This window comes from Vibrio sp. 1401 (assembly GCF_033340295.1).
In genome coordinates this window covers 57,672-108,975 of record NZ_JAWOWF010000011.1, presented here as the reverse complement: position 1 = coordinate 108,975, position 51,304 = coordinate 57,672, and the positions used below count along the sequence as shown (strand labels likewise).

Genomic DNA, 51,304 nt, shown 5'->3' with positions numbered 1-51,304 from the left:
TTAAGGCTTTATTGTACTGCTTCCAGTTAGTTGTTTTGTAACGAGGTTTCGGCATAAGGCTACGATGATTAACTGATGTAACCGATCAGATCGTAACTTCCTGATTTAGTTCCATCGAATTACGCAACAAAGCCACAGCAGGAAGTTATTTATATCAACAGAATAAAGATCAATTGGATGCCATTTTTTCCCGAGGTGTCACTACTGTAACTCACGTTATTACGCCCTCTGAAACGGCTTCTTTTTTGGCTCAGCCTCCATGGAAAATCAAAGAAGAATTGTCTCAAGCTACTCAGAGTATTGATATGACAGAAGCTTATCGAACAGCATATCAAGCTCAGCAGTTAAGCCTCTCGAATTTATATGAAGAAAAACAGTCTCAGTTAACGTCGTATCAATCGTTAGCGGATGGCTTACCAATGGCATTAGTCGAATTACGTAAGGAGCTTGTCACCTTGCGAGAAACCCTTGTTCGTGACGGTGCCCTGTTTCCATATGCGGATGAGGTGTTGACTAAAGTGATGTCTGGGTTAAATGTCGCTTCTATCGATTCCATGAAAGTATCTGCCATAGCTGGCAGTCGAGATAAGCAGATTGCTCGTTTAATTTTAGATGGTGAAGCTAAGCTCGCAGAAAATGAAATGAAAGAGGCATGGTTATTAAACCAGTCACAAGCCTATTTCTACAACCAAATCTTACCAAAGGCTGTGATGGAAAATATTAATGACTCCATCGATAAACATGCAGAGGCGCACTTTTACACCAAAGCAATTGAAGAAGCTGAATTAGCCAAAGCCTACTTCGGTAATACGCCAGAACTAGACAAAAAAATAAAGGATTTAATCGTCGCAAGAAGCGAATTTATTTTGTTTAGCACCGTGATGGAGCAATCCGTTTACGACAAACAAAAGCTACATGAATCCCTTGCCGATTTAGAACGGAATGCACCAAGCAAATTTACAGAAATCACGAAAATTCTAGATAGCATGGCGTCGGATGCGATAGAGCAGAGCCATCGGTTATCTAAGCCAGCAAATGGCGCAATTGCGGTAGCGCGTGCGTTGAGAGATTACTTGACTGAAGGAGACGTGAATTTTGTCCAACATTGATATCGATCGTCTGCTTAATCCTATTTCTGATGAATCTCCAGTGGGAAACGATGCCCGTTACGAGTTTTGCTACGAGATGATGGAATCTGAAGTAAAGAAATTCGGTTCCTTGTTTGGCGAAACAGTAGATTGGAGCGTGGTAAAAACGCACGCGACTGAAGTCCTAGAGCACCACAGTAAAGACTTAAAAGCCATTTGTTACCTCGTTCGCGCGCTAACAGAAGAGTTTGGTCTGCAAGGCTTTGAACAAGGTCTAAAGCTGCTTAGTGAGGCGTTAAGTCGCTTTGGCGTTGAATTGTATCCTTCGCGAAAGCGGGGTCGAGATGGCGCGGTTGAATGGTTGAACCATCAGTTTAAACTGGTCAGTAGCAAGTTAGCGGAAAGTGCTCAGTCATGGGAGTTGGTATCAAACTGCATTTCGACTGTTGAAGAAGTGCAGCGCCAGTACGACGAGGTTTATCAAGACTCAGAAGCGGATTTCTTTGAGATTCGCACTCAACTCAATGTTTTATCTCAACAAGCGGCGGCTGATGAGCAGAGCGATGATGCAGTCGTTAACGTTGAACAAGCGGCGCCTGCACCAGCTACGCAGTCTGCTGCCGAAGAAACGCCAGCGCAGAGTGAAGTGCAAACCGCACCGGTGAAGGCGGTTCCGCCGGCCCCTAAACCTGCGCCAGTTAAGAAAGCGGTAGCAAAAGAAGTTGATGTCGATACGGACTTCTCTTCGCCTACGGCTTCTAAGCGCACCTTGAAGAAGGTTGCGGAAGTCATGCTTCATGCGAACCCAAGTGATCCGCTGGCTTACCGGATTTATCGTCATCTGACTTGGGATGACATTGATGGTCTACCCGACCACCAAAACAATCAAACGCCTTTGAGCTTGGCAGTGTCGTCCGATCAACAAGCGGAATACCGAGATAAAGCTGACCAAGAAAGCGACATCGACACCATTAAGCGTTTGGAGCGCACATTAACGGATGCGCCGTTTTGGCTGACGGGCCATTACTTCGTGTATTCGATGCTTAATAACTTGGGCTTTGATGATGCAGCGCTTGCTGTGAAACAAGAAGTGACGCGTTTTGTTGAATCACTAGAGGGCATCGAGCACCTCTCATTTAAGAATTCTATACCATTTGCAGATGAAGCGACCTTGAGCTGGTTATCGACTCAAGATACTACTTCTTCGACTTCTCAACCCGTTGTTCAAACGGTTGTGATTTCGCAGGAAGACTCGCTGCCAGTGGAGGATATCACTCTAGAAAATCTAGGGGAATGTGCCGCAGAGCTTGCCCGCAAACTTGAGCTGGATAGCTCGGGACGTGGGCAGTTCATGCTGTATTTACAATTGATAGCAGCTTACCAGTCTGTTGGATTATACCCGTTGTGTTTGCCGTATCTTGAGAAGGGGTGGGAAGTACAAAAAGCGTTTAATCTCGCGAGCTGGGAACCCCACTTATCGTCACAGTTAGAAGACCTAATTCGAAAAACACTCCATCGGTTATTTGGAAGCAAGGATCTTCTACCTGAGAAGTATGAAGAGTGGAAAGCAATTTACGACTAATTAAAGAGTTAGATAAGGAACGAATTATGTCACGTGACGGCTCGGTGGCTCCTAAAGAGCGAATTAATATCCGTTATGTTCCAGCAACTGGCGATACGCAAGAAGACGTAGAGCTGCCGCTAAGCATGATGGTAGTTGGCGACTTTACTGCGCGTGCAGATGAGACACCAATTGAAGAACGTACTCCAATTAACATCGACAAAGACAACTTTAACGAAGTGCTAGAGGGCATGTCTCCAAACGTTAAAGTCAACGTTGAAAACCGTCTTTCTGATGAAGAAGGCGGCCAGATTGGTGTTGATCTGACCTTCCAAAACATGAAGGACTTCTCTCCTGAAGCGATCGCGAAAAGTGTACCTGAACTAAACAGCCTACTTGAGCTTCGCGAAGCCTTGGTTGCACTTAAAGGTCCTCTAGGAAACGTTCCTGCGTTCCGTAAGAAGATCGCATCGGTTCTTCAAGATGAAGAAGCGAGAAAGAAACTGTTGGATGAACTAAGCATTGGCAACGACCAAGACGCGAAAGAAGAGTAAGGGATATCATGTCTGCAGAAGCACAAGCGCCAGAACAAGAAGCAGCCTTAGTTGAATCAGGCTCACTTCTGGATAGCATTCTTAACGAAACACGTTTAAAGCCAAGTGATGAAGGTTTTGACGTTGCAAAACGCGGCGTAGAAGCATTCATCAGTGAGCTACTAAGCAGTTCGAACACAGAGAAAGTCGACCAATCTCTGGTTGATCTGATGATCTCTGAAATTGACCAAAAATTGTCTAAGCAAGTTGATGCAATTCTTCACAACGAAGAAGTTCAAGCGATTGAATCAACGTGGCGTGGCCTTAAGTACCTGGTTGATCACACTGACTTCCGCGAGAACATTCAAATTGAACTGATCTCTGCGAAGAAAGACGAAGTTCTTGATGACTTCGAAGACGCTCCAGAGGTGGTGAAGTCTGGCCTGTACAAGCAAATCTACACACGTGAATACGGCCAGTTCGGTGGTAAACCTGTTGGCGCCGTCATTTGTGATTACGCTATGTCAGCTTCGTCGCCTGACATCAAACTGATGGAATACATGGCTAACGTAGGTGCAATGTCTCACGCACCATTCATCACGTCGGCATCGGCTAAATTCTTTGGCCTAGACAGCTATGAAGAGCTGCCAAACCTAAAAGATCTGAAGTCTGTATTCGAAGGTCCACAGTACGCGAAATGGCGTGGTCTGCGTGAGCACGAAGATGCACGCTACCTAGGTCTATGTACGTCTCGCTTTATGCTACGTACACCTTACTCTGTTGAAGATAACCCAATCAAGGCGTTTGACTACGATGAGCAAGTAACAGACAGCCATGATAACTACCTATGGGGCAACTCAGCGTACGCGATGGCGTCTAAGATCAGTGAATCATTTGCTAAGTACCGTTGGTGTCCGAATATTATTGGTCCTCAAAGCGGTGGTACTGTACAAGATCTACCGGTTTACAACTTTGAAGCTATGGGTCAAATCGAGACTAAGATCCCAACCGAGATCCTGGTTTCTGACCGTCGTGAGTATGAGCTAGCAGAAGAAGGTTTCATTGCGCTAACCATGCGTAAAGGTTCTGACAATGCGGCGTTCTTCTCTGCAAACTCTGTTCAAAAACCAAAAGTGTTTGCGAACACGCCGGAAGGCAAACAAGCCGAGATGAACTACAAGCTAGGTACTCAGCTTCCTTACATGTTCATTATCAACCGTTTAGCGCACTACATAAAAGTGCTACAGCGTGAGCAAATTGGTTCTTGGAAAGAGCGTTCTGACCTAGAAATCGAACTGAACAAGTGGATTCGTCAATACGTTTCTGACCAAGAGAACCCGCCAGCGGAAGTTCGTGGTCGCCGCCCACTTCGCGCTGCGAAGGTTGAAGTATCAGACGTAGAAGGCGATCCAGGCTGGTACAAAGTATCGATGTCTGTACGTCCTCACTTCAAGTACATGGGCGCAAGCTTCGACTTGTCTCTAGTTGGTAAGCTAGACCAATAACCCATTACTGAAACCATCAAGCAGCCAGTGAAGACTGGCTGCTTTTTTCGTAGGATCGCATATGGAAAAAGGTTACCGTCTTTTAGAGCGGATCGAGCTAGGAGAACCAAAAAACTGCTACGAGAAAGTGGTGTCTCATAAGCATTTGATTGAATCCATTCACTCGCATCTCGCTGACTTGTTGAATACGCATTCCGGCAACGCAATGATCGACAATGAGTATGGTCTGCCAGATTTTAACGACGTACTTTCTAACAACACGAACCTCGTTCGCCATATTCAAAAAAACATCACGTCAACCATAGAACGCTTTGAGCCCCGACTGCTGAATGTCGAGGTTCACTACCGTGAAGACCACCATAACCCATTACAACTCGGCTTTGGTATTCGCGGCGAAGTTTCCCATAACGGCGGTAAAGTCCCAATGTCGATCGATGTCTACATGGGAACCGACGGCCAATTTAACGTTTAGTAGGTGCCACTTGAGTAACAGTAAATACTTTCAAGATGAACTCACGTATTTACGCGAGTCGGGTAGTGAGTTTGCCAAATATCATCCGAAGTTAACTCACTTTCTCTCTGAAGGAACTTTTGATCCAGATGTCGAACGACTGCTGGAAGGTTTTGCTTTTTTGACCGGACGCATCCGCGAAAAGATTGACGATGAACTTCCTGAGCTAACGCAATCTCTGATGACTTTGCTGTGGCCACATTACATGCGTTCGATTCCGTCTTTGTGTATTAGCGAACTAAAACCGCATACCGGAAGTGTTACTGAGAAAACCGTGGTGAAACGTGGTGCGGAAATGGCCAGCGAGCAGGTAGAAGGCACGCAGTGTTTGTTCCGTACTTGTTATGACGTCAATCTATACCCAATTACGATTACTAACATCGAACAAACTAACAGCCGCACCAGCTCGATGATTGATGTGACGTTATCGACGGAGCATGGCCTTGAGCTGTCTCGGATAGGTTTAGACACGCTGCGATTGCACCTGCATGGTGAGATTCATATTACTCGCACTGTCTTCTTATGGCTGTTCCGCTATCTAGATCACGTCGAGTTGGATGTTGGTGGCGGCTACAAACATCGTTTAGGGCCAGAATACGTTAAGCCAGTCGGGCATGAAGAGGACGAGGCGCTGTTGCCTTACAGCAAAAATTCCTTTGCAGGCTACCGTTTGCTGCAAGAATTCTTCTCTTTGCCAGATAAGTTCATGTTCTTCGACATTAAAGGCTTAGAGTGGCTAAAAGGCATTCCACAGCGCAGTACGGTCAAAATCAAATTCCACTTTAAGCGTGCTTTGCCTTCAGAGGTGGTGCTTAAAGATAAACACTTAAGGTTGCACTGCACACCTGCCGTTAACTTGTTTGAAAAAGACGGCGATCCAATCCGTTTAGAGCATCGACGAAACGAGTACAAGGTGCGTCCACAAAGTAACACTCAAGAGCATTACGAGGTTTATTCCATTGAGCAAGTGGAGAGCTGGAGTAAAGACGAGCGTCGCCGAAAACCACTGATTGAATTTGAATCGTTTGAGCACCAAATCAACCAGCGTGATAAGCGAGAGTTCTACAAATCCAAAGTGGGCGAGCGAGTAAGCGGAAGAGGGTTAGAGCGCTATATCTCATTCCATACTCACAATGGCGACATCGCGGATTTAGGGACTGAAACAGTATTGATGAAACTGCAATGCAGTAACGCGGACTTAGCGGAGCGCCTGTCAGTAGGAGATATCACGTACGCGACGCACAAGTCGCCAACGTATGCGACGTTTAAAAACATTACTAAGCCAACACAGTCAGTAAGTCCTCAGGTTAATGGTGAACTTCAATGGCAGCTGATTGCCAATATGTCGCTTAACTACTTGTCTTTAGCGAATATCGATGTGTTGAAAGTGTTGCTCTCGACTTACGACTTCCATTCTCGTGTTGATAGACAAGCCCACCGCGCGTCGATTCATCGACTTGATGGCATTATTTCTTCAGAGATGAAACCAATCGATCGCGTATTTCGTGGTGTATCTGTGCGTGGTAACCAATTCAAGCTCGTGACGGACTCTAAGTTCTTCGTAAATGAAGGCGATATGTTCCTTATGGCCACGGTATTGAATGAATTTATCCGTTTGTATTCGAGTGTGAACTCCTTTACCGAACTAGAGGTGTTCGATGAAGCGACGGGCGAGGTTTACAACTGGGCAAGCCTAATCGGGCAGCAGACGATACTATGATTAACACACTTTCTGATAAGTCGAATGAGTTTAGTTTCTACCAAGCGGTGTTGCTGTTAGAGAAACACTACCAGCTGGAGCCAAACTCAAATTTTGTTGCCGTGGGCGAGAACAAATACTTCCATCAAGAGCGAATTGAGTTCAGCGTGTCGCCAAACCTGTGCTTTCCAAAGAGTGATATGGACTTTATTACTCATATGGAAAGAAACGGAAAGCAATATTCACGTATTGAGACGAACTTTCTTGGCTTGCATGGTTCAAGCTCGCCCCTGCCAGCGTCTTACACTGAGAAACTCGTCGGTCGTGATCCCGATGATAACCCAGTGAAGGATTTCTTCGACTTTTTCCACAACCGCTATACAAGCTTACTGTATCGTGTTTGGAAGAAATACCGATATCACGTGCAGTACAAAAGCGGGGCAAGCGATGCGTTTTCTGGGCGCATACTGCATTTGGCTGGTCTCTCTAGCGTTATGCAAGATTGTGAAGTCGCGGAGTTAGATCGAGCGAAAGTTCTGTCTTACGTGAACCAGTTATCTACGCGTACACGTTCACCTAAGCTTATTTCCGGTATTGTTTCGCACTACTTTTCACTGCCGAATGTGCGAATCGAAGAATGGGTTTATAGACGCGTAGAAATCGCTGAAAGCCAGCGTAACAAACTCAATCGTTCCAATTGTGTATTGGGGCAAAGCTTACACTTGGGACAAAGCATTGCGGATTTGAACGGCAAGTTTAACTTGTGTATCGACAACATTGATTTTGAAACGTTTAAGCAGTTTTCCTACGATGGTGAGTTACATAAGACGCTGGTGGGCTTGATGCGCTTTATTCTGCGTGACCCAATGTCGTGGGACCTAAAGTTGACAGTTAACCTAGACAGTATTCCAGAAAACAAACTGGGTAATGGAGAAGGGAACCAACTAGGTCAAACGTTCTGGCTTGGTAACCCAGGTGATAAAGACGCCAAAATTCGACTTATCGGAAGCATATAAGAAAGCCGCTCAACGAGCGGCCCTTTATGTTTTCCTCGAAGAGGTCAGAAACGCTTAACGACTGATCGGCTGGTGCAGTACAACGGTAGTATCAAGCCTTTGAATGCCGTTAAATGATTCAATTTCATTACAAAGATGATGAATAGACTGCAGGTCGGGCGCTTCAATTAGGGCAATAATATCAAAGTTGCCACCAACAACGCTCGTTAAGCGAACCTCAGGGATTTCTTTAAGTGCATTCGTTACATCATTCTTCTTACCCTTTTCACAAGAGATCAGTAGATAACTAGCGGCTTTTCGCCCTTCATTTTCTACACGAATCTGTGCGGTATAGCCTTTGATAATACCGGTCTTTTCTAAACGATTAATTCTTTCTGCTACTGCTGTTCGAGACAAACCAATGTTTCGGGATAGATTCGCAATCGACTCTCGCCCATTCGACAATAGACTTGAAAGTATTTTTCGATCTAATTTATCTAAACCTTGTAAAGTCATGTTTGAAATCATGTGTTCTGCCTATTTTGTTTTTATATTGTTATTAAATCGACTCAGGGAGCGTAAAGTTATACAGCTCAGCAAGAGTGAATGGGTTTTTCTGTGTCAACGGAGTGATGCGTAAGCTCAAGTCCCTCCCTGACACTTTTATGTCACTGACAAAGCTGCCGTTATGAGTGTTTGTCAAGGTCGAGTCACCTAGCAATCTGTATATCGCCCATTGACCACTCTTATTTAAAACGTGCTGTCTGCCTTCATCGGTTACATCCTGGAGTGTGATACTAATATTGAAGTCACCATTTTGCGGTGGCCATGCCATTTCACGAATGCGGCTTGGACCGTGGTAGTAACTTATATTGGTATCTGCAATTTTTAAGCTCGCTCTAATCGCACTAGAATCAAGATCGAGTACTCTTGCACTAAACGGAATATGAACGCGGTTAGTGCTTTTATTAATTAATGTGTCTCGAATAACGTTATAGTTACGCAGTTGCACTAACAGAGCCGGAGAGATTGGCATCGTCTCGCCATCCACCTGTTTTGGCGTCCACAAATTGGTATCGTAGAACGGTGCAAAATTTTTCTGAATAAATGTGTCTAACAAGCCACCTGAAGCAAACAGTAATTCAAAATCTTCAATTGAGATTTCCTCAGTCGCTGTTAGATCAAATGGGTATCGTCCTAGCCCTATCTCTTTAAACTTGGTGTAAATCTCGCTGTACCATTGGGTTTGAATGCCTTTAGCGGACTCTTTAATCATGACTGACCAGCTTTGTTGAACCAATCTAACAACCAGCTACGAACGGGTTCCGGTGATTTTTGGGCAATCTGTTTAAGTTTTATTAATGGGTCAGCTTCACTGCTGTTCATTCGATGCTGAGCTGCCGCTAGCGCCGCCATTTGCGGGTCAGGTGCATAAGCAATGTCTTTCATATACGTGCGAACACGGCTTAGCGCTGTTACGGTCTCATCCCAAGGAGTAGGGGAGTTTGGTGTTTCACTGACCTGAAGTTGGTTTAATAAGTGAAAAGCTTGTTCAACACGTTTCATTAACAAGTAATCAGGCTTAACTACTTCCTCTACTGCGTCTGATGCGGAGTCTGCCGCTGCCACGAGTTTCGGGTCTAGCTTTGAAATCAGAGCATTTTTTTCACCAACGGGTGAAAATTGTGTGTTGGCATAGACCTGCTTCAGTACGGTTGTCATTGGTGAAGAAGGGCCCGAGATTAAGTCTATCGCGTTCGTTAGATCGCCGACATTGTCATAGTTCTGGACTTTTAGTTCACTCAGCGCATTGCGCCAATTACTGATGTAGTCGTCAGTATATTTTTTACGTACTTCCTCTTTGAAGGCTTCTTGTTCTTCACTAGTAGGAATAACGTGTTGTGACAGACCTAAAACCCAGTTGTCACTGATGACTTGTTGTGACATTAGGTCCACGCGTGGTCGATAAAAAGTGCTAAAACCAGTGGAGGTATAGATCTTATCTACGATCAAGCGTTCGCTATCGATTGGTGTGTTGAACACATTGCTAAACTCAAAACCCACAGCTCGTTGCAGATCTAGGGTTCCTAAATCAATCGAATTTGCTTCGTTTAAAATGCCTGCATAAACGAGATCAACATTCGAATTTGCTAGCAATGAGCGACGTGTTGCGCGAACAAGATCCATATTGATATCAATTGGATCAAACTGTGTGCGAAAGTAAGCGTCCAAATAGCGCATCGCCTGATTGACGACGTCATTTTGGTTGCTCAAGTCGTTCATCATTTGGAGAGTTTGATGACGCAAAAAACGGATATCACGCTTTGTTGGATCGTTTAGCATTAGATACCCCTTCAATAGAGGTAAAGCGCGTGTAAAAGTGTTTTGATTTTGTGTCAGTTGTAGACGGTAACCTTTCTCAATGAGAGGTATCAACTGTTGAGCAACGTCCTTAAGTAATGCTTCGTAAGCGATGCGAGTGCTTTGATCCAAACGGCTAATGTTGAGTGGTAATATCTCTTCATCCAAAGCCTTAGAACCTTTAAGCCACGCCCCATAAGAAGGCTCTATTGCTTTCGTCGCCTTCGCTAAAAGCTCATCGAATCTTGCATCTTGCTCCACTTGTGATTTGTCATCGATACTCAAGAGTTGATTCATCACATGTAAGTTACTGTCTAATGTCGTGAAAAAGAAGTAACTGCCCCCAGTAAGCAGGATAATAGAGCCGAGTATTGCCAAACGGCTTTGTCTCTGAATTAGACGAAGATACGTCTTGTTTTCGCCCGCAAAGTCGCTTTCCGGCAATATTTGTGAATCAATCAGAAAGCGAGAGAAATAAGGCGTTTCTGTTAACTGAGTATGCTCTGACGCGATAATAGGTAAGTTGAAGTAATTACTACAACTTTTTGCAAGTAAATTGTACTTGCGACCGCCTTGCAGACTCGAACTAAAGAAAATCTCACGGATGTCTAGTGAATAGACACCGTTGTTAACATCACATAGACGCTCAAGCACATAGCTGACTTCAGACTGACATAGCTCAAACTGCTTAGGGAAAGCGAGTATTGCTTGTTTCTCATCAATGTCCGTTGAATTAGCGGATGCATCTAGCGCATTACTTTCAAGCACTCTCACTAGATTTCGATAGCTATCGCGGTAGTACTCTGCAAATACACCTTTGGCTTCTTTTAGTGGGATAGAGAGGAACTCAACACGTGTCTTGAGAGAGCTAAAGTGCATGTATTCTTTAAAGCCGTCTAACTTGTCTAGCTTTGACATAATCAAATAGATTGGCAATGCTGAAGACGTTTTAGAGTTGATGGTACTCAAGCGCGCCAATAACGACGAAATGGTGTACTCTTTTTGCTCTGGCTCAGAGACGATCATGAACTCGAAATCGGTGAAGAATAGACACCCAGAAAATGGCTTTCGAGGTCGATGATGAATAACTTCTTCAATGAACGTATTCCATAAAGAAGCATCACTGCTTGATACTTCCTGGAACACTAAGCGTTGGTCTGGTTTGATGTACACAGCGCTGTCAGATTCGTACCATTCAAAAAAGTCATTCTTAGCGGTTCTAGTGCGATCCATCGGTTTAATTGCACTAGAATTAAATAAAAATTGACGTCGCCCTGACCCTTTATTACCAAGCATCAGGTAAATTGGTTTCTTGCCTGAGTTAGCAAGAAGAGGCTGGATAACCATAGAAAGTGCTTCTTCCTCGGTTTCCAAATGTTGAGCTTTAGCGTTGTTCTTTTTCTTCAACCATAATGTGAATTGAAAAGTGACGTAAACAATGGCGATAGCACCAAGGGTCAGCCAAAGATAAAGTTGATCGATTTCGTCAAGAAAAAGCAGATAAATAGTGGTGATAATTGCAACCACTAAAAACATCAATATAGTAGAAATCACCACTGGATTTTTAAACAGTTTTTGTTTGAACATAAGCCTAAAACTTCTTTAATTGTATTGTTATTTATTGTCAGTTTTTTCAGCTTGTAGCTGACTCAATTTATATAGGTAGATGTTCAGTAAAAGGGTTGCGCGGTCAATTTCCTTTTGCTGTGAATACTTTTCAGCGTATTCAATACGACCTAAAAGCGGGAATAACGAGTTACTGTATTCGTACGCCTTTTCAGAGTTCTTATCTACATTCTGTCTAGCTACGTTGGCAAACACCGTTCTTGCGTCTGAGAATCGCTTATAAACATCCATAAACTGGTCTTCTAAATGGGCGCTCTGTGTCAAAAAGTTTTGACGTAGCTGCTGTGCAGAAGACGAATCCGGATAGATTGCGATTAATTCATTGGTCAAGCTATCGAGCTCGCTGACGTTACTTACTTTTGCCGAGTCTAAAAACCAGTTATTCATCATAATATCGACACGATTAATGGCCTGCGTTTTCAATGACTGAGCATATTTTTTATTTTCGTAATCTAACGAGGCGACCAAATTTACAAGTTCATTAAGTGAAGCTTGATTAATTTTTTGCTCCAATGTTCGATAACGTTGTTGCTCGTACATGAAATGTGAACATATCGCAGTAACAATCAAACCAATAACGAAGTAGATCATAAATCGACCAGACTTTGTCGGTGATGCTTTCTCTTGGCTATTTAGGTTGGGTGATGACACCGGTGCGGGAGAGGGAGACACATTCACTTTAATTTCAGGTGCCTTCTGCGTTGCTGCAGGAGCGCTAGTGTTGGCTTGTTTTTTCTCGCGTAACTCAGCCGCAATTTGTTGTTCTTTTATCTGCTCAATCCATTGATTCAAAATACGGCGAATGCGACCTAATGACGGCGCTTCAATACCGTAATGAAGACGAAGCTCTTCCTCAATCCTCAAGCATAATTGATGTGCTGCCTCTATCAATGGAAGCTCTTCTGGTAACGCCCGATGCTTATTAATTCGTTTTTCAGTATGCTCTACCATCCATTCAATAGCGCTCATTCGTGCCTTTGACTTTGAATGCTCTGGATACGCGTTGAACCAATATACGACACACACATCAAGTATTGAGTTTAACCCTTCAACAAGGCCTCTTAAGCCGTCGTTATAGGTTGACGCAACGGTAAAGTAACAGCAACAACGTAGGTCTTTCGCTTGGGTACTCAAGATCTTTTTTGAGAGTGTTTGAACCGTTTTCCACGAGACTCTCCCTGTGACTTTATTCAGGTTGTTTATTTGACGTTTAATTTCGTCAAAATCCTCAGAACCATTAGGATTAGAGCCGCTTGGGTTATTTTCATCGATTGGTCTTCGAGCGAAGTCGGTAAAAAACATAAGGAAAGTTCCAACTGATCATATAGAAGTATTAAGTTATATAGGATTTCACTACTGTTATATTAAATTATAAGCAGTGCACATCTGCCGTAATTCTATAGACAAAATAAGCGGATTAGATAATAAAAATTCATTAAAAGAAATTAAATTACTTTTAGTGTGATCTTTGTTCATAATATTAATATCAATAGTTAAGTCTATTTATAAGAAGAAACTTATATATGAAGATAAGAACGTTGATTAAAAAGTAACTAAATTGTTATCGGAGATTACGTTTTGTTCAATTAGCAATCAAATTCTGTTACTTCTATTTAAATAGAAAGATTTACTGTCTCGTCACTTAATCTGTAGTCGGTTCTTTAGTTTTTGTTTGTAGGTAAAACAACCAACCTGATAGTTGAAATGTATTAAATTATAGGTGTTTTTTTAGGCTTATTGAAAAAGAGAATATAATTGATATCTTTCGCCTCTAAGTAGAATATCGGTTTTCCTAGAGGGACGAAATGCTAAAACCAAGTCAAATTGGGCTGATTTCAGCCATGTGTCTATTTTCTTCTGTTGCAATGGCAAAAGGGGAGCGATATGGACTCTCTACCAGTATGTTGACTATCGATAGCATTAAATACGATGAAGGTAAAAGTGGTGAGCAGGATACGCTTAGGTTCGGCTTGGTTCATACTCGTCCTATTGATGAAAACAATAACCGTTGGCGTTGGTGGTTAGGGCTAAACTATCTAGCAGAAGATATTGAAGCGCCAGCAAACGGCTTATATCAAGAAGCGACGAACTATGAACTTCGTGTTGTTCCTCAATATGCGTTGACTTCTTGGAGTGTTTTCACGCCATACGTTGGTGCGGGCTTGTCTGTCGGTTACTCGCAATATTCTAATCGCTGGCAAGTAGACCAAGAGGGCTATCGTTATGAGAGTGTTGAAGACATCGACCAGTTTGAGTTAGGTGCGGTTATGACCCTTGGTACTGCTATAAAGTTAGGCAGTAATCCTGACGCCCATATACAAATTATCCCGCAGGCCTCTTATATCCTTCCGGTTGTAAATGATGGAATTGGTGGGCTTGAACTATCAGTTTCTTTGCTCTTTTGAGGTTCGTAAATGTACTCAAATCAGCTAGTTTTATTTATCTCAAAGTGTCCAGAGGAATACACCGGTGCAAAGCATATTGAAATGCCTGAAAGTGGTGGTTCGATAGGTCGTTCCCCAAGCTGTAGCGTGTCTTTAGCCGATCACAACCGCTTTATATCGGGCACTCATTGTTTGCTCAGCGTGTATGGAGATACCTACTATATAAGTGACGTATCAACTAATGGCACAATGGTAAATGGGAATAAAATACTAAAAAATCAACCCGTTGCGATAGTTGATGGCGACATCATTTCTTTAGGGCAATATGAGATTGGTGTTTCTCTTGAGCACGTTACCTCAACACTAGACATCGCCGCTGATATTGCTCCTGAGCGAGTATCTAGCGATCCTCTGGTTAGTCTAGGAGATGCGGTTGTCGAAGAGGAAGAAAAAGTCGGTGCCTTAGAAGATTTGTTTATGGAGACTAAACAGGATGACATTGATTGTCATGATCCTGTTGCTCACCTTAACTTTTCGATGCAGCGAGATGACGATTACTTAATTCGTGATAATGAGCGTACAGAATCTGAACAACCTAGAACCGTGGAAAGCACGCGTCAGGTGGTCGATGACAGTTTCAGCATATATTCCGAATTCGATCAGCCAAGCCTAATCCCTGAAGACTGGATGGCTGCGGAAACCAAGAGTAACGCATCAGTCAATGATGCATTAGCGCCAGAAAGCGGTAAGGCACATAGAGCCGATATTGCCTCAGCTGAGGTGATGCAACCTGGCACGGTAGCCCCAGATAGCACGATTCAAAGACAACATCGTACGCATAATGTTACTGAGATGGTCGTAGAACAGGCTAACACAGGGTCAAAATGGGAAGAGATGACCCAATCTTTTACGCCTTCTCCTAACACTAATCAGCAACTTCAAATACCTACGGCAGAGCACGCGATAAACAGTACGACGAAAGCACAAGTCGATACTGATGCGGCCGTTTGCTCTCAAGATATAGCGCAAGCGTTTTTTGATGGTTTGGGTATTCGAAACCCAGAGTTGATGACAAACGAGGCGCAGTTATTCAAGCAAATGGGTACTTGCTTGCGTTTATGTATTGATAACCTACAGAAAGAGTTGCACGAAGTGGAATCGTTAAAAGATGAGCAGAGTGCGAGTGAGGCTAACTCGAACATTGCAGAGCTAATGCTTACTTTGAATAGTCAGCAATTACTGGCTCCAAATGAACTGGTTGAACAAATGCTCGATGAGCTGAACGACCACCAAGTTATGTTTAACAAAGCACTGAATGAGCTCATTTTAGAACAGTCAGAAACGAACGATCCCGTAGCATTTGCTAACAGGGTCGCTAGCCAGTCTTTGTTCTCAACTAAGTCAAAGCTGTGGGCCGAATACCTAGATTTCTACACTAATAATCGTCGCCTGCTTAATGAAACATCCTTAAAAGGGCTGATTAAGAAAAACTATAACAAAGTGATTAAGGGAAACCATGCGTAGTATCGCCGTATTACTCGGATTTGCCATGTTGTCCGGTTGTTCCATGTGGGATCAATTTAAAGAGTCCACGGGTATCACACCAGAAACTTCGTCGATTGAATTGGTTATTGAGGCATCACCTGTACTCAATGTGAGAAATGGGGGCCAGTCATCTCCAGTTATTCTCCGTCTTCACGAATTAAGTTCGCCAGTATTGTTCCGAAGCTTAGATTTCTTTGCCTTGTTTGAGAGCGATAAAGCGTCGTTGGGTGATGAGTACATCAAACGTTACGAATATCAAATACAGCCAGGTGGAAAAGTTCATGAAATGCTAACGCTAGACCCTGACACTCGTGCCGTCGGTTTTTCAGTGGCTTTTCGTGATATTGATGGTTCGTCATGGCGAAAAGTGGAAGTTATTGAAGAGAAGAGCGAGTACTACATCAAGCTCAAGTTAGAGGGCAGTGAGTTAATTTCTGATAACACTCGCGGCATTGAACAGGTTTACTTTTAAGGGATAGAAACATGTCTTTATACAATCCAGTTGTTTGGCAAGATGGAATGTTCATGAAGCCGCAGCATTTTCAACAACTCGATCGTTCGCAAAGTAAACTATCGAGCCTACTGAGTGCCAATGCATCGCCTTTGCATTGGGGAATTAAACGTTTAGAAATCAACTCTCAGTTACTAGCACTGGGTAAAATCGGTATTACTCGTGCTGAAGGTATTTTACAAGACCGGACACCATTTGAGCTTCCGTTGCTTGCTGAGCTGCCTGAAGTGAAAGATGTAGATCCTTCGATTGCCGATAAAGTCGTTTATTTGTGCTGTCCGTTACCATCGGAACGTTCTGAGTTATTTGGTACCAAAAAAGACGGTGCGCGCTATACGATGGAATCTCAAGAAGCGGTTGACGCTTGTTATGATTCGGAAGACATGGCAAATATCGTCGTCGGTAAGCTTAACTTTTGCTTAATGTACGATCATGAAGATAAGAGTGCTTACACGTCTATTCCGATCTTAAAGATCTCAGAAGTGAAGCCTGATGGCAGCGTGATCTTAGATGATAGTTTCATTCCTACCTGTATCGATATTCATGCGTCGACAGTACTGAGTAAATTTGCGACCGAGTTTGCTTCTATGTTGAAGCATCGCGCGGAATCGATAGTCCAGCGATTAGGGGTGGTGGATCAACAAGGTGTATCATCGGTTTCTGACTTTATGCTATTGCAAGCGCTCAACCGATACGAACCCTTGTTTTGGCATTTCGCCAGCACAGAAGCTGTGCATCCTGAGTCTTTGTATCGAATTCTTCTTCAGGCAGAGGGTGAGCTTTCGACGCTGTGCTCAACGACACGCCGACCTATTGAGTTTACGAAGTACAATCATGGTGATCTTACTAGCTGTCTTTCTCGCGTCCTAGACAGTGCGAAAATGACATTGAGCGTGATGTCTGAGCAAAGAGCAATTCCACTGACCTTAAAAGATCAGAACTATGGCATCAGAACGGCAGCAATCCCTGACAATAAGATCATTGATACGACAACCTTTATCCTCGCAGTTAAAGCCGACGTGACCTTGGATGTTCTGCATACCCAGTTTGTCAGCCAAACGAAGATCGGTTCTATCGATAACATACGTGACTTGATTAACCTTCAACTGCCTGGGATTGAGATCAAACCAATGCCAGTTGTGCCACGCGCGCTGCCGTATCACGCTGGCTACACCTATTTCGAGCTCGATAAAACGGGCGAAGAGTGGATGGCATTGAAGAACACTGCTGCGATTGCGATTCACGTTGCGGGCGATTTCGCTAACTTATCATTGCAACTTTGGGCCGTTCGTCTATGAGTTACGCAGAAACCGACGTCACCGTAGTCTTATTCCAACCAGAGCCTGGCAAACCAATGGAGGTAATGCCAGCGCCTGACTTGTCGAGAAACATCGCAGTACAAGATCTATCTATCGACAACATGGGTATTAACCCGCTAGTGGACCAGTTCTCATGGTTGATCGCCAGTCTGTCTTGTATGTCTTCGATCCCTTGGCTTGATGACCCGATGCCATTTCGTGAACAAGTGGCACGTGAGATTCGAAAAGGTGAACGAAAACTTAATGAAATGGAGCTCGATCGTGCTTCGGTTCTTGTTATTCGTTACTGCTTGTGTGCGGCGATTGATGAATCTGTTTGTCGACAAGAGTGGGGGGCAAATAGTCACTGGAGCCAGAACAGCTTACTGTCTGAATTCCACAACGAAACATCTGGTGGTGACAAGTTTTTCGTTATTCTCGACCGCTTAAAAGCCGACCCTCGCAAATACCGTCACGTTATAGAGTTTCTCTATTTATTGCTTCAACTTGGTTTCCAAGGCAAGTACGGCCGTGAAGAGCGTGGCAACGAAAAGTTAGCGGAAATTGGCAGCACCATTTATCGATTAGTGCGAGATGACCGCCTAGCAGAACAAGAAAAAGTTTCTTTAATCAACCTTAAAGCTAAATATCTAAAGAAGCCGTTAAAAAGGGTAATTTCACCCAAGCTGATCTTAAGTCTTAGTGCGATGACGTTTGCGCTTATGTATGCGGCAACCTACATCGTCATAGACTTAAAATTTCAGCAACTGCTTGAAATGTATAGATAACCAGAGATCTAAAATGAGATCTTCTGCCAGTGTTAGGGCTTATTGTGAATATCACTGGTCTTTTAGTGAAATTCACTAGTCATTTAGAGAGGTTGCAGTTTGCGATCTCTTTTATCATTCAATCAATAAAATTCAAATGGATTGGTTATGGGCGTAACAGTTGGTGCGAATGGACTTTCGATAGTTCATAAAGGCTCAGGTGGTGAAGCGAATGCAACGCTCCCAGATGTTTGTTTAACTAAGGTCGGCAAGCCAGTCGTCCCTATCCCTTATGGCAACAATGCTAAATCAGCAGACCTTGCTGGTGGGACTACGACAGTCTCTATGGATGGCGGTAACAGTGTCGCTATCAAGGGCAGTACGTTCTCAAAAAGTACCGGCGATGCGGGCGGTGACAGAAAAGGCGTTTCCTCTGGCACGATAGAAGCTGAAGCAAAATTCATTTCAGCCTCACCAACGGTTAAATTTGAAGGTAAGGGCGTATGTCGCCTGTCCGATCAAATGACCATGAACAAAGCCAACACTGTGTGTCTTGGCGGCGCACAAAACCCATCGGTTTCTGTGAGTGAAGAGCAGGAAGGGACGTATACGCTGGATATAGAATGCAAATATCCAAATGGGCTCCCTTACTCTAATGCACAATTTTCTTTAGTCGAACCTTCAGGTGCTGTCATTGGGAGTGGAGTGCTGGATTCTAGCGGAAAAGCATCTGTTAATGGTCTCGCTCTAAAAGAATGCAGGTTAGTGCTCAGCGAAACTCAAGACTCTTACACCCCGAACCAATCTTTAGCTGAAAATATTGTTACGGAAACTTACCCTGATCCGAATGATTTTTGTACGTTTGTAGCAGGTCGCCGCTCGCCATTTTGGGAAGATCGTGTTGGGGTTGCTAATGACTGGGGCATATTGATGTCCCCATCCTTCAGTGATGATGACTTTAAAGATATTGTGTTAGAGCAAAGCCGTATATCGTCTCCTTATGCGATTAGTCAAAATCACTCTAAAGATTTTTCTGATGCTTATGTTTCGGCACTTTATCACATCCAAACTGATACTACTGCGCTAGAGAAATATGAACCTTTAGTTGAACTGCTCTTGGAGCAAGTGCACGAAAATGGCGATATATTGAGAGTCTTATATCAAGCTGATGTGTTTGAGCCTCCCTATGAATTATTAGCGAAGCTTCGCTTTTTAGGGACTGGGAATACTGTGAAGTATTTGCAGTTTGTTTTATGGACGTTGATAAACAATCAAATCTGTTCATACATCGATGAGCTAAACAGTGAAATCATCGGTCGTTTAGATTTCATACAAAGCCAAGCTTCTGCAAGATCGTTGAGTTCTGTTGAAGAGGGTATAAACGGTTATAAAAAAGCACTTAACCACTTCAAACAAGCACTTCCTGACGTCATTAGCCAAATTTTCGAAACCAAAAATGACACCCTAATTTCTATATCGGCAATGGCCCTTGGGAGTACCGTTAACATAGCGAGCCAATCTAGCTTTGCTACTAATTTAGGTAGGGTTAATGCGGTGGTGTACACGAAGTCAAACAACTTGAACCGCCCATCATTTGTCACTTTTGACGATAACTTTTCTGACTAGGACATTTAAATCATGGATGCAGTTTTTCCGATAGCGCAACGAGAAGGTGACGCTTACTACACGCTCAGTGATTTTACGAAATTGTTTGATCAAGCTAAGAGCGGTCGTTATTTAATAGGACAAGGGTACGGTTGGCATAGTGGCATTCACTTAACATCAAAAATGTTACCGTGGGGGAAAGGGCTCAGACCTATTCAAGCGATGCTTGATGGAAAAATAGTGGCATTTCGCATAAATCCTGATTACCTAACATCAACGTACCAAGAGCAAGAGTTTAAGTATAGTAATAACTTTGTGCTTATCGAGCATGAGGCTGTAAACCCCGAAGATAATGAAGATGTATTTAAGTTCTATACACTTTATATGCACCTTGCGCCACCTTCAGATATTGGCGCCAATTCATCTATAACCACGCGTTACCGTTTACAAGAAGCGAGAAATGTACGCACTTTCAAACATAGTGATGTGCCTACTAATTCTGGTGAAAAAAAACAGTCGATGTCTAAAGGAACATTACTTGAATACCTGTATGCAGAAGAGAAGGAGACCCATCCATACCAGATCGACAAAAATACCTACAAAATGATAAAGTGCCGTGTGGTAGAGAATGGTAAATCGGCAAGTGGTAGCGAAAAAGCACTGTTAAACAAGATTGTTTGGTTTGCTTCGGGTCTCAATAGTGACTTTGACATTTTAGAAGATTCCTCTGCTGTCCTATCAGAACCAGTTTCAGAACCTAAATGGATGTCGGACAAGGCGGCAATGATTAGGGACGGTAGTGTGGTTTCTTTACTCCCACTCCTATTTAGAGAGGGGATAAAGGTTTCAGCTGGGGAAGATATCGGTTACATGGGACTGCATGAGTACAGTAACGATGCAATTGGAACTAAGAAAGAAGATAATCGTGTGCATATCGAGATGTTCTCTTTTGAGGAGCCGCCCGAATTTTTCAAAAAACAGATTTCTCCCAAAAATGCGGAAGAAAATCCACTTGTTGTTCTCGATGGGGCCGATAGTAGCGGTGCCGTTGATATGAGTAATTCGTTTATTCAGCAATTACTTGAATCTGTGACAGAAGATCAAGTAACGGACTTCTCCTCGTTCACTGCTCGCGATGCCAAAGTATACTTAGACGGTAAGCGTAAACACTTTGAGCGATTTATTGTGAAACATCCTACAGATTGGCATACAGAGTCGTCACAAAGTCTTTATGAATCAATCCATCAGACCGCAAAGGAAGCTCTAGATATTAAGTGCTCCGCTGGTTTTGTGACTATAGAGGACTACCGTAACTCCCCATGGCGCGATCAAGTGATGGATAGCTTTGATCTTTTCTCGCAATTCGAACTGGAAAGAGCAGATAAGTTTTCATGGATGCAAGATTTACATGGTGATTTGCAACTAAGCGATGATAAGAGCCTTTGGCATTATTGGCCTTTTGTAGGAAATCACACCCAAAGTAAATGTTTCTGTAATCGTGATATTTCCAAGAGTTTTTTACTTGAAGTCTTAGGTGGAAAAGAAACTATTTTTGAGAACTCTCATTATGACAGTATGAGAAATGTTTCTTTAGATGAGTTATTAAATAGCTTGAATGACATGTTTAGGACGTATGAAATCGATGATTGTTTGAATAAAATCCACTTTCTGTCTCAAGCATTTCAAGAAAGTGATTTTTTCAAAACGACGGAAGAGTACTATTATAACGGGAAATATCCAGAGAAATGGAATAAGTACAGAGGTGGTGCATTCTATCATGGACGTGGTTTATTACAGATAACACATATAGAAAACTATGCTAAATACTTTGGTGTGAATACTAAAGATCTTACAAAAGAAATGATAGAAAGCGTTGCTAAAGATTTACACACGGCAGTAGATTCTTCAGGGTGGTTTTGGGTAAAAGGTAGTGCTTGGGGAGATATTCGTCCATTCGCTACCAAGAATGATCTATTTCGTGTAACGATCTCAGTAAATGGTGGTTACAATCATTTGTTAGAGAGAAAAAATAACTTATTAAAACTTTCAAAGTTGATTAATTGTAATTCAATATCCGATAACTATGACTTTAGTAAGTTTTATCTTAAGGATAGTTCAATGATCAATAAAAATTACTATAAAAGAAGTAAGAGTGTACATCACAAGCTGGAGTTAATGATAAATGAATAAAATGATTACATTTAGTTTAATCTTTTTATCAACATATTCTTTTGCGGAAAGCAGTATTACGCAAGAGCAAAAATTCACAGAGGCTGAGGGGCCTTTTTGTCAATATTCTCTAAAAGCAAATGGAACTTCATATGATTTTAGCTTTTTTGACTCATGTGGCACAAGCGATTTAATTAAATTGAATGAAGAGCTTTATTTGGTTGACTTGACTAATGGTAATATAAATAGCGAAGCATACTTTATTTTTGACACAGAAAAAAAAGAAGTTCCAAAAGAGATTGGTAGTTTGAACCTTAGTTATGACATTTACGATTATGGTTTTGATATTATCGATCATACATTATTGGACAGAGATAATGGTAAAATAATAAAAAACGCTAATAATAATTATACTGGCGTGTTGTCTTACATTTTCCAGAGAGATAATTTTAATATGAATATACCTAAAGATAGGATTTTGTATTGGAATAGAAATGGAGAAGAGAATTATTGTTCTTCTACAATAGTTTTTTCTGCTAATTATGACGAACATAGGCGAGATGTTTGCTGGAATAGTTTTTCATCAAGATATGAATATGTTGAGATTATTGAAGGTAGAGTAAGTTTAAGGATAAAGGGAGAGTTTGATGGAAGGCAGTTTAAGTTTGATAATAATGGTGAAGAACTGACGATTAATCCATATAATGGAAAGTATAGTACTAACAAAACCAACGAAAAATTCCCTGATGAAGACTATTTTAATATAAAGTGAATATATTGTTTTTATTTTTAATGTAGTTGAAATGCTTAAATTTAATGAAATTTATAAATCAATTGTGATGGTCGGATTTTCATTTATTGTGTCGTTTTCAAATTTTGTAAGTGCAAGCTGCAACCAAAATTCTGTCATATTTACGTGTGATTTAGAAAATAAAGGTGGCAGTTTGAAAGCTTGCTTTAATCAAGCTGAGAATTCGATGTACTTCGTTGTTGACGAAAATGGGTTGAAAACAGTTTATGCCCCACGAAAGGGGAAGAGTTTAGATAACTATAAATGGATAGATATTTCTCTTGAAGAACCTGAATTCATTCCTTTGAAATTTGAAGTAAATGAAAACAAGAATGCGTACTTTTCATTGACTAGAGGTGGTGGACGGTTGAGTGTCGTTGCTAGCTTCGTTGACATGATTGAAGATGAAAATGCTGTTGAGTACTACTGTGAATTGGGAACTGAAACAGCTCTGGATCCCAACGTTAGATTAAAAATAAAACACGTAAAGCCTAATGAGTTTGAAGCTTGGGGTTAAATAGCAATAGATTCCGGTGAGAGCCTAAATAAAATTCTTTGTAATAAAAAGTTAGCTTTTCTAGAAAATCTACTCGAGACGTTTGGATAAGAAATGTTCAGATAAAAAGCGCCGAAAGGCGCTTTTTATTTTCTTTAAAATAAAGTATGGTCTCCCTCCTTTTAAAATGGTAAGTGTTGAATAATTCAACAGTGGTTAGGTAAATGAATAAAATAACTAAACTCGCTTTGGCTTTGTCCGTATTGACATCTGTTGTTGGGTGTCAACTGGTCTCAAATACGCCGATGCAATCGACAGCAACGAAGGAAATAATTGAAAAAGCAAAGACAGAGTTTGATGGACAACGTTTTTATAAGTTGAATGAATATGATGAAGAAATCAACGTTTCAGATGACGGGGTCATTACCTTCAAGTCTTACTTACCACGCAGCGGCGGCTATGAATGGGTACCAATTGTTATACGCGATACTAGTTTTCGTGTTTCTTGCGATTATTTCAGTGAATATGTTGAAGCTGGAATGGTTGTTCAGGTTCAGTTTGTAGGTAAACGCGGGCGCATTGAAAATTACGACAAGCAACGTTGTGAAGAGTTTGGCGAGCCAACATGGCAATAAGATCTATGGATAATTAAAGCGCCGACAGGCGCTTTTTATTTACGTTTTAGTTAACCGTTAGAAAAGATGTAGACCAATCTTCGGAAGATTAGGCAAGCAATGCGTAGTATCTGGTCACAAGTTGGTATGAACTTGCCTTTTAGAAAACGCTAATAAAATCGCTAAACAGCTACATGCTAATAGAACGACACCTAAGTTTTGTGCTGTTCCAGCCATCGCTAATCCCGTCCCGATCATGATGTAGTACATGAGCCCAAATAAAGCGCCTGCGCTACCTACCTGTTGTTTATAATCAACGAGTGCGTCACTGAGTATATTGGGTATCGCAATCCCATAAGACATGACGACTAACACCATTGGAGCAACAAACCAGATTGATTGGCTCAGAATCAACACACCGACTGATCCCAAACTAAGCAATACTGCTGAGAGCCAAAGTAGTTGGCTTTTTCGAACATTTTTAGACACTAGGGATTTGTTTAAACAACTCCCAAGCAGAGTGCCTAACCCCAGTACCATGCCACTGTATCCAAATTGTTCGGAGTTATACCCAAGTACCGAGAAAGTAAATGCGCCAAGCTGGTAATAAGAAAATAGAGCAATGTTATACAAAGCAACCAGTAATCCTGAGCGCCAAATTCGCGCGTCTCTTACCATTTTCCAGCTAAGTTGATGCAACCGTACTGGTGTCTGTTCCTTCTGTGTTTCAGGAAGCTTAATAACGTTATAAGCGAACAATACTAACGCGATTAAAAACAAGGCAAAAAATACATAACGGTATCCACCAAGCGCTGTAAGCTGCCCGCCTAATAGCATGCCAACTACCGGGCTGATTGATATACCCATCCCCATTAAGCTGAAGACTTTACTCAGTTCTTGACCGTCAAACGCGTCACGAAGCATGGTCTGTGTGACAACGGATCCTACCGCGATACCAAATGCGCTTAGGGCTCGCGCGGCCATGACAACAGCAAAGCTTTCGGTTTGAGTTGCGAGTAAAGATGCGCAACCATAGATAAAGAGCCCAATAAGCATGGTGGGCCTTCTTCCCAGTTTATCTGCGAGAACTCCCCAAACTACAACGCCAATGGCAAAAGCTAGGAAGTAAATCGACAATGTTTGGGCTGCTTGTGCGTGGTTTACATCAAATGATAGAGCGATTGAGCTCAACGCTGGGCTATAGATGGTTTCTACAATTTGCGGAAACATCAACATAACCAGCATGAGCCATAAAGAGGGCTTAGTATTCATATTGTTACCCATCGTTAATGAAGTTGGCGGGCAGTATAAATGAGGCTATGATTGATCTAATAACAACATAAAAACCAAATACATCAATATTCGGACAAAATGGCGCTTATTAACGAAAAAACACAATTTGATGCAGACAAGATTACTAATTATGTAGTGGGAATTGCTGCGGATATTGGCAAGCACGACTCAGGTATGCATATGCACAAGAAAGGGCAGTTATTGTACGCACCTCAAGGTTGTATGAGTTTTGCTCTGGAAGACTCGATTTGTATTTTGCCACCGACAAAGGCGGTTTGGATCCCACCTAATACGCCGCATCGTGCACTAATGACGAATGTGGTGGCGTATCGATCTTTGTATTTTGATTGTGAGGAGTTTGCCTGTCCGAGTAAGATCGCGATGATAGAAGTGAATAATTTACTCCAAGCTCTTATTGATAAAATGTCATTTTGGGAGTGGGATAAGCCTAGCAGCGAGATGGTAAATACGACGGCGCTTTTTTGGGAGGAGTTTTATGCTGCGAAACGTTATTCGTTTCAGTTGCCTTTGCCATCGCATCGGCGCTTAACAACGTTTCGTCGAGAGTTGGTTGAACCTTCATTTCTAGCTCCTTCGCTTACTACTCTTGCAAGCAAAGTTGGGGCAAGCACCAAGACGGTAACACGATTATTTAAGTCGGAAACGGGTATGAATTATCAAGATTGGCGGCAACAGTGGAGGCTTTTAAAAGCAGTTGAATTGTTATCAACGGGCATGCCAGTCAGCGCAGTTGCCGATTGGCTGGAGTTTTCGTCAGACAGTGCATTTATTGCATTTTTCAAAAAGCAAACTGGACAAACACCTCTGACGTTTATGAAAACCAAGCCTTAAGAGTCAAAATGCTCACACTCTTTCTAGAACAACCCCCAGGTTCACAGGCTCAGCCTATAAAGCATACATAGACAGGTACCAACGTGCAGGTTACTTGTCTTTACTCTGCAGTTTGCGAAAGTATTGCGTGGTAAAATCAACAAAGGCTCGGATGCGTTTTGGTTGATGTCGGTCGTGATGATAAAGGAGTGAAAATTCCACACTCGGAATGCTCCAATTGGTAAACACTTCTTTTAGCTTGCCTGTCTGGAGTTCTTGTTGACAATAAAGTGCTGGCACACGGATGATGCCATTTCCCGCCAAGGCTGCTTTTATCATTACTCTGCCACTCTTACATCGTAACTGTCCACGTATCTGGTGTTCCGTTGACTGCTTTGTATTCGTGTTCTCAAATGCCCACCGTGTCACACTACCTGTCAAACAAACGTGTTTTTCTAAGTCCTTTGGATGCGAAGGATAGCCATATGTTTCTAAATAGTTTGGGCTTGCGTATGTCCCCATTTCCACATCGATCAGTTTGCGAGCGATAAAGTTGGAGTCGTCTAACTTTCCCATTCGAAAAGCGATATCGAATTCATCCGCGATTAAATCGACACGATGGCTACTAAAATCTAAGTTAATGCTCACTTGTGGGTGTTGGATTAGAAACTGAGCAACGATATCTGCGACAACGTCTTCTCCTAAATAGCCCCCCACACAGTTGATACGAATGTCACCTCTTAAGTCTTCTACATCATCAACCACTGCCATAACAGCTTGATCAATATTGTGAAGGGCAGTTTCACACTGTTTATACAGAACCTTGCCTGCTTCGGTGAGGTTCAGTGTTCGAGTGGTCCTTTGTAGCAAAGTGACACCAATCTGTTGCTCCAGATTTGTTATTTGACGTGAAACGTGTGAGCGAGAAACGCCAAGTTGCTCTGCTGCTTTCGTGAAGTTTCCTAGTTGAGCGATTAGGACGAAAGAGCGAATATCCGCAAGGTTGATGTGTGTTTGCATGATGATTTCTTCATAATTCAAAAAAGTATTGTTGCAGTATAACAACAGTGTTTCAACTAGGTCGGTATATATCAACAAACAAAGTTTTCTTAAACTTACCGCCACTGATGTAAACCGTTCGATTAAGGATTCAAAATGAAAAAGTTAATTGTTATTACAGGCGCTAGTTCAGGCATTGGTGAAGCGATTGCACGTCACTTCAGTGAACAGGGCCATGCTCTTCTTTTGTTAGCAAGACGTGTAGAACGTTTGGAAGCATTAAACTTACCAAATACGCTTTGTGAAAAGGTAGATGTGACCGACAAAGCTTCTTTTGAGGCTGCAATTGAGAAAGCTGAAGCGTTGTATGGTCCGGTAGATGCACTTGTAAATAACGCAGGCGTTATGCTTCTAGGTCAGATAGATACTCAGGAAGCATCGGAGTGGAAGCGCATGTTTGATGTGAACGTAATTGGTTTGCTCAATGGCATGCAGTCCGTCCTAGCACCTATGAAAGCACGTAACAGTGGTACGATCATTAACATCAGCTCTATCGCGGGCAAGAAAACATTCCCTGATCATGCTGCTTATTGCGGTACCAAATTTGCGGTTCATGCTATTTCTGAAAACGTACGTGAAGAAGTTGCGTCATCGAATGTTCGCGTTACGACGATTGCACCTGGTGCAGTGGAAACGGAATTACTTTCACATACAACGTCTCAAGATATTAAAGATGGTTATGACGCCTGGAAGGTGGATATGGGCGGCGTGTTGGCAGCAGACGACATTGCACGAGCAGTGCTGTTTGCTTATCAGCAACCGCAAGGTGTATGTGTTCGTGAAATTGCTTTGGCACCGACAAAACAACAACCTTAACATTGAGTTACGGCGATTTTAGGTCACTAAAGCCGTAAAACTTTGCATATCGATTCGTGATTGAGATGGCATCTTTAAACTAAGTTGCGTGAAAATTTAGGTCATCCATTTAAATCCGGACACTAAGTGTGTTATTGCTTATACCCAAGTTACTCAAGGTGAGAAAAAACTTTGAGTAATTTGGGTTTTTATTTGGTCTCAATTTTAGGTAGCGGAATTTATTTAGGTCGAAGGCGATAGTTGTGAAGAAAGGAGAGTGTGACGTAAAACAAAATGAAGCAATATCCGTCTCTTAATGAGAATTGATTTCATCAACGTCACAAGCCGTTACAATTATCCGTTAGGTATTATACTTTGTGGGTGGTTAATATTTAACCAAACAAGGAGGTGTGTATGAAACGATTCGCAAACATACTTTTTGCAACACAAGGATTGCCAGGCCATAGTGACGCCCTCGAACAAGCGATGAGGATTGCATCTAGCAACAAAGTGCCTGTCTCAGGGCTAATAGCGTGTCCTGATTTCCCAACAGACATGATCCAGTATCAGCAAAGTTATGAGCAATCGCTGCAAGACTCCCTCAAACAAAGTATTCACGAATACAGACAGAAGCTGGGACTCTCTGAAGAGGATCTCGCATTTCCTCTTACTGTGAAAAGCAGTGAAAAGCCCGCTGTCTGTATTATTCAAGAAGCATTAGCTGATAACAAAGATCTCATCATCAAAGAAGCTGAACCGCTCGGTGAAGGTGCTGAGGGTTTCAAAGCTATTGATATGACTCTGTTACGAAAATGCCCTTGTCCGCTTTGGTTGCACCGACCAATTGATAAGCCAAGAGATAAGCGCCGTGTTGCTGTGGCTATCGACCCATTAACGGCAAGCGATGAACAGCACTCATTAGCCGTGCGTTTACTCGAATTATCGCGTTCGATAGCCGACACCTGCGATAGTCGTTTACACGTGATTTCTTGCTGGGAGTATTACTTAGAAAACTACCTTAATGGTAACGCTTGGATTCAAGTCGATGATGCTGAGTTGAAACATGAACTCGACAAAGCAAAAGCCGATCATAAACAAGCTCTGCAACAGCTGTTGGAGGAGTCTGGGATTACAGGTGAAATTGTGATTCACCACCTGCATGGAAAACCCGACGAAAAGATTCCAGATTACGTAGAGAGTATTGAGGTAGACGTGCTGGTAATGGGAACCTTAGCGAGAACTGGTATATCTGGCTATGTCATTGGTAATACGGCTGAAAATATTTTGCAATCGATTAACTGTAGTTTGGTCGCTCTTAAGCCCGATGGCTTTGTCTCACCGATTCAGTAATTGGGGTGTAACAAAGTTGGGTTTAAGTGATGTTTTAGGTAAAGGAGGGAGATGGATCTCTAGAACATGGAATTATCAATGTATCAATAAGTTATCAGAGGAGAGTGACATGAAAAACCTATGCCCGAAATGCCACACAGAAATGATAGAACGTTCGAATGTTTATGTTTGTCCGAGAAATGATATCGGTGACTGCACCTACGATGCATTCGAGTTAGCTGATGACGATAATCCATATACATTCAGCCAAGAATATGTAAGTAGTGACCTACGTTCTTATGCCGTAGCAGACAGCAAATAGCGGTTTGTATCGGCGTTCCTCTAAGTAGCACTCAGTGATTACTGTTTGCTACTTTTCCCTTGGTTTCATGATCGTTTTTGAAGCGCTTGGGTTAAAACAATACAGTGGAGTTTGTCATTTGCGCCGAATAGGGCGTACCTTCTTATAATAACGAATGGGCTGCGATGTTGAATAACATAACGGGTAAAGAAAACCTGCCGAAAAACCTAGATAATCAGTTGGTCTTACTGATTTTCCCTGCGCTGCCAGTTTTAATCTTCTCTTTTCTCTTCTATATCTATACTCCTGCAGGCGTGAGCTGGAATGCGGAATGGATACCAAGCCTCGATATCAACCTTAGCTTTAGATTAGATGGTCTTTCATTTCTTTTTGCGGGACTGATCAGTGGGATTGGCGCACTGATTCAAATCTACGCTTTGGCTTATTTACGAGAAAGTGATAGCCGGTTTTCCTTTCATTTGTATCTAACCCTATTCATGCTTGCCATGCTAGGGATTGTGATGAGCGATAACATTCTGTTGTTATTTGTTTTCTGGGAACTCACCACCATCACTTCTTATTTACTGATCGGGTTTAATCACGAAAATAAAACGTCTCGGAAAAACGCCTTGCAGTCGCTGATTGTTACTGGTGCTGGTGGACTAGCGTTGCTAGCTGGTCTTATCTTGCTGGGAGCAATGGCAGGGAGTTATGAGCTAAATACCATTATCGAGCAGGCAGACACTATTGCGCAGCATGAATGGTTTATCCCATCTCTAGTGCTCATACTACTCGGTGCATTTACTAAATCTGCGCAATTCCCGTTTCATTTTTGGCTACCTAACGCGATGGCAGCTCCCACTCCGGTCAGTGCGTATTTACACTCGGCAACAATGGTAAAGGCAGGCATTTACCTATTAGCACGTTTATCGCCAGTTTATGCCCACAGCGAGATCTGGTTTTATGCTTTAGTCATCACTGGGAGTATCACGGCCATTTGGTGCACATTTGTCGCATTAAAACAAACTGACTTGAAGCTGATGCTAGCCTACAGCACGAATGTTGCTTTGGGTAAATTAACATTATTACTAGGTATGGGCACAGATTTGGCCGTTAGTGCAGTATTGATGTTTATTCTCGCTCACTCTTTCTATAAAGCTGCGCTGTTTATGGTGGTGGGTAATATCGACAAAGCGACAGGAACACGAGATATTGATCAATTGTACGGCCTGAAGTCAGTTCTCGTCATCAGCATGGTTGCGGGGAGTTTGGCTGCATTGTCTAAAGCGGGGTTCCCGCCGTTGTTAGGCTTTTTGAGCAAAGAATACATGTACAAGTCCGCAGTAGAGCTCAATAACTGGATCGCCTTTGTACTTTTAATCGTGAATATACTGATGGTCGCGCTAACCATTATGCTTATTGCGAGACCATTCTTTGCTCGCCGTGATCTCGTGCCGATTGAAACTAAGCCAGTTGAGACAAAAAAAGCCATGTGGATCTCGCCTTTGCTCTTGGCAGTTGGCAGCCTCCTAGTTCCGTTATTCGGTTTGAATTGGTTAGATCGCAATATTATTTTTCCGGGCTCTGCTGACATTCTGCCCACAGCAACTCTTAAAGAGACATCACTATGGCATGGCGTGAATGTACCGTTAGTGTTAAGCGTTATTACGCTAGCGTTGGGGTATGTGGTGTACCGTGTTTATCCTACTGTGTCTGCATTTTTTCAGCGGCCACATCTATTCGTCCCCAAAGCGGAGAATATTTTTGAACGACTATTAGATGGCATGATGACAGTGGCGAAGTGGCAAACGGCGCGGTTACAGCAAAAGAAATTGAGTCGCTATGTCCTATTATTTTTCACGGTACTTGCCGTTGCGTTACTGAGTCAGGTAGCGCTTATTCCTCTGCCTTTGGTTGGCGAACTTTCAAGTGTCACTTTCTATGAGATTGGTATTGCATTATTGTTGATTGGTGCTGCGCTCGTATGTACGTTGTCCCACGCAAGACTTCTTGCGATTTCTGCGCTTGGTATGATTGGCTTCATGACCACGCTTGTTTTTATGATTTATAGCGCCCCGGACGTTGCGAAGACTTTACTGTTAGTGGAAACATTAATGGTGGTCTTTCTTGCATTGTTAATGCGTCATATGCCACGTCTAACCACCGTGCCTAAGCATTCAATAAAACGTAAAGTAGCGAATATTTGCATAGCAGGTGTGATAGGTGTTTCGGTTACTTTACTTTTGTTAGGAATCACGTCTCAGCCGATGGACTCTTCGGTGTCAGATTTCTTTGCAGAAAACAGTGTCCCGGGTGGACATGGGCGAAACATTGTTAACGTTATTCTGGTCGACTTTCGCGCATTTGATACATTGGGAGAAGTTGTTGTCGTTGTTATTGCAGGGATTGCTGCAGTGAGTTTGCTTAAGACAAGAGCGAAAAAGCAAAATCGTATCCAATCATTAATTTTTGCAACCACGGCACACATTGTTTCGGCACTCATGCTCGTATTTTCAGTGTATCTGTTGTTACGTGGTCATAACGAACCGGGTGGTGGCTTTATTGGTGCGTTGATTGCCGTTATTGGTTTATCACTTCTCATGTTCGCGGAATCACCGAAATACGTTCGTTCTAGGTTGTATTTCAAACCGTTTCTCATTGCGTTATCTGGCATCGCATTGAGCTTAGTTTCTGGTGCTTTGAGCTTTGCGTTTGATAAACCGTTTTTGACCGGACTGTGGTGGAAAGACGTGATACCACTAGGGACGCCATTGGTTTTTGATGTTGGTGTTTACCTTGCCGTTATAGGTGGCGTGATGGGTATGCTGCTTCGTATTAATGAGGAGCTAGAGTGATGGAAATAGTCTGGAGTGTTGTCGTTGGAGTATTTGTCGCAGCAGGTGTTTATTTAATGCTTGAAAAGCATATCTTGCGCCTTTTGTTCGGCATCATGTTACTCAGTAGTGCGGTTAACCTTGCTATTTTTACCGCTGGAAGGCTGACGCCCGGAGAGCCGCCATTGATTGGCGATAATGCTCTTTTACCACCAGATAGCGCGGCAAATCCTTTACCTCAAGCGCTTATCTTAACTGCGATAGTCATCGGTTTTGGACTACTTATTTTTGCTTTAATGCTGTTCTATCGAGCTTATAAAGACACTGGAACTGCAAACGTCGATGAAATGCAACGTTCTGAGGAGGGTCAATGAGTTCGATTTTGCTTACGTTACCGGTTGTTCTCTCGCTGAGTACGGCGTTGACTATCTTCTTCGTCCGTCGCTCAACAAAAAGTGTTGAGTGGTTGAGCGGTGTAAGTGCGACTTCGAACCTTTTCGTTGCGGGCTTTCTCACAGAAAACATCATAAGTAATGGTATTCAAGCCGTTGCTTTTGGTCAGTGGAGTGCGCCATTTGGTATCGTGTTTGTCGCAGATTACCTCAGCGTTGCTATGGTGATGATAACGGCGGTGATTGGTGCGATATGTGTTTTCTACGCGATGGCGGACCTTCACCGAAAGCCCTCCTATAGCAATTACCATGCGTTAATGCACGTGTTGCTTGCTGGCGTTTATGGTGCTTTCCTGACTGGAGATATTTTTAATCTGTATGTTTGGTTTGAGGTCATGCTCATTTCATCATTTGGTTTAATGGTGTTAGATGCAACGAAAACTCAAGTTGATGGTGCAGTAAAGTACGTGATGTTGAACCTGATTTCGACGCTGGTATTTTTGCTTGCTATCGGCTTGTTGTATGGCGCAACGGGCACCTTGAACTTGGCCGATCTCTACACCAAAGTAGGGGAAAATGAATTGAGCATCAACATGATGCTGTCCGCGCTATTTTTGTTTGCCTTTTCTATTAAAGCGGCACTCTTTCCTTTATTTGCTTGGTTGCCAGCTTCTTATCACACGTTACCAAGCGGTGTGGTGGCACTGTTTGCCGCGTTGCTTACTAAAGTCGGTGTATACGCGTTGATAAGAGTCTTCACCTTAGTATTTCCGCTCGCCGAGAGTGGCTGGCAACCGACGTTAATTTGGGTCGCAGGGCTAACCATGTTAACGGGCGTTTTAGGAGCGGCTAGCCAATTCGACATTAAGAAAATTCTTTCTTTTCATATTATTAGCCAAATAGGCTATATGATCATGGGGTTGGCTATTTACACTCCCTTAGCTTTAGCCGGTGCCATTTTCTACATTGTTCATCACATCATTGTAAAAGCGAATTTGTTCTTAATAGGTGGATTCATCGAGCGCAAATATGGCTCTAGTCAACTTGAACATTTGGGTGGGGTATATAAAGCTATGCCTTGGTTGGCGTTCTTGTTTCTTGTGCCTGCGTTTTCTCTGGCCGGTTTTCCACCGCTATCGGGTTTCTGGGGAAAGCTATTGGTCATCAAGTCGAGCATACAGGCTGAATATTACTGGTTAGCAGGTACCGCGTTATTGGTGGGGTTGCTTACTGTCTACTCGATGACGAAAATTTGGAGTGAGGCATTTTGGAAAAAGCCATTTAGAGAGAAGCCAGAACAGACTCTGCAGGCCAAAGTACATTGGTTGTACTGCGTTCCAATTATTGTATTGACGACGTTGACGCTAATCATTGGCTTAGTGGCGGAGCCTTTTTATCAATTTTCCGTTCAAGCTGCAGAACAACTGTTAAATCCGACTGAATACATCAGAGTGGTGTTAGGAGGAAATACATGATCTATCTATTCCTCAATTTTTTCTTAGCGTTAGCGTGGATGATGCTTAATGGCAGCTATTCGAGTCTGAATTTTGTTGTCGGATTTACGGTCGGTTTTTTTGCTTTAAGGTTGAGTCAACCATTTGGATTGAAAACGAGCTATTTTCAACGTTTTGCATCTGCATTGAAGTTATTGATGTACTTCGCTTATGAAATGGTTATATCGGTTGCGAAAGTGGTGTGGGACGTTGTGACACCTACTCATTTGAGTCAGCCTGATATCGTTTATGTCCCTCTGGAGGTCGATTCTGATCTAGAAATCTCATTACTGGCGAACATGGTTTCTTTAACACCGGGCACGCTTAGTTTGGATGTTACGGCTGATAAAAAGTATCTTATCGTTCATGCCATGTTTGCACCTGAACATGAAGAGGTTATTCGCGGAATTAAAGATGGGTTAGAGCATCGAATTTTGGAGGTGACGCGTGGATAGTTGGCTGCAAATAACGGTCACTTTTGCCTATTCTGGGCTACTACTCAGCTTTGTTATGGCTTTTGCTCGTTTAATTCTAGGACCAACGCTAGCTGATCGAGTTGTGGCGTTAGATCTGATTTCATTTATCACTATCGGATTTATTACGGTTTACACCTTAGACAGCGGTGAGGACGCTCTGTTAGATATCGCCATTACATTAGGTTTGGTTGCATTTCTCGGCACGATCGCATTTGCACGTTTGATCGTTAAAAGAAAGGAGAAAGAATAATGGACGTGTTGATTGGACTATTTTTATGCTTAGGAACATTGTTGACCTTGATTGCAAGTCTAGGTGTTCTGAGGCTTCCTGATTTGTATACCCGAATGCATGCAGCGACCAAAGCTGGAACTGTCGGAGTGAGCTGCTTGTTATTAGCGGTCGCTTTCTCACTCCCTGAAGTTACCGTGATCTCTCGGGTTATCGGTACGATGTTGTTTATCGTTCTCACTGCGCCAGTCGCCTCCCACCTGCTCGGCAGAGCAATGCGAGAGGTCGGATATAAGATTTGGCGTAATGATTAACCATTAGCGTCGAATAGTACTACGCCCTAGTTGAAATAAACTCGAAGCTGTATTGATGAAGTCGGAAGTAATTGACGGTATATTCAAATGCACGACCATCTTCTAGGTAACCAGTGGACTCAACTTTTAGAATAGGGGAAGCTTCTGATTCATTCAGGTATGAGGCCGTCTCTGCATCTAACAAGTACGGTTTGACAGACTGACTGCTTTTCGCAATTTTCAATCCTTTGCTATTTTCAATGTACTCATATTTAGAACCATTCATTATGGCTATGCTCAAGTCTGGAAATAACATTGCTGGCATATGAGTGACTTCGTAAATTTCAGGCTCATCATTAATACATCTGAGTCTATGTATTTCATATGTATCATCATTGGGCGAGAGATTTAACTGCTTAGCAACCTGCTCATTCGGCTTTTTAAGTTCGAACTTTATGACTTGAGAGCTAGGCGTTTTCCCCTGTTTACTGACTTCCTCGATAAAACCCAGCAAATGTAAGGCATCATGTTGGGCTTTTAGATCGTTTACATAAGTTCCACTACCTCTTGTCCGACTAATTAAATTATTGTCGACCAGAATTTGTAAGCTTTTTCTGATGGTTACGCGGCTTACGGAAAACTCTTCTTGCAAATCACTCTCTTTTGGAAGCATCGATTTCGGTTGTAGTTCCCCATCTTTGATCTTTTTTTCTAATCGTTCCGCAATGTCTATGTATTTGGGTTTCATAATACCTCGCTAAGTCTTGGATCATGATAGCAAGAATGTGATCTGAGATGTAGTTAATACTTTTCCTTAGGATCTTTGTGTGATTTTTATCTCGTATCTTTGTGCTTATACTTTAAATGTATCATAAAAGTATTAATACTTACTTTATACATTTTCAGGATAAACATTTGAGGTAGCGAAATGAAACGTCAAAAATTAACGATTGTTGGTGCTGGCAGTACATACACACTTGGTATGATGAACAGCCTTATTGCCGAAAAAGATAACTTTCCACTCGCAAAAGTCGTGTTTTACGACATAGATGAGAAACGCCAAGAGTCGAATGCATTAGCTACTGAAATTCTATTGCGAGAACACTATCCAGAAGTTGAAGAGTTTGTTTATACAACGGATAAATCTGTCGCATTCGCAGATTCGGACTTTTTCTTTATACAGATCCGCACTGGTGGGTTGGCCATGCGCGAGCGCGATGAACAAATCCCGCTATCCAACTCTTGTGTTGGGCAAGAGACATGTGGCGCGGGAGGAATGGCATATGGACTTCGCTCTATCGGCGATATGATCCAGCTAGTGAACGAGATCCGACAAACGTGTCCAGATGCGTGGATTCTTAATTACACCAACCCAGCGGCAATTGTCGCTGAAGCTTTAAATCGTGAATTTCCGCATGATAAGCGAATTCTAAATATTTGTGATATGCCAGCAGCGATTATGGTCAGCTATGCGCAATTGTTAGGGTGTGAAATTTGGGACTTTGTTCCTGAATATTTTGGGCTTAATCACTATGGCTGGTTTACCAAAATTCGTAACAAACAGGGTGAAGACTTAACGGATAAAATTAAAAATATCATCCTAAAAGAAGGGATCAGTGCGGTTGATGCGGAAATAGCGGATGACCCATCGTGGCAAGCCACATTCAAAAACATGAGAACAATGCTTGCTGATAATCCAGAGTTTTTGCCGAATACGTATCTTCAATACTATTTGTACCCTGAAAAAATGGTGGCGAAAGAGGATATCAATAATACTCGCGCAAGGCAGGTAATTAACGGCCGTGAAAAACGAGTGTTCGAATTGAACGCAAGAATAATTGAAGCGGGCACCACGAAGCACGAAACACTGCATGCCGATATCCATGGTCGATACATGGTGAGAGTCGCGGCTTCGCTTGCCTACAACTTGAGCGATGTGTATCTCGTCATCGTACCGAATAATGGTGCTATTACAAATTTACAAAATGACGCCATGGTAGAAGTTCCAGCTGCGCTAACTAGTGATGGACCGAAAGCTTTTACTGTAGGAAAAATCCCAACCTTCCAAAAAGCCATGATTGAGAGCCAACTTGGTTACGAGAAATTAGTCGTGGATGCTTGGTACGAAGGAAGTCAGCAAAAGCTGATTAATGCACTCACACTTAACCGTACCGTGGTTAATGTGCCAAAAGCTAAAGAAATAACAAAACAATTACTAGAAGAAAATAAAGCCTACCTTCCTCAATTTTTTCAATAACAACTGGACGTTCGGGGCCTACTTGTAGGCTCCGTGAATGAAACAAGAGGTTTATATGAAAGACATTATTCAAAGGTTCGGGGCCGCGATGTTTGTTCCCGTTCTATTATTTCCAGCAGCGGGCATGTTATTGGGTTTCTCTGTTGTGCTGTTAAATCAAGAAGTGTTTCCTTGGGCACTAGAGGGGAGTGCTTGGGTTAAAGTCTCGACGATCATTTTACAGGCATCTCTCGCTGTATTTAAAAATATGGCACTTATTTTTGCCGTTGGGTTACCTATCGCTTTAGCTAAAAAAGCATCTGGTCGCGCTGTACTTGCAACACTCGTTTCCTACATTACGTATAACTACGTTATTGGTGGAATCCTTCAATTTTGGGGGCCAGAACTGGGCGTTAACTATACGGAAGGTGAGCGAGGTTTGACTGAAGTTGGTGGCATTCTAACGCTTGATACCAACTTGCTAGGTGCCATTTTAATTGCAAGTCTCTCTGTTTGGGTTCACAACCGATTCTTTGATAAAAAGCTACCGGATTGGGCGGCTGTATTTGGCGGAACGCCATTGGTTGTGATCATTAGTTTCCCCATTATGGTCGTGATGGCAATTCTAACTTGTTTGACTTGGCCAAGTATTCAGCATGGTATTAACAATCTGCAATCATTTTTGGTTTCTGCTGGATCGTTAGGGGTATGGCTATTTACGTTTTTAGAGCGAATCATGATACCAACGGGATTGCATCATTTCGTATATGGTCCCGTTTTTTATGGGCCAGTTGCAGTCGATGGCGGGACGGTTGCCTATTGGATTCAAAATATACAGACATTCGCCCAGAGCTCGGAAAGTTTAACGACACAATTTCCTCAGGGTGGTTTGATGTTGACGGGAATGGGTAAAGTGTTTGGTTGTACGGGTATCGCACTAGCACTCTATTCAGTTGCGAAAAAAGAAAATAAAAAGATGGTGATGGGGTTAGTGCTCGGAGCCGCAATCACAGCAATTCTTACAGGGATCACCGAACCAATAGAGTTTACATTCTTATTTATCGCACCTGCGCTGTTTGCTTTGCATGCGTTGTTATCTGCGACAATGGCAACGATCGCCTTTATGTTTGGTGTTTCCGGTAACTTTCAGACTGGCTTGATAGACTTCATTTTCCAAAACTGGTTGCCTTTGGCTGGTAACCATGCAGGAACATACGTGATTCAGATTATTATTGGTCTCATGTTTACTGGTGTTTACTTTGTTACGTTTCGCGCGCTTATTTTAAAATACAACATACTTACTCCGGGACGTGAAGGTGCAGATAGTAAGTTGTATTCCAAAGCTGACTACAAAGAAGCGAAAGAGGTCCATAACAGTAGCGCAAGTCCGTCACAAGCTAGTGCCTTTATTGAAGGTTTGGGTGGAAAAGAAAACATTGACTTGTTAACTAATTGCGCGACGCGTCTGCGTGTTAAAGTTAAAGATGTCTCTCTAGTAAAGGAGAACGCATTTTTCACACAGCACGGAGCGGTGAATATTGTTAGAAATCAAGAGAGCCTTCAAATCATCGTTGGTTTAACGGTGCCACAAGTTCGCGAAGATATGAGCCAACTGATAAAAGCTTAACCCCCAAACTAATGCTCCAGCTCATATGGCTCAAAGGTGAGATAGAATTATCTCACCTTTTTTGTGTACATGAAGCATATTTCGCTCAGTTTCCACGAAAGTGGGGAGGAGTTATCGAGCGAGCTAAAATATAGTTAGGTTATACCCGTCTGTATTGTGGGAAGACTTGTTGGGTCTCTAAGTGACGGTGGCGCCTTCTATGTTGAAAAGCGTTTTAATTTCTTCCAGCACTTCTGGGTTAGCAATAGCACCAATGTTTTTTACAGCTTGTCCGTTTACCAATTGTTTCACTGCTAGCTCAACCAATTTGCCTGAGCGCGTTTTAGGAATATCACTGATAGCAAAAATTTGTCGTGGGACATGGCGTGGTGAACATTTTGTTTTCAATGTTTGGCGAATTGAATCGGTGAGTTGTTGGGTTAACTCGACGTTGTGAGCGAGTTTTACTAGTAACCAGATTTCTTCAGACTGCTGGTTTAACTTGCCGACAGCGATGGAGTCTTCAACCTCGGGTAGCACGTTCACTTGTTGGTAGATTTCAGCGGTACCGATTCGTACGCCGCCTGGATTTAAGGTTGCGTCACTACGGCCATAAAAAATAAAGCCGCCATGTTCGGTTTGCATCACATCGTCGCCATGGTGCCAGATATCGGTAAACTTGCTCCAATAAGCGTTGTGATAACGTTCGCCGTTGTCGTTCCAGAAGCCAATAGGGAAGTTAGGTAGCGAGTTATTGCAAGTCAGTTCGCCGCGTTTTTGCGTAATAGTATGTCCACCATCCTCTAGAACACGTGCGTCGATTCCCAGCCCTGCGCCTTGGCATTCACCTTTGTAAACTGGTGAAATAGGGTTTCCAAGTACAAAGCATCCGCAAATATCCGTGCCGCCAGCGATAGAAGCGAGATGCAAGTCCTGCTTGATGTGCTGATAGACATAATTAAATTGTTCTGGGTAAAGCACCGAACCAGTTGAGCACAGAGTTTTGAGTGACTTCAGGTTATGTTCTAGTTTTGGAGAGCAGTTCGCCTGCTCCAGTGCCTCTAAGTATTTCGCTGAAGTACCAAACAGCGACACGTTATGTTCTTCAGCTAATCGCCATAAGACGGAGTGATCAGGGTAAACCGGACTACCGTCGTAAATCACTAAGGCTGCACCACTCGCAAGAGCGGAAACATGCCAGTTCCACATCATCCAACCACATGTTGTGTAGTAAAAAACCTTGTCTTGCGATTTGATGTCGCAATGCAGTTGATGTTCTTTGAGGTGATTGAGCAAGGTACCGCCTGCGGAATGGACAATACACTTAGGTTGACCTGTTGTACCAGAAGAATACAAAATGAATAACGGGTCATTAAACAGTACTGATTGATATTGAATTGATTGTGGAGAAAAGTCGTGAGTAATATCGGACCAAGAAACAAACTCAGAAGTGCTAGCACTTTCAGCGTTTTGTAAATATTCGATTTGGCATACGCTAATAGTAGTCTCTTCGGAGGCACTGCTTAACTTACTACTAAGAGTGGTGTTCTTGTCCGTCATATCGAAAGCTTTGCCTCCGAACTGGTAGCCATCACAGCAAAAAAGAACTTTCGGCTTGACCTGACCAAAACGCTCTACGACACTATCGATACCAAAATCAGGAGAGGTTGAAGTCCAAATGGCACCAAGACTGGTGGTGGCCAGCATGGCAATAACGGTTTCAGGAAGGTAGGGCAAATAACCCGCAACGACATCGCCTTTACCGACACCACAATTGAGTAGCCATTGTTGAATGGCGGAAACTTGTTCAAGCAACTGTTTACCGGTGAGTTGTCGGTGTTCACCGCTTTCATTGCTAAAAACAATAAACTCACGCTCTGGTGCTTGTTCAGCCTGAGATAGGAGGTTCTCTGCGTAGTTCAGCGTGGCGTCAGCAAACCATACTGTGTCTCTATTTACATGGTGATGACTAGAACCTGTTTGTGTCCATTTGGGACTGCCAAGGCTCTTGATTTGCGAACCCATATCTCCGATTACGTTGCAAAACTGCCAAGTATGTCGCCAAAATTCATCATTGTGCTCAATGGACCAATGGTGTAGAGACGGGTAATTGTTGATTACGGCACCTTCGGCTTTGTCTTTATTAACCTTTTCAATGAACCGTAATAAGTTGCTATTGCTGACGCGCTCAGCAGATGGTGACCAAATAGGTGTAGAATTTGGCATAGGTCCCTCTAATTTCAATTCTTTTGAATATGACCAAAACAAAATAAAGGGGCGAACATAGCAGTGTTCGCCCCTTATCTGATCGTTTAAAGTTGTTCGGCAAGCTGAGGTAGTACCTCAAATAAATCACCAACCAATCCATAGTCGGCAACTTCAAAGATAGGAGATTCTGGATCTTTGTTGATCGCGACAATCACTTTGGATTCCTTCATTCCTGCAAGATGCTGGATGGCACCGGAAATCCCAACCGCTATATAAAGCTTAGGTGCAACGATTTTACCGGTTTGACCCACTTGTAAGTCGTTGGCAACAAACCCGGCATCAACCGCCGCGCGAGAAGCGCCAATGGCAGCACCTAGTTTATCGGCCACTTGTTCGATCAACGCGAAGTTCTCTTTGCTACCGACCCCGCGTCCACCTGACACAACCACCTCTGCCGCGCTTAATTCAGGACGTTCTGACACGGTTTTATCGACAGAAACCAATTCAACCATTGGAGCTGAGATAGTGACCTGCTGATGCTTAATATCAGCTTGGTTGCGACAAGTAACCGGCTCAAACGCAGACGCGCGCACGGTGATGACGCGAACCTTGTCGCTGGTGGTCACTTTGGCAAATGCGTTTCCTGCGTAAATAGGGCGGATAAAAGTGTTTTCATCGATAACTTGGACAATATCGGAAATTTGCCCAACGCCGAACTTCGCTGCTACTCGAGGTGCAAGGTCTTTCCCTTTTGATGATGAGCTAGCCCAGATTGCGTCAAAACCTTCAGCAATACTCACTACAATAGGTGCGATACTCTCGGCAAATTGATGCTTAAGTTGCTCATCATCGACACAAATTACGTTTGATATACCATCAACGCGACAAGCTTGCTGAGCGACTTCTTCACACTGGTGGCCCACTACGATCAAAACATTGTCTTGGCTGACTTGTTTTGCTGCATTAACCACTTTGAGTGTGTCCGCATGCAATTGGTTATTGTCATGCTCTGCTATGATTAAGTTCTTCATGAAATCACCTTCGCTTCGTTACGCAGCTTATCGAGAAGCTCTGAGACAGATTCAACCTTGATGCCACCTTTTCTTTGCGCTGGCGGTGTGATTTCTTGAATGGTTTGGCTAAATACCACTTCAACACCCAGACTGTCAGGTGTGATGGTATCTAACGGCTTGCGCTTAGCTTTCATGATATTAGGCAAAGAGGCAAAACGCGGTTCATTCAGGCGTAAGTCAGTACTGATCACCGCAGGTAAGTTCATCGCGACCGTCATCAAGCCGCCGTCCACTTCTCTCACGACCTGAACTTTTTGATCTTCTATCTTCACGTCGGAAGCGAAAGTTGCTTGAGGCCAGTCAAGTAGGGCAGCCAGCATCTGAGCAACTTGGTTGTTGTCAGTATCAATGGATTGTTTACCCGTAATCACAAGCTGCGCTTGTTCTTGCTCAACCAGAGCTTTGAGCAGCTTAGCGACGACCAATGGCTCTATTTTGTCTTCAGTATCGATATGAATAGCGCGATCGGCACCTAACGCAAGCGCAGTACGTAGTTGCTCCTGACACTGGCTACCGCCGGCACTGACAACGATAACTTCATCTGCAATACCTTGCTCCTTTAGTCGTACGGCTTCTTCAACGGCTATTTCGCAAAATGGATTAATCGTCATCTTGACGTTATTGGTTTCAACATCGCTATGGTCCGCTTTCACGCGAACTTTAACGTAGGGATCAATGACCCTTTTGATTGGCACTAGTATTTTCACGTTAGATTCCTTTTACAGTGAAGACTATGTGTTAACAGTGAAGACGATGTGATGACGTCTTTAAAATGATGTTAATTTACCTTTACGTTTGCGTCAACTTTAAATATATTGTTGATTAACAAGTTGGCAACATGCAAAGAAAAAGGAATGCAATCATGGAAAGAGACTGCATGGAATTTGATGTTCTGATTGTAGGCGCAGGTCCCGCAGGCTTGTCTGCGGCATGCCGAATCAAACAATTAGCAGCAGAAAAAAAACAAGACCTCTCTGTTTGCGTGGTAGAAAAAGGTTCTGAAGTTGGAGCGCATATTTTATCGGGCGCGGTGTTTGAAACGCGAAGTTTGGATGAGCTTTTTCCCGACTGGAAAGAGAAAGGCGCTCCGCTCAATACCAAAGTAAACCAAGATAAAACCTACTATCTAGGCAATGACATCAATGGTCATGAACTGCCTTCTTGGGCGGTGCCGAATACGTTACATAACAAAGGTAATTACATCATAAGTTTGGGCAGTCTATGCCGATGGATGGCGTTGCAGGCTGAGAACTTGGGGGTGGAGATCTACCCAGGTTTTACCGCCAGTCAAGCGATCATCGATGAAGATAGTCGTGTTTGTGGCGTGATCACGGGCGATATGGGGTTAGACAAAAATGGTGAACAAAAAGGAAATTTCGAACCTGGTATTGAACTGCGAGCGAAGTTTACCTTATTTGCTGAAGGCGCACGGGGGCATATCGGTAAGCAGTTGATTAACCGATTTAATCTTGCTGAAGAGAAAACTTCTCAACATTACGCTATCGGTTTTAAAGAGCTGTGGGAAATCCCATCAGAGCAGCATCAGCAAGGTTTAGTAGTGCACGGATTAGGCTGGCCGTTATCAAACGAAGCCACAGGTGGCAGTTATCTCTACCATTTAGAGGGAAACCAAGTTGCCGTCGGGTTGATTGTTGACTTGAATTATAAGAATCCGCACTTGAGTCCATTTGATGAGTTTCAACGTTTTAAACACCACCCGTTGATTGAGCAATACCTCAAAAATGGGAAGCGTATTAGCTATGGCGCGAGAGCGATCACCAAGGGCGGCTTTCATTCGCTTCCCACGCAGCAGTTTGCTGGTGGCTTGTTAATTGGCTGTGATGCAGGAACACTTAACGGCGCTAAAATCAAAGGCACACACACCGCAATGAAATCTGGCATGCTTGCCGCTGAAGCAGTATGTGAAGCCCTTGAGAGTCAGTCAGTTACTGCTGATTATCAAAAGCATTTCAAACAGTCTTGGCTGTATGAAGAGCTTTATCAAGCACGTAACTTCTCAAGTGGAATCCACCGCTTTGGATCGTGGCTGGGCGGTGGTTTAGCGCTGCTGGAACATAACGTATTAAAAGGTAAAGCTAAGTGGCATATCCGCTGTGATAAGCCTGATCATCAGTCTCTGTTATTGGCGGAAAACAGCAATGAAATTGTCTATCCGAAGCCTGATGGCGTGTTAAGTTTCGATCGCCTCTCTTCCGTTTATCTATCCAATATCTTCCATGAGGAAGATCAACCATGCCACTTACGACTGGAGAACCAGCGGATCCCTATTGAGCAGAACCTTGAATTATATGCAGAGCCAGCACAGCGCTATTGTCCGGCTGGCGTGTATGAAATCGTACAGGGGGAGCAGCAGCCAGAGCTGCAAATAAATGCGGCCAACTGTATCCACTGTAAGACCTGCGACATCAAAGATCCAAGTCAAAATATTACCTGGACTCCGCCAGAAGGTGGTGGTGGTCCGAACTATCCAAATATGTAAGCGTTTGAGAATAATTTTTATTAACAATTTATTTACTTAAAGTTTGCGTTAGTTCAAATCTTTCTCGATGAACTCGATTGCAACTTAATCTTTCAGGCACTATTCTGATTTTAAATTGACGTTTACGTAAACTGAATACAAAGTTGATGCATAGGTGTAAAAGCGGTTACCAGTATCAAAGTTAGGTTTGATCAAATAGTGCTCAATGGAACGCACTTAAAATAACGAAAGGGAGATCAACTATGGTATCGGAATCGCCTCTGTTGCAGGTAAACGATATTTCATTGGCTTTTGGTGGGGTGAAAGCTTTAACTGACGTGAGCTTCCATGTGAATGAAAAGGAAATTTTTTCAATCATTGGTCCAAACGGTGCAGGTAAAACCTCAATGCTCAATTGCATCTCTGGTCGATACACACCAAACAAAGGCTCTGTAATCTTCGCTGGAGATGATGTAACTAAACGTACACCAAGCCAACGAGCTGAGTTAGGGCTGGGAAGAACCTTCCAAAACTTAGCGCTCTTTTCTCATATGTCGGTACTGGACAACATCATGGTTGGCCGACACCACCTACTGAAAAATAACTTCGTCACGGGGCCACTCTATTGGTTCTCCAATGCGCAGAAAGAAGAGATGGCGCACCGCAAATATGTGGAAGACGTGATCGATTTTCTAGAAATCCAGCACATCCGAAAAGCGACTGCAGGCACGCTATCTTACGGCTTACGTAAGCGTGTAGAGCTTGCTCGTGCCATTGCCTTAAAACCTAAGTTACTGCTGCTTGATGAACCAATGGCAGGTATGAACTTGGAAGAAAAGGAAGACATGGCACGTTACATCATGGATCTGAATGAAGAATTAGATATCACGATCATCATGATTGAGCACGACATGGGCGTGGTCATGGACATCTCTAATCGCGTTTTGGTTTTGGATTTCGGTAAACACATTGCTACGGGTGAGCCTGAAGAAGTGATGGCCAACCCACATGTGAAACAAGCGTACTTAGGCGAAGAGTTACCGACATTAGAGGAGAGTGCATAATGGCACAGCAACATAATGATTGGGCAGATATAACCCGCTTAGATACCTTTCCAAAAGTGTTGCAACACAATGCCAAGAACTGGCCCGAACAAGTCGCAATGCGTGAAAAGGAGTTTGGTATATGGCGAGAGTTCACTTGGAAGGATTATGAAAACCGCGTCAAGTGGATGGCACTGGCACTACGAGATTTGGGTATTGGTGAGCAAGATGTCGTTGGTTTGCTAGGTGATAACCGCCCTGAATGGGTATGGGGCGAGTTAGCGGCACATGCGATCAAAGGTTTCTCGCTGGGCATCTATCAAGATTCTATGCACGAAGAGGTGGCGTACCTTATCAACTATGCAAAAGCAAAAGTCGTGATTGCCGAAGATGAAGAGCAATGCGACAAGCTGCTTGAGCTTGGTGATGAAATTCCTAGCGTTGAATACATTATTTACTGCGATCCTCGTGGAATGCGTAAATACGATGATCCAAGATTAATTGATGTTGAACAGGTCTACAAAAAAGGTCAGCTGATTGATAAAGCGGACCCAGACAAATATCTCAATATGGTTGTTGAAACCAAAGGCAGCGATCTTTCAATTCTTTGTACTACGTCGGGTACGACTTCTAAACCAAAATTGGCTCAGCTACACAGTGGCACGTTCTTGGATCACTGTGCGGCTTACTTGCGTGCAGACCCTCGTTCCCCAGGCGACAACTATGTTTCTGTTCTGCCTTTGCCTTGGATTATGGAGCAGGTTTACGTGGTTGGTCAGGCGTTGATTTCTCGTCAAATCGTTAACTTTGTGGAAGAACAAGAAACCATGATGTCCGACTTGCGTGAAATCGGTCCAAACTTTGTGCTGTTAGCGCCACGTGTGTGGGAAAACATTGTGGCAGACGTGTCTGCACGAATGATGGATTCGACACCGTTTAAGCAAAAGATGTACAAACTGGGCATGAGCTTAGCCAACAAAGCGCTGGAGCAGGGCAAACGCTCTAAGTTGGCTGAATGGATTCTTCTGCGTGCTCTGCGTGACCGTTTAGGGTTTTCGAACCTGACATCTGCGGCAACCGGCGGTGCGGCGATGGGACCGGATACTTTCCGTTACCTACAAGCTATTGGTGTGCCACTTAAGCAGCTTTATGGTCAGACCGAAATGTGTGGCGCATACACCGTGCACCAAGCGGATGATGTGGATTACGATTCCGTTGGTGTTGCGTTTGATAATGCAGAAGTGAAAGTCATCAACCCGGACAGCAATGGCGTTGGTGAAATCATCGCGAAAAGTACAGGCATGTTTACTGGCTACTTAAACAACCAAGCAGCATATGATGAAGATGTTCAAGATGGTTGGATGCACACAGGCGATGCGGGCTATTTTAAAGATTCCGGTCACTTGGTGGTGATTGATCGTCTGAAAGATATGTCGGAAACCAGCCATGGCGACCGTTATTCGCCACAGTTTATCGAAAACAAACTCAAGTTCTCGCCGTTTATTGCAGAAGCCGTGGTGGTAGGTAAAGGTCGACCTTGGCTGTCTGCCATCATCTGTATTCGCTATGCGATCGTCGCGAAGTGGGCAGAGCAACGCGGCTTGGCATTTACCAACTACACCAACTTATCTGCTCAACCAGAAGTGTACCAAGCGATTCGTGAAGAAGTTCAAAAAGTGAACGAATCCCTACCGGATGCACAGAAGATCAGCAAATTCATTCTACTTTACAAAGAGCTGGATGCCGACGATGGAGAGCTAACTCGCACACGTAAAGTACGCCGTGGTGTGGTTGCAGAGAAATACGGAGACATCATCGAAACCATCTACAGCGACGATCCAAAAGTCGATGTCGATACGGTGATCACTTATCAAGATGGCACCAAAACACGCATTCAAACGTCGCTAGTTATTGAAACGCTTATTGAGCATGAGCCAACACTAGTGGATAGCGAACAACGGAGGATCGCATAGTGAATACGGATTTATTACTGCAACTCGTCATTAATGGCGTGATCGTTGGCATGTTGTATGGCGTTGTCGCCATGTGCTTTGTATTGATTTACAAATCGACCCAGGTGGTCAACTTTGCTCAGGGTGAGTTCTTGTTGATTGGCGCATGGGTATGTTGGGCGGCATTGGTACACCTACAGTTACCGTTTTTTATAGGCTTTTTACTCACGCTCGCGTTCATGATGATTTTTGGTATCGCCGTGCAAACCATTGTGCTCAGACCGTTGATTGGTGAACCGATTATCTCTGTGATCATGGTGACCATTGGTCTATCGATGTTTTTCCAAGCGCTGATGAAGTGGATATTCGGTGTCTCTGCTGTGTCGTACCCGCAAGTGTTCGAAACTAACGTGGTGAATATCGGAGGTTTGAATGTTGAGTTTGCTTACATTCTGAGCTTGATCTTCTCAATGCTCATCATGGGCGCGTTCTACTGGTTCTTCAAATTCAGCAAAATGGGTCTGGCAATGCGCGCAACGGCATTCAACCAGCAAGTAGCCCAGAGTCTTGGCATTTCCATCAAGAAAGTGTTCGCCATCAGTTGGGCCATTTCGGCAATGGTATCTGCAACAGCAGGGATTGTTATCGGTATCGTTAACGGCGTATCTGACGCGCTATCCATTATTGGTATCAAAGTTTTCCCAGCCGTTATTTTAGGTGGCTTAGACTCGGTAGTCGGCGCAATTGTCGGTGGTATTACCATCGGGGTGCTAGAAAACTTGGCTGAGTTTTTTGATAGCCAATACCTGCAAGTGGGTAACCTGTACAACATCGCACCATTCTATGTGCTGTTAATCATTCTTGCCTTCAAGCCATATGGCCTGTTTGGTACCAAAGATATTGAGCGTATTTAAGGAGAAATAACATGGCTCAACTTAGCATGCGCCCATGTGGGGATTTTCGAACCACATACAAAAGCGATACGCCAATTTTTGAAACCAAAACCATCAGAAGCCTTGCGATTGCTGGTGTCATCGCCATGCTGGCAGCACCGCTGGTCTTGGATATTTACTTCCTAAACCTGTTTATTCAGATTGCATACCTCGGTATCGCGGCATTGGGCTTAAACATTTTGGTTGGTTTTACCGGACAAATCTCGCTAGGTCACGGTGCGTTCTTTGGCTTTGGCGCCTTTGCATCGGCTTGGCTAAATAACCAGTTTAACATTCCAGTCGTGTTTGCGATTCCGCTTGCGGGTTACTTAACCATGATTGTGGGGATGCTGTTTGGTCTGCCAGCGGCTCGAATTAAAGGTTTATATCTAGCTATCGCAACGTTGGCGGCGCAGTTTATTCTAGAGGACTTCTTTGCTCGCGCAGATTGGTTCAGTGGCGGCTCATACGGTGCAAGCGCGAACCCAATTAATTTGTTTGGCTTTGAGTTTACGACTGACGAAAGCTTCTTCTACATCGCTCTGTTTGCGCTGATCTTCATGTATATGTGGGCATCAAACTTAATCCGTTCTCGTGACGGTCGCGCGTTTGTCTCAGTACGAGATCACTATCTATCAGCAGAGATCATGGGCATCAACCTAACCAAGTATCGTCTGCTCTCATTTGGAGTGTGTGCATTCTATGCAGGCATCGGGGGGGCACTCTACGGACATTATCTAGGGTTTGTATCAGCAGAAGGCTTCACCATCATGATGTCTATCCAGTTCTTGGCAATGATCATCATTGGTGGCTTGGGTTCAGTCAAAGGCACATTGATGGGGACGATATTTATCGTATTGCTGCCTGAAGTTTTGGAGTTTGGCGTAACGGGGCTTTCAGCGTTTGGTGATACCACCGCTTTCACTGATGGTCTGGCTTACTTCAAAGAGATGGCGATTGGTTTAGTCATCATGTTGTTCCTTATTTTCGAACCTCAAGGATTATCGCATCGCTGGCAACAGATTCGAGCATATTGGAAACACTATCCGTTCTCATATTAACGTGGAATTAAGTGGAATATACCTCAATAACAAGGACAACGAGTTATGAACAAAGGACATTTAGCGACAACGTTGGTGCTGTCATCTGCACTGTTTACTACCGCAACTTGGGCAAAAGATTCTGTGTTTGTCGGGCAATTAGTCGACTTTTCTGGACCAACTGCCTATGTGAGCAAGCCTTATGGTTCTGGCGTGCGAGACGCATTGCGTTGGATTAACCAAAACGGTGGCATTAACGGTACCGAGCTCGAATTTGAAACAGTAGACATGGCGTACAAAGTACCAGTGGCGATTTCTAACTATAAACGTTGGGTTGCGCGTAAAGACATGGTTGCGCTGCAAGGTTGGGGTACGGCGGATACCGAAGCGCTTATTTCGTTTGTTACCAAAGACAAAGTGCCGGTGTTCTCTGCTTCTTACTCTGGTCACTTAACTGACCCAACTGGCAAAAACCCAAAAACCGCGAAACCAGCGCCTTATAATTTCTTTTATGGTGCGTCGTACTCAGATGCGTGCCGTGCGCTAGTTAAGTGGGCGAAAGAAGATTGGGAATCTAAGGGCAATCAAGGTGCGCCGAAATTTACGCACATTGGCGATAACCATCCATTCCCGAATGCGCCAAAAGAAGCGTGTGCAGAGTACGCCAAAGAGCTTGGTTTTGATGTGCAAAACCCAGTCGTTGTGTCACTAAAACCAGGGGACTTTAAAGCGCAATGTTTGTCGCTGAAAGAGTCAGGCACCAACTACGGTTACATTGCCAATATCGGTAGCTCGGTTATCTCACTAGTGAAGTCTTGTAACACGGTTGGGACAGAGTTCCAGTACATGGCAAACATTTGGGGCGGCGACAAGCCAGTGCTTGAAGCAGCAGGCGATGGCCTTAAAGATTACGTTTTCCCAGGTATGACGGCGTTTTGGGGAGACGATAACGAAGGCATGAAGCTGGTTCGTGAGATTTCTAAGCAGTCTGAATCAGAGCCGGGCGAATTCAGAACTCACCATTACATTCGCGGTATTTGTTCTGCGTTCTATATGAAAGAAGCGATGGAGTGGGCGAAAGACAACGGTGGTATCACAGGTGAAAACATCAAGAAGGGCATGTATGTCCATGACAACTGGGTACCACAAGGCTTAGAAGGTGTTTGTGTCCCTGCGAACTGGAAACCGGAAGATCACCGAGGCACAACAACCGTGAACGTCTTTATGGGCAACAACGATGGCGGCGCAGTTGATATTAAGAAAGTATCTCAGGTGACATTGTCACGTCGTGACGATTGGCTAGGTTACTAATTTACGACTTATTAATAACAAAGCCTACTGAAAATAAAGAT

41 protein-coding genes and 3 pseudogenes are annotated in these 51,304 nt (G+C 43.3%); 35 read left to right on the top strand and 9 right to left on the bottom strand.

Annotated elements, in window-relative coordinates:
- Positions 1 to 224: 224 nt before the first annotated feature.
- From R7Z77_RS08515 to tssG, 7 genes and pseudogenes are all read left to right on the top strand, one after another.
- Positions 225 to 1,109, top strand: a pseudogene (locus tag R7Z77_RS08515) (protein kinase family protein); the annotation flags it as partial.
- Positions 1,096 to 2,670: a type VI secretion system protein TssA gene (gene tssA, locus R7Z77_RS08510; protein ID WP_213871400.1), complete on the top strand. Its 1,575-nt coding sequence runs from the start codon at positions 1,096 to 1,098 to the stop codon at positions 2,668 to 2,670. The pseudogene R7Z77_RS08515 and the gene tssA, both read left to right, overlap by 14 nt.
- A gap of 26 nt (positions 2,671 to 2,696) precedes the next feature.
- A complete protein-coding gene (gene tssB / locus R7Z77_RS08505; RefSeq protein WP_005373381.1) occupies positions 2,697 to 3,203 on the top strand; it encodes a type VI secretion system contractile sheath small subunit in 507 nt (168 codons plus the stop codon).
- 8 nt (positions 3,204 to 3,211) lie between these two features.
- Entirely contained in the window at positions 3,212 to 4,687 is a 1,476-nt protein-coding gene (tssC, locus tag R7Z77_RS08500) for a type VI secretion system contractile sheath large subunit (protein WP_005373378.1), read from the top strand.
- Positions 4,688 to 4,748: 61 nt separating this feature from the next.
- The gene (gene tssE / locus R7Z77_RS08495; protein WP_005373376.1) at positions 4,749 to 5,159 is read left to right on the top strand and encodes a type VI secretion system baseplate subunit TssE; all 411 of its coding nucleotides are present in this window, start codon (positions 4,749 to 4,751) and stop codon (positions 5,157 to 5,159) included.
- Positions 5,160 to 5,169: 10 nt separating this feature from the next.
- Positions 5,170 to 6,918 (top strand): type VI secretion system baseplate subunit TssF, encoded by a 1,749-nt coding sequence (gene tssF / locus R7Z77_RS08490; RefSeq protein WP_017820373.1) that lies wholly within the window; start codon positions 5,170 to 5,172, stop codon positions 6,916 to 6,918.
- Positions 6,915 to 7,913, top strand: a complete 999-nt coding sequence (gene tssG, locus R7Z77_RS08485; RefSeq protein WP_042523537.1) for a type VI secretion system baseplate subunit TssG — start codon at positions 6,915 to 6,917, stop codon at positions 7,911 to 7,913. Before tssF ends, tssG begins: the two co-directional genes overlap by 4 nt.
- A 54-nt stretch (positions 7,914 to 7,967) precedes the next feature.
- On the opposite strand, the gene R7Z77_RS08480 is transcribed toward tssG, so the two are convergent.
- The 3 genes and pseudogenes from R7Z77_RS08480 to R7Z77_RS08470 form a co-directional block, all read right to left on the bottom strand.
- Positions 7,968 to 8,420, bottom strand: coding sequence for an Lrp/AsnC family transcriptional regulator (locus R7Z77_RS08480; RefSeq protein ID WP_005373369.1), 453 nt, complete (start codon positions 8,418 to 8,420; stop codon positions 7,968 to 7,970).
- A 31-nt stretch (positions 8,421 to 8,451) separates the two neighbouring features.
- A pseudogene (tssM, locus tag R7Z77_RS08475) lies at positions 8,452 to 11,840 on the bottom strand (type VI secretion system membrane subunit TssM).
- 27 nt (positions 11,841 to 11,867) lie between these two features.
- The gene (locus R7Z77_RS08470; RefSeq protein ID WP_318136642.1) at positions 11,868 to 13,181 is read right to left on the bottom strand and encodes a type VI secretion system ImpA family N-terminal domain-containing protein; all 1,314 of its coding nucleotides are present in this window, start codon (positions 13,179 to 13,181) and stop codon (positions 11,868 to 11,870) included.
- Positions 13,182 to 13,684: 503 nt separating this feature from the next.
- Here R7Z77_RS08470 and R7Z77_RS08465 point away from each other — a divergent pair.
- The 10 genes and pseudogenes from R7Z77_RS08465 (at position 13,685) to R7Z77_RS08420 (ending at position 24,079) form a co-directional block, all read left to right on the top strand.
- Complete coding sequence (locus R7Z77_RS08465) at positions 13,685 to 14,284, top strand: hypothetical protein (RefSeq protein WP_054574680.1); 600 nt, start codon at positions 13,685 to 13,687, stop codon at positions 14,282 to 14,284.
- 9 nt (positions 14,285 to 14,293) lie between these two features.
- Entirely contained in the window at positions 14,294 to 15,787 is a 1,494-nt protein-coding gene (locus R7Z77_RS08460; RefSeq protein ID WP_137282735.1) for a type VI secretion system-associated FHA domain protein, read from the top strand.
- Positions 15,780 to 16,280: a type VI secretion system lipoprotein TssJ gene (gene tssJ, locus R7Z77_RS08455; protein WP_005386118.1), complete on the top strand. Its 501-nt coding sequence runs from the start codon at positions 15,780 to 15,782 to the stop codon at positions 16,278 to 16,280. Before R7Z77_RS08460 ends, tssJ begins: the two co-directional genes overlap by 8 nt.
- 11 nt (positions 16,281 to 16,291) lie before the next feature.
- Entirely contained in the window at positions 16,292 to 17,617 is a 1,326-nt protein-coding gene (gene tssK / locus R7Z77_RS08450) for a type VI secretion system baseplate subunit TssK (RefSeq protein WP_005373357.1), read from the top strand.
- The gene (gene icmH / locus R7Z77_RS08445; protein WP_005373354.1) at positions 17,614 to 18,405 is read left to right on the top strand and encodes a type IVB secretion system protein IcmH/DotU; all 792 of its coding nucleotides are present in this window, start codon (positions 17,614 to 17,616) and stop codon (positions 18,403 to 18,405) included. The genes tssK and icmH overlap by 4 nt, the downstream gene beginning before the upstream one ends.
- Before the next feature lie 147 nt (positions 18,406 to 18,552).
- Positions 18,553 to 19,129, top strand: a pseudogene (locus R7Z77_RS28895) (DUF4150 domain-containing protein); the annotation flags it as partial.
- A gap of 893 nt (positions 19,130 to 20,022) precedes the next feature.
- Positions 20,023 to 22,179, top strand: a complete 2,157-nt coding sequence (locus R7Z77_RS08435) for a hypothetical protein (RefSeq protein WP_005373349.1) — start codon at positions 20,023 to 20,025, stop codon at positions 22,177 to 22,179.
- Entirely contained in the window at positions 22,172 to 22,930 is a 759-nt protein-coding gene (locus tag R7Z77_RS08430) for a hypothetical protein (RefSeq protein ID WP_005373345.1), read from the top strand. Before R7Z77_RS08435 ends, R7Z77_RS08430 begins: the two co-directional genes overlap by 8 nt.
- A 31-nt stretch (positions 22,931 to 22,961) precedes the next feature.
- Positions 22,962 to 23,465: a hypothetical protein gene (locus tag R7Z77_RS08425; RefSeq protein ID WP_005373343.1), complete on the top strand. Its 504-nt coding sequence runs from the start codon at positions 22,962 to 22,964 to the stop codon at positions 23,463 to 23,465.
- A gap of 203 nt (positions 23,466 to 23,668) precedes the next feature.
- Positions 23,669 to 24,079, top strand: a complete 411-nt coding sequence (locus R7Z77_RS08420; protein WP_005373341.1) for a hypothetical protein — start codon at positions 23,669 to 23,671, stop codon at positions 24,077 to 24,079.
- 114 nt (positions 24,080 to 24,193) lie between these two features.
- On the opposite strand, the gene R7Z77_RS08415 is transcribed toward R7Z77_RS08420, so the two are convergent.
- Positions 24,194 to 25,330: a multidrug effflux MFS transporter gene (locus R7Z77_RS08415; protein WP_213967567.1), complete on the bottom strand. Its 1,137-nt coding sequence runs from the start codon at positions 25,328 to 25,330 to the stop codon at positions 24,194 to 24,196.
- Positions 25,331 to 25,429: 99 nt separating this feature from the next.
- On the opposite strand from R7Z77_RS08415, the gene R7Z77_RS08410 reads away from it, so the two are divergent.
- Positions 25,430 to 26,203 (top strand): AraC family transcriptional regulator, encoded by a 774-nt coding sequence (locus R7Z77_RS08410; RefSeq protein ID WP_017820362.1) that lies wholly within the window; start codon positions 25,430 to 25,432, stop codon positions 26,201 to 26,203.
- Positions 26,204 to 26,293: 90 nt separating this feature from the next.
- Here the strand turns inward: R7Z77_RS08410 and R7Z77_RS08405 are convergent, their stop codons facing one another.
- Entirely contained in the window at positions 26,294 to 27,202 is a 909-nt protein-coding gene (locus R7Z77_RS08405; protein WP_005373334.1) for a LysR family transcriptional regulator, read from the bottom strand.
- A 135-nt stretch (positions 27,203 to 27,337) separates the two neighbouring features.
- Here R7Z77_RS08405 and R7Z77_RS08400 point away from each other — a divergent pair, with 135 nt between their 5' ends.
- The 9 genes from R7Z77_RS08400 to mnhG all read left to right on the top strand — a co-directional run bounded on the left by R7Z77_RS08400 (position 27,338) and on the right by mnhG (position 35,404).
- Positions 27,338 to 28,057 carry an SDR family oxidoreductase gene (locus R7Z77_RS08400; RefSeq protein WP_005373333.1) on the top strand — a complete coding sequence of 240 codons (720 nt, stop codon included), beginning with the start codon at positions 27,338 to 27,340 and terminating at the stop codon, positions 28,055 to 28,057.
- 393 nt (positions 28,058 to 28,450) lie between these two features.
- Positions 28,451 to 29,386, top strand: a complete 936-nt coding sequence (locus R7Z77_RS08395; RefSeq protein ID WP_005373330.1) for a universal stress protein — start codon at positions 28,451 to 28,453, stop codon at positions 29,384 to 29,386.
- 109 nt (positions 29,387 to 29,495) lie between these two features.
- A complete protein-coding gene (locus R7Z77_RS08390; RefSeq protein ID WP_082245536.1) occupies positions 29,496 to 29,687 on the top strand; it encodes a hypothetical protein in 192 nt (63 codons plus the stop codon).
- 164 nt (positions 29,688 to 29,851) lie between these two features.
- Positions 29,852 to 32,521 (top strand): hydrogen gas-evolving membrane-bound hydrogenase subunit E, encoded by a 2,670-nt coding sequence (gene mbhE, locus R7Z77_RS08385; RefSeq protein WP_318136641.1) that lies wholly within the window; start codon positions 29,852 to 29,854, stop codon positions 32,519 to 32,521.
- The gene (locus R7Z77_RS08380; RefSeq protein WP_017633704.1) at positions 32,521 to 32,874 is read left to right on the top strand and encodes a Na+/H+ antiporter subunit C; all 354 of its coding nucleotides are present in this window, start codon (positions 32,521 to 32,523) and stop codon (positions 32,872 to 32,874) included. Before mbhE ends, R7Z77_RS08380 begins: the two co-directional genes overlap by 1 nt.
- Entirely contained in the window at positions 32,871 to 34,367 is a 1,497-nt protein-coding gene (locus tag R7Z77_RS08375) for a Na+/H+ antiporter subunit D (protein WP_213967565.1), read from the top strand. Before R7Z77_RS08380 ends, R7Z77_RS08375 begins: the two co-directional genes overlap by 4 nt.
- Entirely contained in the window at positions 34,364 to 34,840 is a 477-nt protein-coding gene (locus R7Z77_RS08370) for a Na+/H+ antiporter subunit E (protein ID WP_054865529.1), read from the top strand. Before R7Z77_RS08375 ends, R7Z77_RS08370 begins: the two co-directional genes overlap by 4 nt.
- Entirely contained in the window at positions 34,833 to 35,111 is a 279-nt protein-coding gene (locus R7Z77_RS08365; RefSeq protein ID WP_005373317.1) for a cation:proton antiporter, read from the top strand. Before R7Z77_RS08370 ends, R7Z77_RS08365 begins: the two co-directional genes overlap by 8 nt.
- Positions 35,111 to 35,404, top strand: a complete 294-nt coding sequence (gene mnhG / locus R7Z77_RS08360; protein WP_213916874.1) for a monovalent cation/H(+) antiporter subunit G — start codon at positions 35,111 to 35,113, stop codon at positions 35,402 to 35,404. Before R7Z77_RS08365 ends, mnhG begins: the two co-directional genes overlap by 1 nt.
- A gap of 19 nt (positions 35,405 to 35,423) precedes the next feature.
- Here mnhG and R7Z77_RS08355 read toward each other — a convergent pair whose 3' ends face one another.
- Entirely contained in the window at positions 35,424 to 36,131 is a 708-nt protein-coding gene (locus tag R7Z77_RS08355) for a GntR family transcriptional regulator (protein ID WP_054730587.1), read from the bottom strand.
- 180 nt (positions 36,132 to 36,311) lie between these two features.
- Here R7Z77_RS08355 and R7Z77_RS08350 point away from each other — a divergent pair, with 180 nt between their 5' ends.
- Positions 36,312 to 37,640 (top strand): 6-phospho-alpha-glucosidase, encoded by a 1,329-nt coding sequence (locus R7Z77_RS08350; RefSeq protein ID WP_005373308.1) that lies wholly within the window; start codon positions 36,312 to 36,314, stop codon positions 37,638 to 37,640.
- A gap of 55 nt (positions 37,641 to 37,695) precedes the next feature.
- The gene (locus R7Z77_RS08345) at positions 37,696 to 39,246 is read left to right on the top strand and encodes an alpha-glucoside-specific PTS transporter subunit IIBC (protein WP_064376650.1); all 1,551 of its coding nucleotides are present in this window, start codon (positions 37,696 to 37,698) and stop codon (positions 39,244 to 39,246) included.
- A 177-nt stretch (positions 39,247 to 39,423) separates the two neighbouring features.
- Here the strand turns inward: R7Z77_RS08345 and R7Z77_RS08340 are convergent, their stop codons facing one another.
- The 3 genes from R7Z77_RS08340 to R7Z77_RS08330 all read right to left on the bottom strand — a co-directional run bounded on the left by R7Z77_RS08340 (position 39,424) and on the right by R7Z77_RS08330 (position 43,213).
- Complete coding sequence (locus R7Z77_RS08340) at positions 39,424 to 41,451, bottom strand: acetoacetate--CoA ligase (RefSeq protein ID WP_064376642.1); 2,028 nt, start codon at positions 41,449 to 41,451, stop codon at positions 39,424 to 39,426.
- Between the two features lie 86 nt (positions 41,452 to 41,537).
- Positions 41,538 to 42,464, bottom strand: coding sequence for an electron transfer flavoprotein subunit alpha/FixB family protein (locus tag R7Z77_RS08335; RefSeq protein ID WP_053349217.1), 927 nt, complete (start codon positions 42,462 to 42,464; stop codon positions 41,538 to 41,540).
- Positions 42,461 to 43,213, bottom strand: a complete 753-nt coding sequence (locus R7Z77_RS08330) for an electron transfer flavoprotein subunit beta/FixA family protein (RefSeq protein WP_005373300.1) — start codon at positions 43,211 to 43,213, stop codon at positions 42,461 to 42,463. Before R7Z77_RS08330 ends, R7Z77_RS08335 begins: the two co-directional genes overlap by 4 nt.
- Before the next feature lie 155 nt (positions 43,214 to 43,368).
- Between R7Z77_RS08330 and R7Z77_RS08325 the strand changes: the two genes are divergently transcribed.
- The 6 genes from R7Z77_RS08325 (at position 43,369) to R7Z77_RS08300 (ending at position 51,263) form a co-directional block, all read left to right on the top strand.
- Complete coding sequence (locus tag R7Z77_RS08325; protein WP_149192090.1) at positions 43,369 to 45,006, top strand: electron transfer flavoprotein-ubiquinone oxidoreductase; 1,638 nt, start codon at positions 43,369 to 43,371, stop codon at positions 45,004 to 45,006.
- Between the two features lie 242 nt (positions 45,007 to 45,248).
- Positions 45,249 to 46,049, top strand: a complete 801-nt coding sequence (locus tag R7Z77_RS08320) for an ABC transporter ATP-binding protein (RefSeq protein ID WP_005373297.1) — start codon at positions 45,249 to 45,251, stop codon at positions 46,047 to 46,049.
- A complete protein-coding gene (locus tag R7Z77_RS08315) occupies positions 46,049 to 48,001 on the top strand; it encodes a long-chain fatty acid--CoA ligase (RefSeq protein WP_005373296.1) in 1,953 nt (650 codons plus the stop codon). The genes R7Z77_RS08320 and R7Z77_RS08315 overlap by 1 nt, the downstream gene beginning before the upstream one ends.
- Positions 48,001 to 48,894, top strand: coding sequence for a branched-chain amino acid ABC transporter permease (locus R7Z77_RS08310; protein ID WP_005373295.1), 894 nt, complete (start codon positions 48,001 to 48,003; stop codon positions 48,892 to 48,894). Before R7Z77_RS08315 ends, R7Z77_RS08310 begins: the two co-directional genes overlap by 1 nt.
- An 11-nt stretch (positions 48,895 to 48,905) precedes the next feature.
- Positions 48,906 to 49,973, top strand: a complete 1,068-nt coding sequence (locus tag R7Z77_RS08305) for a branched-chain amino acid ABC transporter permease (protein ID WP_005382737.1) — start codon at positions 48,906 to 48,908, stop codon at positions 49,971 to 49,973.
- A 45-nt stretch (positions 49,974 to 50,018) separates the two neighbouring features.
- The gene (locus tag R7Z77_RS08300; protein ID WP_005373285.1) at positions 50,019 to 51,263 is read left to right on the top strand and encodes an ABC transporter substrate-binding protein; all 1,245 of its coding nucleotides are present in this window, start codon (positions 50,019 to 50,021) and stop codon (positions 51,261 to 51,263) included.
- Positions 51,264 to 51,304: the final 41 nt, after the last annotated feature.

Coding starts and splice junctions, on each gene's coding strand:
- tssK (WP_005373357.1), top strand. CDS start 16,292: ATGTCTTTATACAATCCAGTTGTTTGGCAAGATGGAATGTTCATGAAG.
- R7Z77_RS08325 (WP_149192090.1), top strand. CDS start 43,369: ATGGAAAGAGACTGCATGGAATTTGATGTTCTGATTGTAGGCGCAGGT.
- R7Z77_RS08480 (WP_005373369.1), bottom strand. CDS start 8,420: ATGATTTCAAACATGACTTTACAAGGTTTAGATAAATTAGATCGAAAA.
- tssJ (WP_005386118.1), top strand. CDS start 15,780: ATGCGTAGTATCGCCGTATTACTCGGATTTGCCATGTTGTCCGGTTGT.
- R7Z77_RS08400 (WP_005373333.1), top strand. CDS start 27,338: ATGAAAAAGTTAATTGTTATTACAGGCGCTAGTTCAGGCATTGGTGAA.
- tssC (WP_005373378.1), top strand. CDS start 3,212: ATGTCTGCAGAAGCACAAGCGCCAGAACAAGAAGCAGCCTTAGTTGAA.
- tssB (WP_005373381.1), top strand. CDS start 2,697: ATGTCACGTGACGGCTCGGTGGCTCCTAAAGAGCGAATTAATATCCGT.
- R7Z77_RS08395 (WP_005373330.1), top strand. CDS start 28,451: ATGAAACGATTCGCAAACATACTTTTTGCAACACAAGGATTGCCAGGC.
- R7Z77_RS08420 (WP_005373341.1), top strand. CDS start 23,669: ATGAATAAAATAACTAAACTCGCTTTGGCTTTGTCCGTATTGACATCT.
- R7Z77_RS08305 (WP_005382737.1), top strand. CDS start 48,906: ATGGCTCAACTTAGCATGCGCCCATGTGGGGATTTTCGAACCACATAC.
- R7Z77_RS08415 (WP_213967567.1), bottom strand. CDS start 25,330: ATGAATACTAAGCCCTCTTTATGGCTCATGCTGGTTATGTTGATGTTT.
- R7Z77_RS08390 (WP_082245536.1), top strand. CDS start 29,496: ATGAAAAACCTATGCCCGAAATGCCACACAGAAATGATAGAACGTTCG.
- R7Z77_RS08340 (WP_064376642.1), bottom strand. CDS start 41,451: ATGCCAAATTCTACACCTATTTGGTCACCATCTGCTGAGCGCGTCAGC.
- R7Z77_RS08345 (WP_064376650.1), top strand. CDS start 37,696: ATGAAAGACATTATTCAAAGGTTCGGGGCCGCGATGTTTGTTCCCGTT.
- R7Z77_RS08380 (WP_017633704.1), top strand. CDS start 32,521: ATGGAAATAGTCTGGAGTGTTGTCGTTGGAGTATTTGTCGCAGCAGGT.
- R7Z77_RS08300 (WP_005373285.1), top strand. CDS start 50,019: ATGAACAAAGGACATTTAGCGACAACGTTGGTGCTGTCATCTGCACTG.
- R7Z77_RS08465 (WP_054574680.1), top strand. CDS start 13,685: ATGCTAAAACCAAGTCAAATTGGGCTGATTTCAGCCATGTGTCTATTT.
- R7Z77_RS08460 (WP_137282735.1), top strand. CDS start 14,294: ATGTACTCAAATCAGCTAGTTTTATTTATCTCAAAGTGTCCAGAGGAA.
- R7Z77_RS08315 (WP_005373296.1), top strand. CDS start 46,049: ATGGCACAGCAACATAATGATTGGGCAGATATAACCCGCTTAGATACC.
- icmH (WP_005373354.1), top strand. CDS start 17,614: ATGAGTTACGCAGAAACCGACGTCACCGTAGTCTTATTCCAACCAGAG.
- R7Z77_RS08370 (WP_054865529.1), top strand. CDS start 34,364: ATGATCTATCTATTCCTCAATTTTTTCTTAGCGTTAGCGTGGATGATG.
- tssE (WP_005373376.1), top strand. CDS start 4,749: ATGGAAAAAGGTTACCGTCTTTTAGAGCGGATCGAGCTAGGAGAACCA.
- R7Z77_RS08425 (WP_005373343.1), top strand. CDS start 22,962: ATGCTTAAATTTAATGAAATTTATAAATCAATTGTGATGGTCGGATTT.
- R7Z77_RS08350 (WP_005373308.1), top strand. CDS start 36,312: ATGAAACGTCAAAAATTAACGATTGTTGGTGCTGGCAGTACATACACA.
- tssG (WP_042523537.1), top strand. CDS start 6,915: ATGATTAACACACTTTCTGATAAGTCGAATGAGTTTAGTTTCTACCAA.
- R7Z77_RS08375 (WP_213967565.1), top strand. CDS start 32,871: ATGAGTTCGATTTTGCTTACGTTACCGGTTGTTCTCTCGCTGAGTACG.
- R7Z77_RS08470 (WP_318136642.1), bottom strand. CDS start 13,181: ATGTTTTTTACCGACTTCGCTCGAAGACCAATCGATGAAAATAACCCA.
- mnhG (WP_213916874.1), top strand. CDS start 35,111: ATGGACGTGTTGATTGGACTATTTTTATGCTTAGGAACATTGTTGACC.
- R7Z77_RS08430 (WP_005373345.1), top strand. CDS start 22,172: ATGAATAAAATGATTACATTTAGTTTAATCTTTTTATCAACATATTCT.
- R7Z77_RS08410 (WP_017820362.1), top strand. CDS start 25,430: ATGGCGCTTATTAACGAAAAAACACAATTTGATGCAGACAAGATTACT.
- mbhE (WP_318136641.1), top strand. CDS start 29,852: ATGTTGAATAACATAACGGGTAAAGAAAACCTGCCGAAAAACCTAGAT.
- R7Z77_RS08435 (WP_005373349.1), top strand. CDS start 20,023: ATGGATGCAGTTTTTCCGATAGCGCAACGAGAAGGTGACGCTTACTAC.
- R7Z77_RS08335 (WP_053349217.1), bottom strand. CDS start 42,464: ATGAAGAACTTAATCATAGCAGAGCATGACAATAACCAATTGCATGCG.
- R7Z77_RS08355 (WP_054730587.1), bottom strand. CDS start 36,131: ATGAAACCCAAATACATAGACATTGCGGAACGATTAGAAAAAAAGATC.
- R7Z77_RS08405 (WP_005373334.1), bottom strand. CDS start 27,202: ATGCAAACACACATCAACCTTGCGGATATTCGCTCTTTCGTCCTAATC.
- R7Z77_RS08320 (WP_005373297.1), top strand. CDS start 45,249: ATGGTATCGGAATCGCCTCTGTTGCAGGTAAACGATATTTCATTGGCT.